Annotated in this window: 46 protein-coding genes (1 of these 46 only partly in view); 11 read left to right on the top strand and 35 right to left on the bottom strand. The window is 61.5% G+C overall.

All coding sequences use genetic code 11. The features are described 5' to 3' along the window. Positions 1–148: 148 nt before the first annotated feature. The 4 genes from CRO06_RS15555 to CRO06_RS15540 all read right to left on the bottom strand — a co-directional run bounded on the left by CRO06_RS15555 (position 149) and on the right by CRO06_RS15540 (position 3,513). Positions 149–994, bottom strand: coding sequence for a YbaY family lipoprotein (locus CRO06_RS15555; protein ID WP_097058817.1), 846 nt, complete (start codon positions 992–994; stop codon positions 149–151). Between the two features lie 148 nt (positions 995–1,142). After that, positions 1,143–1,571, bottom strand: coding sequence for an organic hydroperoxide resistance protein (locus CRO06_RS15550; RefSeq protein ID WP_097058816.1), 429 nt, complete (start codon positions 1,569–1,571; stop codon positions 1,143–1,145). 89 nt (positions 1,572–1,660) lie between these two features. Then, positions 1,661–2,107, bottom strand: coding sequence for a MarR family winged helix-turn-helix transcriptional regulator (locus CRO06_RS15545; RefSeq protein ID WP_097058815.1), 447 nt, complete (start codon positions 2,105–2,107; stop codon positions 1,661–1,663). Between the two features lie 197 nt (positions 2,108–2,304). Continuing rightward, the gene (locus CRO06_RS15540) at positions 2,305–3,513 is read right to left on the bottom strand and encodes a 3-oxoadipyl-CoA thiolase (RefSeq protein WP_026948907.1); all 1,209 of its coding nucleotides are present in this window, start codon (positions 3,511–3,513) and stop codon (positions 2,305–2,307) included. 307 nt (positions 3,514–3,820) lie between these two features. On the opposite strand from CRO06_RS15540, the gene CRO06_RS15535 reads away from it, so the two are divergent. From CRO06_RS15535 to CRO06_RS15520, 4 genes are all read left to right on the top strand, one after another. Further along, on the top strand, positions 3,821–4,972 hold the full coding sequence (locus CRO06_RS15535; protein WP_022994208.1) for an acyl-CoA dehydrogenase family protein: 1,152 nt from the start codon (positions 3,821–3,823) through the stop codon (positions 4,970–4,972). Positions 4,973–5,176: 204 nt separating this feature from the next. After that, positions 5,177–6,592, top strand: a complete 1,416-nt coding sequence (locus CRO06_RS15530; RefSeq protein WP_244902843.1) for a hypothetical protein — start codon at positions 5,177–5,179, stop codon at positions 6,590–6,592. A gap of 245 nt (positions 6,593–6,837) precedes the next feature. After that, positions 6,838–6,993 carry a hypothetical protein gene (locus CRO06_RS20235; protein ID WP_244902842.1) on the top strand — a complete coding sequence of 52 codons (156 nt, stop codon included), beginning with the start codon at positions 6,838–6,840 and terminating at the stop codon, positions 6,991–6,993. Continuing rightward, positions 6,980–7,282 carry a helix-turn-helix domain-containing protein gene (locus CRO06_RS15520; protein ID WP_097058814.1) on the top strand — a complete coding sequence of 101 codons (303 nt, stop codon included), beginning with the start codon at positions 6,980–6,982 and terminating at the stop codon, positions 7,280–7,282. The genes CRO06_RS20235 and CRO06_RS15520 overlap by 14 nt, the downstream gene beginning before the upstream one ends. Positions 7,283–7,388: 106 nt before the next feature. Here CRO06_RS15520 and CRO06_RS15515 read toward each other — a convergent pair whose 3' ends face one another. The 9 genes from CRO06_RS15515 to CRO06_RS15475 all read right to left on the bottom strand — a co-directional run bounded on the left by CRO06_RS15515 (position 7,389) and on the right by CRO06_RS15475 (position 18,745). Next, positions 7,389–8,171 carry a citryl-CoA lyase gene (locus CRO06_RS15515; protein ID WP_026948909.1) on the bottom strand — a complete coding sequence of 261 codons (783 nt, stop codon included), beginning with the start codon at positions 8,169–8,171 and terminating at the stop codon, positions 7,389–7,391. Positions 8,172–8,377: 206 nt separating this feature from the next. Beyond that, complete coding sequence (locus tag CRO06_RS15510) at positions 8,378–10,327, bottom strand: TRAP transporter permease (RefSeq protein WP_055100584.1); 1,950 nt, start codon at positions 10,325–10,327, stop codon at positions 8,378–8,380. Between the two features lie 88 nt (positions 10,328–10,415). Continuing rightward, positions 10,416–11,555: a TAXI family TRAP transporter solute-binding subunit gene (locus CRO06_RS15505; RefSeq protein ID WP_055100583.1), complete on the bottom strand. Its 1,140-nt coding sequence runs from the start codon at positions 11,553–11,555 to the stop codon at positions 10,416–10,418. A 202-nt stretch (positions 11,556–11,757) separates the two neighbouring features. After that, positions 11,758–12,678 (bottom strand): SDR family NAD(P)-dependent oxidoreductase, encoded by a 921-nt coding sequence (locus CRO06_RS15500; protein WP_014994033.1) that lies wholly within the window; start codon positions 12,676–12,678, stop codon positions 11,758–11,760. 27 nt (positions 12,679–12,705) lie between these two features. After that, positions 12,706–13,863, bottom strand: coding sequence for an acyl-CoA dehydrogenase family protein (locus tag CRO06_RS15495; RefSeq protein ID WP_026948912.1), 1,158 nt, complete (start codon positions 13,861–13,863; stop codon positions 12,706–12,708). A 2-nt stretch (positions 13,864–13,865) separates the two neighbouring features. After that, on the bottom strand, positions 13,866–14,630 hold the full coding sequence (locus tag CRO06_RS15490) for an enoyl-CoA hydratase/isomerase family protein (RefSeq protein ID WP_026948913.1): 765 nt from the start codon (positions 14,628–14,630) through the stop codon (positions 13,866–13,868). Then, a complete protein-coding gene (locus tag CRO06_RS15485) occupies positions 14,630–15,697 on the bottom strand; it encodes an acyl-CoA dehydrogenase family protein (RefSeq protein WP_035450817.1) in 1,068 nt (355 codons plus the stop codon). Before CRO06_RS15485 ends, CRO06_RS15490 begins: the two co-directional genes overlap by 1 nt. A gap of 65 nt (positions 15,698–15,762) precedes the next feature. Then, positions 15,763–16,605: a MaoC/PaaZ C-terminal domain-containing protein gene (locus tag CRO06_RS15480; RefSeq protein ID WP_022994197.1), complete on the bottom strand. Its 843-nt coding sequence runs from the start codon at positions 16,603–16,605 to the stop codon at positions 15,763–15,765. Positions 16,606–16,612: 7 nt separating this feature from the next. After that, positions 16,613–18,745, bottom strand: coding sequence for an acetate--CoA ligase family protein (locus CRO06_RS15475; protein ID WP_097058813.1), 2,133 nt, complete (start codon positions 18,743–18,745; stop codon positions 16,613–16,615). 385 nt (positions 18,746–19,130) lie between these two features. Here CRO06_RS15475 and CRO06_RS15470 point away from each other — a divergent pair, with 385 nt between their 5' ends. The 3 genes from CRO06_RS15470 to CRO06_RS15460 all read left to right on the top strand — a co-directional run bounded on the left by CRO06_RS15470 (position 19,131) and on the right by CRO06_RS15460 (position 20,760). After that, positions 19,131–19,967: an IclR family transcriptional regulator gene (locus CRO06_RS15470; RefSeq protein WP_097058812.1), complete on the top strand. Its 837-nt coding sequence runs from the start codon at positions 19,131–19,133 to the stop codon at positions 19,965–19,967. 131 nt (positions 19,968–20,098) lie between these two features. Then, positions 20,099–20,341: a FitA-like ribbon-helix-helix domain-containing protein gene (locus CRO06_RS15465; RefSeq protein ID WP_022994194.1), complete on the top strand. Its 243-nt coding sequence runs from the start codon at positions 20,099–20,101 to the stop codon at positions 20,339–20,341. Then, on the top strand, positions 20,338–20,760 hold the full coding sequence (locus tag CRO06_RS15460) for a type II toxin-antitoxin system VapC family toxin (protein ID WP_097058811.1): 423 nt from the start codon (positions 20,338–20,340) through the stop codon (positions 20,758–20,760). The genes CRO06_RS15465 and CRO06_RS15460 overlap by 4 nt, the downstream gene beginning before the upstream one ends. Positions 20,761–20,814: 54 nt before the next feature. On the opposite strand, the gene CRO06_RS15455 is transcribed toward CRO06_RS15460, so the two are convergent. Beyond that, the gene (locus tag CRO06_RS15455; RefSeq protein ID WP_097058810.1) at positions 20,815–21,837 is read right to left on the bottom strand and encodes an MBL fold metallo-hydrolase; all 1,023 of its coding nucleotides are present in this window, start codon (positions 21,835–21,837) and stop codon (positions 20,815–20,817) included. Positions 21,838–22,000: 163 nt separating this feature from the next. Here CRO06_RS15455 and CRO06_RS15450 point away from each other — a divergent pair, with 163 nt between their 5' ends. Both CRO06_RS15450 and CRO06_RS15445 read left to right on the top strand, forming a co-directional pair. Then, complete coding sequence (locus CRO06_RS15450) at positions 22,001–22,960, top strand: zinc-binding dehydrogenase (RefSeq protein ID WP_097058809.1); 960 nt, start codon at positions 22,001–22,003, stop codon at positions 22,958–22,960. A gap of 252 nt (positions 22,961–23,212) precedes the next feature. After that, positions 23,213–23,971: a class II aldolase/adducin family protein gene (locus CRO06_RS15445; RefSeq protein WP_026948919.1), complete on the top strand. Its 759-nt coding sequence runs from the start codon at positions 23,213–23,215 to the stop codon at positions 23,969–23,971. Positions 23,972–24,060: 89 nt separating this feature from the next. On the opposite strand, the gene CRO06_RS15440 is transcribed toward CRO06_RS15445, so the two are convergent. The 21 genes from CRO06_RS15440 to CRO06_RS15340 all read right to left on the bottom strand — a co-directional run bounded on the left by CRO06_RS15440 (position 24,061) and on the right by CRO06_RS15340 (position 50,518). Further along, on the bottom strand, positions 24,061–26,355 hold the full coding sequence (locus CRO06_RS15440) for an NADP-dependent malic enzyme (RefSeq protein WP_026948920.1): 2,295 nt from the start codon (positions 26,353–26,355) through the stop codon (positions 24,061–24,063). A gap of 169 nt (positions 26,356–26,524) precedes the next feature. Further along, positions 26,525–28,129 carry a PepSY-associated TM helix domain-containing protein gene (locus CRO06_RS15435; protein ID WP_097058808.1) on the bottom strand — a complete coding sequence of 535 codons (1,605 nt, stop codon included), beginning with the start codon at positions 28,127–28,129 and terminating at the stop codon, positions 26,525–26,527. A 1-nt stretch (position 28,130) separates the two neighbouring features. Further along, the gene (locus tag CRO06_RS15430) at positions 28,131–28,436 is read right to left on the bottom strand and encodes a hypothetical protein (RefSeq protein WP_022994076.1); all 306 of its coding nucleotides are present in this window, start codon (positions 28,434–28,436) and stop codon (positions 28,131–28,133) included. Continuing rightward, positions 28,436–28,696, bottom strand: coding sequence for a hypothetical protein (locus CRO06_RS15425; RefSeq protein ID WP_022994075.1), 261 nt, complete (start codon positions 28,694–28,696; stop codon positions 28,436–28,438). Before CRO06_RS15425 ends, CRO06_RS15430 begins: the two co-directional genes overlap by 1 nt. Before the next feature lie 13 nt (positions 28,697–28,709). Further along, entirely contained in the window at positions 28,710–31,187 is a 2,478-nt protein-coding gene (locus CRO06_RS15420; RefSeq protein WP_097058807.1) for a TonB-dependent siderophore receptor, read from the bottom strand. A 146-nt stretch (positions 31,188–31,333) separates the two neighbouring features. Further along, positions 31,334–32,254 carry a ketopantoate reductase family protein gene (locus CRO06_RS15415; protein WP_022994072.1) on the bottom strand — a complete coding sequence of 307 codons (921 nt, stop codon included), beginning with the start codon at positions 32,252–32,254 and terminating at the stop codon, positions 31,334–31,336. Beyond that, positions 32,254–33,693, bottom strand: a complete 1,440-nt coding sequence (locus CRO06_RS15410; RefSeq protein ID WP_026948923.1) for a DHA2 family efflux MFS transporter permease subunit — start codon at positions 33,691–33,693, stop codon at positions 32,254–32,256. The genes CRO06_RS15415 and CRO06_RS15410 overlap by 1 nt, the downstream gene beginning before the upstream one ends. 337 nt (positions 33,694–34,030) lie before the next feature. Beyond that, positions 34,031–35,059 (bottom strand): NADP-dependent oxidoreductase, encoded by a 1,029-nt coding sequence (locus CRO06_RS15405; protein ID WP_022994070.1) that lies wholly within the window; start codon positions 35,057–35,059, stop codon positions 34,031–34,033. 151 nt (positions 35,060–35,210) lie between these two features. Beyond that, complete coding sequence (locus tag CRO06_RS15400) at positions 35,211–36,350, bottom strand: acyl-CoA dehydrogenase family protein (RefSeq protein WP_022994069.1); 1,140 nt, start codon at positions 36,348–36,350, stop codon at positions 35,211–35,213. Between the two features lie 10 nt (positions 36,351–36,360). Then, positions 36,361–37,557 (bottom strand): acyl-CoA dehydrogenase family protein, encoded by a 1,197-nt coding sequence (locus CRO06_RS15395; protein WP_022994068.1) that lies wholly within the window; start codon positions 37,555–37,557, stop codon positions 36,361–36,363. A 78-nt stretch (positions 37,558–37,635) separates the two neighbouring features. Continuing rightward, positions 37,636–39,720, bottom strand: coding sequence for a 3-hydroxyacyl-CoA dehydrogenase NAD-binding domain-containing protein (locus tag CRO06_RS15390; RefSeq protein ID WP_022994067.1), 2,085 nt, complete (start codon positions 39,718–39,720; stop codon positions 37,636–37,638). 325 nt (positions 39,721–40,045) lie between these two features. Continuing rightward, complete coding sequence (locus tag CRO06_RS15385) at positions 40,046–41,209, bottom strand: ABC transporter substrate-binding protein (RefSeq protein WP_022994066.1); 1,164 nt, start codon at positions 41,207–41,209, stop codon at positions 40,046–40,048. Between the two features lie 117 nt (positions 41,210–41,326). Next, positions 41,327–42,034, bottom strand: coding sequence for an ABC transporter ATP-binding protein (locus CRO06_RS15380; protein WP_022994065.1), 708 nt, complete (start codon positions 42,032–42,034; stop codon positions 41,327–41,329). Next, entirely contained in the window at positions 42,021–42,788 is a 768-nt protein-coding gene (locus tag CRO06_RS15375; protein ID WP_022994064.1) for an ABC transporter ATP-binding protein, read from the bottom strand. Before CRO06_RS15375 ends, CRO06_RS15380 begins: the two co-directional genes overlap by 14 nt. After that, positions 42,781–43,836 (bottom strand): branched-chain amino acid ABC transporter permease, encoded by a 1,056-nt coding sequence (locus CRO06_RS15370; RefSeq protein WP_097058806.1) that lies wholly within the window; start codon positions 43,834–43,836, stop codon positions 42,781–42,783. The genes CRO06_RS15375 and CRO06_RS15370 overlap by 8 nt, the downstream gene beginning before the upstream one ends. Further along, positions 43,836–44,699, bottom strand: coding sequence for a branched-chain amino acid ABC transporter permease (locus CRO06_RS15365; protein ID WP_022994062.1), 864 nt, complete (start codon positions 44,697–44,699; stop codon positions 43,836–43,838). Before CRO06_RS15365 ends, CRO06_RS15370 begins: the two co-directional genes overlap by 1 nt. 267 nt (positions 44,700–44,966) lie before the next feature. After that, positions 44,967–46,643, bottom strand: coding sequence for a long-chain fatty acid--CoA ligase (locus tag CRO06_RS15360; protein WP_026948925.1), 1,677 nt, complete (start codon positions 46,641–46,643; stop codon positions 44,967–44,969). Between the two features lie 305 nt (positions 46,644–46,948). After that, entirely contained in the window at positions 46,949–47,719 is a 771-nt protein-coding gene (surE, locus tag CRO06_RS15355) for a 5'/3'-nucleotidase SurE (RefSeq protein ID WP_022994060.1), read from the bottom strand. A gap of 93 nt (positions 47,720–47,812) precedes the next feature. Then, positions 47,813–48,871: a phosphotransferase family protein gene (locus CRO06_RS15350; protein WP_026948926.1), complete on the bottom strand. Its 1,059-nt coding sequence runs from the start codon at positions 48,869–48,871 to the stop codon at positions 47,813–47,815. Between the two features lie 81 nt (positions 48,872–48,952). Next, positions 48,953–49,717: an SDR family NAD(P)-dependent oxidoreductase gene (locus CRO06_RS15345; RefSeq protein ID WP_097058805.1), complete on the bottom strand. Its 765-nt coding sequence runs from the start codon at positions 49,715–49,717 to the stop codon at positions 48,953–48,955. Between the two features lie 153 nt (positions 49,718–49,870). After that, positions 49,871–50,518, bottom strand: coding sequence for a TetR family transcriptional regulator (locus CRO06_RS15340; protein ID WP_022994057.1), 648 nt, complete (start codon positions 50,516–50,518; stop codon positions 49,871–49,873). A 159-nt stretch (positions 50,519–50,677) separates the two neighbouring features. On the opposite strand from CRO06_RS15340, the gene CRO06_RS15335 reads away from it, so the two are divergent. Together CRO06_RS15335 and CRO06_RS15330 are read left to right on the top strand one after the other, a co-directional pair. Next, the gene (locus CRO06_RS15335; protein ID WP_022994056.1) at positions 50,678–51,877 is read left to right on the top strand and encodes an efflux RND transporter periplasmic adaptor subunit; all 1,200 of its coding nucleotides are present in this window, start codon (positions 50,678–50,680) and stop codon (positions 51,875–51,877) included. Positions 51,878–51,889: 12 nt separating this feature from the next. Further along, positions 51,890–54,374: the 5' portion of an efflux RND transporter permease subunit gene (locus tag CRO06_RS15330; protein ID WP_022994055.1), read on the top strand. It continues 662 nt past the right edge of the window; only the first 2,485 of its 3,147 coding nucleotides appear in the window; it begins with the start codon at positions 51,890–51,892; its stop codon lies beyond the right edge, outside the window.

Raw genomic sequence — 54,374 nt, 5'->3', positions numbered from 1 at the left:
CGCCCGCACCGCCTTCGCCCTGATGAAGCAGCAACAAGAATATTGCCCCGCAAAGCTCTTTTAAGCGTTGCAGGGCACCATAGAATCTCCCACAGCGGCTTCGGAGCACTATCTGTAGGAGCCAGCCTGCTGGCGAATCCCGATACCTTTACAGCTCCTGCCCACACCCGTTCAGAGTGGTATCGCCGTAGCTGACCACCACGGTGTACGGATACTGTTTCCCGCTCATGTCGTCCTGGCAGGGGGTCTGTTCGATTTCCACGGTCAGGTCGGTGTCTTCGTTGCTGGCCTGGTAGAGGGTTTTGCCGCCCTCTTCCTTGGGACCGGGATCCGGAGTGGCGACGGTGGTTTCACCGTAATCGGTGACCAGTTCCAGTTTCACCTGCGGATAGATGGCCAGGCTCCAGCCGGGCTCATTACCCGCCGCCCAGAACTGGGCGCCCTGCTCACGGACTTTCTGCGCCGCCGGAGACAACCCGGCCCCCTCCACCCCTTCCATATCCTCCGGATTCTCCCGAGGCGTGTCGTCACCGGGCACCCGGTGAACGATGACGGTTACCGGCTGGTCGTTGCTCTCGCCCACTTCCACGGTATGCCGTTCGGTGGTGGTCCACAGCAGCTTGTCCTGCTGATCGCGAATTTCCGCGCGCACCGCGTAGCCCATGCCCATGTCCGGATTGACGTCACCACGCATGTACGTCAGTTCAAACGGAATCGGCACCTGGGTTTCCGGTTCGATGGTCTGCTCGGCAATCACCTTGGCCGCGGCATCGGCCAGGGACACATCCTCCAGCACTACCCTCACGGTGACATCCGGCGGCAACGCGATGCGCTCCCGGTAGAGCACTTCGCCTTTGAGGGTCACCTGCTGTTCTTTCTGTTCCATGGCGGCACCTCCTTGCCCGGAGGATTGGGAATCGTTGGCCGGCCCCTGGTCACAGGCGGTGAGCAAGGCGGCCACCGTCAGGGCGGAAAGAGAAAGCGTGGTTTTCATGATCGCTCCTTGAACATGGCACAAGACTGGGAATTCACCTGCAAACTCTAGCAGGCGCCGGGGCAAAAGCGATGATGACGGATGAAGGTTTGATGAAAATAAACAAAGCCCCTCGCCAGGGTCCTGGCAAGGGGCTCGGGGGCGGGAATCAGACCTGCACGTTCAGACTGACGTCGATGTTGCCGCGGGTGGCGTTGGAGTACGGGCATACTTCGTGAGCCTTGTTGACCAGTTGCTCCGCCTGGGCCTGATCCAGCCCCGGCAGGCTTACGGTCAACGCCACTTCCAGGCCGAAACCAGCGCCCACCGGGCCGATGCCCACCTGCCCCTGAACACTGCTTTCGGCGGGCAAAGCCACCTTGGCCTTGCCGGCGACCAGTTTCAGCGCGCTGAGAAAGCAGGCGCTGTAGCCGGCGGCGAACAACTGCTCCGGGTTGGTGCCCTCGCCACCCTGGCCACCCAGGGCCTGCGGCGTGGTCAGCTTCACATCCAGGGCGTTGTCACTGCTCACGGCGCGGCCGTCACGGCCACCGGTGGCTTTGGCTTCGGCACGGTACAGTACTTTTTCGATGCTCATGGTGCTCTCCTTTACGGTAATTTCACACTATTAAATAGCGCACTATTTAAATAAGCCCAAAGCAAGGCGCCAACGTGCAACGTGGCGCCCTACCCGTTCAGTTTACGGCGCAAGGCATGAAGCTGATCTTTCAGTGCCATCAGTTCTTCCGGCTGGCACTGGCTGGCGCAGGCCACCGCTTCGGGAATCGCTTCAGCCCGGATGCGCAGCTCACGCCCCTGCTCGGTAAGCCGCACCCTTACCCGGCGCTCGTCGTCGGCGGCCCGGCGGCGGGACAGCAGCCCCATGCCCTCGAGTCGCTTGAGCAGCGGCGTCAGCGTGGCGGAATCCAGGAACAACCGCTCGCCGATCTCCGACACGGTCTGTCCATCCTCCTCCCACAACACCATCATTACCAGGTATTGCGGATAAGTGAGCCCCAGTTCGCGCAACAACCGGCGGTAGACCTTGGTCATGGCCAGGTTGGTGGAATACAGGGCGAAGCAGACCTGGAGGTCAAGCTTGAGCAGACTGTCGGGGGTGTCGTGATCGTTCATGAGGGCGATATTAAATCGCGCGCTATTTAATAGCAAGAGAAATCGAAGCGTTCGCCAGCAAGGCTGGCTCCTACAGTTTGCGCTATGGAGCCGCTGTGGGAGCTCGCCTGCAAGCGAATGTGCCAACGTCGGAGGCCGCATTCGCCAGCAGGCTGGCTCCCACACAATCCAGAAAAGGATGGCGACGTTTTCTGTGCTTAGCGCGGCAGGCGCTCGATCAGCATGGCCACGCCCTGGCCGATACCGATACACAGGCTCACCAGCGCGTAGCGGCCACCGGTGCGCTCCAACTGACGCAGCGCGGTCAGAGCCAGACGGGAACCGGAAGCGCCCAGCGGGTGACCGACGGCGATGGCGCCACCGTTCGGGTTGAGGCGCTCGTCGTCGCCTTTCAGGCCCAGTTGCTTGCAGCAGCCGAGCACCTGGGTGGCGAAGGCCTCGTTGATTTCAATTACGTCCATGTCCTTGAGAGTCAGGCCGGCACGGTCCAGTACCTTCTTGCAGGCCTCCACCGGGCCCAGGCCCATGACCCGCGGTGCCACACCGGCCACGCCGCCGGCGATGATGCGGGCACGCGGCGCGATACCGGCGGCTTCGCCGGCGGCGCGGGAGCCGATGATCAGCGCGGCGGCGCCGTCGTTGACCCCGGAGGCGTTGCCGGCGGTGACGATGCCGCCCTCAACGATGGCCGGCAGCTTGGCCAGTTGCTCGGCGCCGGTGCCCGGGCGCGGGTGCTCGTCGGCATCCACCACCAGCGGCGGCTTCTTGCGGCCCTGGGGCACTTCCACCGGCATGATTTCTTCCTTGAAGAAACCGTCGGCGCGGGCGGCTTCATAGCGAGCCTGGGACTGGGCCGCGTAGGCGTCCGCTTCCTCGCGGCTGATGCCCAGTTCGGCGGCCACGTTGTGGGCGGTTTCCGGCATGGTGTCGGCGCCGAATTCCTTCAGAATACGCGGGTTGGGGAAGCGCGCGCCGATGGTGCTGTCGAACACCTTCATGTCACGGCTATAAGCGGTTTGTGCTTTGGCCATGACGAACGGGGCGCGGCTCATGGATTCCACGCCGGCGGCGATCACCAGGTCGCCTTCATTGACGGTAACCATGCGGGCGGCGTCCAGAGTGGCGGCCAGACCGGAACCGCACAGGCGGTTCACGGTGACACCGGCCACCGACTCCGGCAGGCCGGCCAGCAAACCGGCGTGACGGGCCACGTTACGGGCATCTTCGCCGGCCTGGTTGGTGTTACCGGCAACCACGTCCTCGAACTTCTCCAGCGGGAAGTCATTGCGGTTGACCAGGGTGCTGATGACGGAAGCCAGCAGGTCATCCGGACGCACCGGTGCCAGGGCGCCGGCGTGGCGGCCAAAAGGAGTGCGCAAACCGTCGTAGATATAGGCGTCAAGCATGCTGTGAGGTCCTCAAAGGTTGGTCCCGAATCCAAGTGTTCCGGTGAGGCGGTAATCGACCGCAATGGCGGTCCATAAGCCGCTCCCACGAGGCACGGCGCCATTCATAGGGAAGCACGGGAAGTGGCGTCCGCTGTGCGGAATATTGTTTTGAAACTTGACGGAAAGGATAGGCCGTGACAGAGTGCCTTGCAAGTCGGGTGACCGCCCGGTCCGCCCATTCCAGGGAGGCGTCCACACCGCGATCCACCTCGCGGCTCCGGTTCATCCTCCGCGAAACTCTCTTGCCGATCGAAACGACAGAATCATGATTCGTGACTCCGAACTGCTCAACCAGCTCGTCGACACTGTTCGACGCTTTGTCCGTGACCGTCTCGTGCCCGCCGAGCAATCCGTGGCCGAGAACGATGCCATTCCCGAAGACATTGTTCAGGAAATGAAAGAGATGGGCCTGTTCGGCCTGTCCATCCCGGAAGAGTATGGTGGTCTCGGCCTGACAATGGAAGAAGAGGCACTGGTGGCGTTCGAGATCGGACGGACCTCGCCGGCTTTCCGTTCCCTGTTCGGGACCAATAATGGTATCGGCGCCCAGGGTATTCTGATCGACGGCACCGAAGAGCAGAAGCGCAAGTACGTGCCGAAGCTGGCCACCGGCGAAGTGATCAGTTCCTTCTGCCTGACCGAGCCAGACGCCGGCTCCGATGCCGCCAGCCTGAAAACCCGCGCCGTGCGCGATGGCGACCACTACATCCTGAACGGCACCAAACGGTTCATCACCAATGGCCCGAAAGCCAACCTGTACACGGTGATGGCACGCACCGACCCGGACAACAAGGGCGCCGGCGGCATCACCGCATTCATCGTCGAAGGCGATACTCCCGGCCTGATCCGTGGCAAGCCGGACGTGAAAATGGGACAGAAAGGCGCCCACACCTGCGACATCACTTTTGAAGACTGCCGGGTACCGGCGGAAAACATCATCGGTCTGAAGGAAGGCCAGGGTTTCAAAACCGCCATGAAGGTGCTCGATCGTGGCCGGCTGCACATCTCCGCTGTGTGCGTGGGCGTGGCCGAACGCTTGATCGAGGATGCCCTGCGCTACGCCATGGAGCGTAAGCAGTTCGGCCAGCCGCTGGCCGAGCACCAGTTGATCCAGGCGATGCTGGCCGATTCCCGCGCCGAGGCGTTCGCCGGCCGTTCCATGGTTCTGGAAGCCGCCCGTACCAAGGACGCCGGCCAGCCGGTGAGCCTGGATGCGTCCTGCTGTAAACTGTTCTGCGCGGAAATGGTGGGCCGTGTGGCCGATCGCGCGGTGCAGATTCACGGTGGTTCCGGCTATATGTCCGAATACGCGGTGGAGCGTTTCTATCGCGATGTGCGTCTGTTCCGGATCTACGAAGGTACCACCCAGATCCAGCAGATCGTGATCGCTCGCAACATGGTGCGCGAGGCCCAGTAAACGCCACCCTGCTTCTGCAGGAGCCAGCCCTGCTGGCGAATTGACGTCCGACGCGGAACATTCGCTTGCAGGCAAGCTCCCACAGCGGCTTCGGAGCATGATCTGTAGGGGCTGGCGTCCCACGCCCGGCTCCTACAGCGGCTTCGTGGCACGGTTTGTGGGATCTGGCCTACGGCACAGTAAAAGAATCGGGGGACACGTTAATTGAACAGGGAATGGCCCCGGCGTTTGCGCCGGCTGCTGGATTACGCCTTGCCGCTGTGCATGGCCGCCACCCTGGTTTCCCTGTTGTTTCCCAATCCGCTCTCCCCCTGGATCGCGCGCCCCACTCTGCTGATCTATCTGCTGGTTCAATGGCGCCGCAAGAGCAAACTGGCCAAGGGCCTGCTGCTGTTCATCGCCGTCCTGTCCATCCTGATATCAATCCAGAGTGACGATCCCCTGCCCCAGTTTCTGGCGGCCTGGGATCGCTTCTGTTTCTTCGCCACTTTCGTCTCCGCCCTGGGTTTGTTGCGAGTGTCGGCCATGCGCTCCCGCCTGGTCCGTCACGCCGGTCAGGTGCTGATCCGCCAGCGTCCTGCCTGGCGTTATCCGACACTGTCCATCGGCACCGCCGTGTTCGGCATGATCATCAACATCGGCGTGATCGGCCTGTTCGGTTCCATGGTGCAACGCAGCAACAGCCTCAGCGCCGCCGGCGGCGAACGGCGTGTGCAGGCGGTGCGTGAACGGCGGATGATGCTGTCGATTCTACGCGGCTTTGCCCTGGTGCCGTTGCTGTCGCCACTGGGCGTGACCATGGCGGTGATGCTGTCGAACATGCCGTCGCTGCGCTGGCACACCATCGCGCCGGTGGCGCTGCCCACGGCGGTGCTGATGTTCGCCATCGGCTGGTTACTGGATTGGGTGCTGCGCCCGCGCAACCTGAAAGTGCCGCCGGTGGATCGGCGTTCTTCCAAACCCTTGTGGCAATTCACCGCCCTGGCCGCGGTGATCACTGCAGCCGTGTTCCTGTGTGGCTGGGTATTGGATGTGCGCTTGCCGGTGGCGGTGTTGATCGCCTGCCCGCTGAGCGCCTTCACCTGGTTGTCGTTGCAGCGGCGTCGGCTGGGTGGCGGCACCGGTGCGCGCCGGGCGGCCATGCTGTTGTACCGGCATTCCCGCCTGATCTTCGGCGCCAACCGTAACGAAGTGGCGATTCTCGGCGGTTCCGCTTTCCTCGGCGCGCTGCTGGTGCCGGCGATTGATCGCGACGTGCTGGCCGAGGCGCTGTTGCACACCGGCCTGTATGGCCCCTGGTTCGCGGTCGCCGCGATGATGGCGGTGATCCTGCTGTCGCAGATTGGGCTCAACCCGATTGTCTCGGTGACCCTGATCGCCGGCCTCTTCGCCGACACCCATGAGATCGGACTGGAACCCGTGGTGCTGGCGGTGGCGCTGATGAGCGCCTGGTCCCTGGCGATGATCACCTCCCCCTTCACCGCCGCCATGCAGGTGCTTGAGCAACTGTTGCAGCGCTCCTCCTACATGATCGCCTGGCGCTGGGACGGCCTGTTCTTCTGGATCATCGTGCCAACACTGTGCGTTTGGGTGTTCGTGCTGCACTCTTTGCAGGGGTGAGCTACCGGGGTGAGAGATGGGGGTAAACGCCCCTTCTCCCATCCTCTTGACGAAATACGTCTTAGACGTATACTGACCAAATGTACACGGTAGTTGAAACGCCCACTTTCGCAGCGGATGCGGACAAATTGTGGAGCACAGAAGAATGAGCCGAGTTTTGCGCCTGGATCGCAGCGCACCCATATGCCGGTAATGTCGTCCCTGGCAGCGGCGGTTGTCGCAAAGTCCGCTGGTCCCGGCCGGGAATGGGTAAAAGAGGCGGGGTACGCGTTCTTTACTTCACCCGCCTGGCCAATGGAGAAATCTGGCTGCTGGTGATGTACGCCAAAAACACCATCAGCACTATCCCGGCGCACTTGCTGAAAGCCATACGCGAGGAGTTGGAAAATGGCCAAGGATAAAGCTCTGACCGGAGAGGAACTGGGTAAGAAGCTGTTGCAATCGGTTCGGGAGATGAAAGCCGGCTACGTTGCCCGCAGAACCGAAGTGAGTGACAACGAAGTGGCCCAGGCCCGTCACCGGACCGGTTTGTCCCAGTCTGAATTTGCCCGGGCTCTGAATATTTCCCATCGCACTCTGCAGGAATGGGAACAGGGTCGGCGCACGCCGTCCGGCGCCGCCCGGACACTGATCGCGATTGCCTTTCGCCACCCCGAGGTGATCGTGGAGACGCTAGCCAACGAGGGATGATTCAGAGGTGGCTACGCGACCGAGAGCCTATTCGCTGGCAAGCCAGCTTCCCACAGCGGCGTCGTAGCATGGCTGTGGGAAGCTTGCTTGCAAGGGAAGGTTTGACTTATTCCGGGCGAATATGGGCGGTGGCTTCGTCTTCCACGCGTTGCCAGATTTCCACGCCCATGGGGTTCTCCGATTCTTCCAGGATGTGCCCCACCAGGCCGATGGCGCGGGCCATGACGCCGAAGCCGCGCACGATTTTCCAGGGGAAACCGAATTCACAGCAGATCGCGCCGATGGCGCCAGTGGCATTGATCGGCAGTTGTTTGCCGGAAGCCGCTTCGGCTTTGGCGGCGATGCGCTGCATCAGATCCACGTAGCGACCGGACAGGCCGTTCTCCTCGGCGATCTGGAACAGCCGCGGGGTGCGAGGATCCACCGGCTTGTGCAGCGGGTGGCCAAGGCCAGGAATGATTTGCTTGCGGCCACGGAAGTCGGCGACCACTTGATCCGCCAGAGCCTCCAGATCCACATCGGCTTTCGGATCCGGCAGCGCTTCATAAAGCATTTTCGAGGCGCCTTCCATGCTGCCGACGAACACCGTGCCAAGACCGCACAGGCCGGCGGCCACCGCCGCTTGCAGGGATTCCGGCGCGCCGGCATAGGTGATACGGGCGGCCAACGCGGACGGCGTGATACCGTGTTCCACCAGGGTGATGACGATGGCGTTGAACACCTTGGATTGCTGCTCGGTGGGCGCTTTCCCGGTCAGTTGCAGGTAGGCGAGATCCCCCAGATTCATGTGCCCGAGAATTTCATTGGGCAGATCCTTGCCCCGCACTTCGATACGGTCACGGGTACTCCAGGCGATGTCGGAGCGAATCGGTTTGTTTTGACGAGCCATGGTGACTTCCTCGTTTGGGTTCGTTGGTATGAAAGAACGGATCGCGTTACAGCGGCTTCGTGACTCCTGTTCTGTGGGAAGCTGGCTTGCCAGCGAACTGGCCTGAGGCATATCTTCAGGGCCCCATTCACTGCCAAGCGGAGCGCCGCCCGGACAGTTTCCCACAGCGGCTTCGTAGGCCGGTCTGTCTGTAACAGAGCGACGGTTCAGGTTTCGGTTTGCGCGTCCTTCCGGGTTCCGGGCAGTAGCAGACCGCTGAGGTAAACCAGCCCCACCAGTGCCACGCCGGCCACGTCCGTCTCCCAGCCGGGCACCATCATCAGCAGGCCGCCGATCAGGAACAGCAACGCCTTGAAGCGGCTCAACGCGCCGTGGAAATAGGCGTAACGTTCCAACCCGGCGGACAGCATCCAGACACCAATGGCGGCGGTGATGACGTAGCGGACAATAAGCATCGGTTCGCCGCGCAGAATCAGTTCCGGTTCCACCACGAACAGGAACGGCAGAATGAACAGCACCGATCCCAACTTGAAGGACTGGAAGGCGGTCTTCATCGCCGGTTCGCCGGCCACACCGGCGGCGGTGATCGACGCCAGTGCCACCGGCGGCGTGATGTAGGACAGCATGCCCCAATAGAGAATGAACATGTGGCTGGCCACCGGGTCCAGGCCCATTTTCACCAGCGCCGGTGCCAGCACGATAGCCAGGAAGATGTAGCAGGCGCTGGCGGTCATGCCCATGCCCAGTACGAAGCTGGTGAGCGCGCCCAGTATCAACAGCAGTGCCACGTTGTCGCCGGCATACTGGATCAGTTCACGGGAAAAAGCCGTGCCGGCGCCAGTCAGGGACAGCGCCCCCACCACCAGCCCGATGCCGGCCAGAATCGCCACCAGGTTGGCCACGTTTTTTCCGGACTCGACGATCACATCCAGGATCACCCGCTTGCGGTTACCGCCACGATGCAACACCAATGCGGTCACCAGCAGCGCCACGGACGCGTAGAACGGCGCCATGGATTCGATACGCCAGGCCAGCAGCAGAAAGACCAGCAGCGCCAGGCTGAACAGGTAGATCCAGCCTTCCAGCAGGGTTTTCACCACCGATGGCAGCTCTTCCTTTGGCAGTCCTTTCAGTCCCTTGCGCGCGGCGTGCGCGTCCGCCTGCAGGAACAGGATCAAATAGAAAAACAGCGCCGGCACCAGAGCGGCGGACGCCACTTCCAGGTACGGGACATTGAGAAAGGACGCCATGATAAACGCCACCGCGCCCATGATCGGAGGCATGATGGTACCGCCAGTGGAGGCACAGGCTTCCACCGCGGCGGCATAGGTGCCGGGGTAACCGTAGCGCTTCATGGTGGGGATGGTCATCGGGCCGGTGGACAGCACATTGGACACGGCGCTGCCGGAAAGGCTGCCGAAAAAGCCCGAGGACAGAATCGAGACCTTGGCCGGCCCACCACGGCGGGAGCCCATCAGCGCGTAGGCCAGCTTCATGAAGAAATCACCGCCGCCGGACACCGTCAGCACCACACCGAAGACGATGAAACCGATCAGCAAATCCGCCACCACGCGCATGGGAATGCCGATGATGCTCTCCACGCCCATGGCGTTGGCGCGCACGGCTTCCTCCAGGGTGTATTGGGATCCCCACAACACGCCGGGCATGCTGTCGGCGAACAGCGGATAGATACTGAAAACCAGACACACCAGCAACAGGACGGTGCCGCCGCAACGGCGCACGCCCTCCAGAGCGATCAGGACCAGCACTCCGGACAGCACCGTGGGCAACATCGGCGCGTCGATATCCCAGCCACTGTTGATAATGGTGGCCGCGTTGGAGGAGAAGTAAACGCCCACCGCCAGCGTTGCCAACGCCAGTAGCCAGTCGTACCACGGCACCCGCCCACGACTGCCCTTGGTGGCGGGGAAGACCAGAAAAGCCACGGCCACGAACACGCCGATCAACAGATAATAGAAAGCGGTACTCAGTGGCTGAAAGCCGAACAGATTGAGTGTAAAAACCTGGTTCACCGCCAGGGTCAGTCCCACGGCGGACAGTATCAAGACAGCGACGTAAGCGGCGCCGGATACCCGTGTGGCCTCCCCTTCCGGGCTCGTGGCCGGGGCGGCGTCGGGATTGGTTTCGGCCTGCATGGTGGTTTCTCCGTCATTCAGTCGATGGCGGCGAAGCGGCCGCGACGGGATCACCGCGCGACCGTTTCGCTCACAAGCCTGAGCGGTCTCAACCGGCGCTCAGGGCCTCTTTGCGGTAGTCCATCCAGAATTGCGGCCAGGCGTCGTCACTGATGCCTTTGGTTTTCGCTTCGTCACGCGCGGCTTCCCACGCGGCCTTCACTTTCTGAAGATGCTCGATACGCTTCTGGTTCCATTTGTCGTCCTCGGCGGTCCACACGCCGATTTCCTTCAGGTAGCGAATCGCACCGGGGTGGAAAGGTGCATCCACCGGCGGACGTCCGGACAACTTCACGTCCCAGCGGGGCATCACCGGATTGGAGTCCTTGTACAGGTCGTAGGTGGACACCACTGCCTTGGTCATGTTGTAGGCTTCGTCATCGGTGAGCGCGGCGTAGGTGACGATCATCGGGTAGCGGTACGCCGCCATCGGTGCCGGGTTGTCCTCGGACATGCCGGCGCCCACGGTTTCCATGGCGGCTTCGAAGATCGGCGCCACTTTGTTCAGACGGTCCCAGGCCTCCTCGTCATCCAGGGGAATATGCGGCCAGGCCAGGCCACGGGGGCTGGACGCCAGCTCGTAAAGCGTCGGCGCTCCCGGAGACACGATGGCGGCATCGACGGTGTCTTCGATCATGCCGCGCAGGGACGCGCCATAGGACGGCAGGCGCACCTGCTGGACGTCGTCCCAGGTCAGACCGGCGGACGCCATCAGCGCTTCGGCCTTGATGTTCACCGAAGGGTTGGCCTCCACATAGGCCACGCGCTTGCCACGCAGATCCTCGAGCGTCTTGATGTTGGCATCGGCGGCGGTGGCCAGCGACACCGAGGCCGGACGGCCCAGCAGCACACGCAGATCCTGGGGGCCCCAGTCAGGGCTGGCGAAATCGTAGATCCCTTCAGCGGCGAAATAGGTTTCGGTGGCGAGGAACGCGAATTTGACCCGGCCGGTTTCCAGCGGCTTGAGACGGCCAATAGCAGTACCGGAAGGCATGATGCGAATACGCACGCCGTACTCTTTCATCATCGCGTCGGCGATCATTGAGGCTTCGGTATAACCGGAGGAGCCCACATCGTAGGCGCTCCAGAGCATGGAACGTTCCAGGTTGACGTCGTCGGCCAGCGCGCCGTGCGCGGCGGCCAGAGGCAGAGCGGCCAGCGCCGCCCATTTGGCGAGGGACTTGAACATAATGATTATCCTTATTGTCGAGTGTTGGTCGTGAAAAGTCAGGCTCGGGTTGTTGTCAGCGGCTTCGTGGCATGGTCTGTGGGAGCCAGCCTGCTGGCGAATTCCAGCCCTCCGGCGTTGGCACATTCGCTTGCAGCGGCCCGCCGCCCGGACAAGCTCCCACAGCGGCTTCGCAGCTACATCGGGTGCTGGGAATGCCCTGTTAAATCGGGTCCCAGCTGAACACGTCGCCGCTGCGCTCCAGCGGATAGAAGGTGGACTTCAGTGCCGGGATGGCGTGATCGGCCACGGTTTCCGGAGTCCAGCCTTCGCCACGGTGCACGCTTTTGAGCGGACGGCTCTGGCCCATGGTGAAAATCTCGTTGTTGCGCACGGAGAAGATCTGGCCACTGATGTCCTGGGCCTGATCCGAGGCCAGGAACACCACCAGAGGCGCGTTCTTGTCCGGAGTCATTTGCTTGAGTTTTTCCACTCGCGCTTTTTCTTCGTCGGTGCGGGCGGGAATGGAGCTGGTCATGCGGCTCCAGGCGAACGGCGCGATGCAGTTGGAACGCACGCCGTAACGCTGCATGTCCAGAGCGATGGACTTGGACAGCGCGGCGATGCCCAGTTTCGCGGCGGAATAGTTGGCCTGGCCAAAGTTACCGATCAAACCGGAGGTGCTGACAGTATGAATGTAGGCACCACTGTGCTGCTTGCGGAAAATTTCGGCGGCGGCACGGCTTACATAGAAAGTGCCGTTGAGGTGAACGTCCACCACCAGCTGCCACTCTTCCAGTGACATTTTGTGGAACATGACGTCGCGCAGCACACCGGCGTTGTTGACCACCGCGTCGAGACGGCCGAAGTGATCCTGCGCGCAATCGACGATGCGGCGGGCGCTGTCCCAGTCGGACACGCTGTCGGTGTTGATGACGCCTTCGCCGCCCAGCTCGCGCACCATGGCGAGGGTTTCTTCCGCCGGGCTTTGCGAACCGCCTTCACCGGTGAGGGATACGCCGATGTCGTTGATCACCACTTTGGCGCCGGCGGCGGCGGCCGCCAGAACATAGGCGCGGCCTACACCGCCACCACCACCGGTGACGATGACGACTTTGTCTTCCAGCATGGGTTGTTGTGCCATGATTTCTCTCCCGTTGATACTTTTGTCTCAGGACGGCAGCCCGAGGACGTGTTTGGCCAGAATATTGCGTTGAATTTCGTTACTGCCACCGTAGATGGTGGTGGGCCGCGACTGAATGAAGATCCCCGCCGGATGCAGATCCGGGTCACCGGGCAAGGGCTCCAGCGTGCCGGAATCCTCGCCGGCAGTGAGCAACGCCAGTTCGCTGATGCGTTGATACAACTCGGACTGGTGCACTTTCAGCATGGAGACGTCCGGCCCCAGGGACTCGCCGCGTTTCAACTGATCCGCGTAGTGCTCGTAAAGCGCTTTGTGGCAATCCAGGTCCATCGCCAGAGTGGTGTAACGGTCCTGGAACAGCGGGTCGTTCCAAACACCGAGCCGGCGCGCCAGACGCTCCACCCGCACCAGGGCGTTGGAAGATTGCTTCGGCGAGCCGAGGAAAATCCGTTCGAAGCCGAGCAGCGCCTTGGCCATGCTCCAGCCCTTGTTGACCTCGCCCACCAGATTGGCCTTCGGCACGCGCACGTCGGTGAAGAACACTTCGGCGAATTCGGCCTGGCGTTCCAGATTGGGAATCGGCCGCACTTCAATACCGGGGCTGTCCATCGGCACCAGCAGGAAGCTGATGCCTTGCTGCGGCTTGCCTTCACGGCTGGTGCGCACCAACACGAAGATCCAGTTGGCCTCGGTGGCCATGGTGGTCCAGATTTTCTGGCCGTTGATTACCCATTCGTCACCATCGAGCAGCGCTTCAGTGCGCAGGCCCGCCAGGTCGGAGCCGGCGTTGGGCTCGGAATAACCCTGGCACCAGATGTGCTCGCCGTTAATGATCTTCGGCAGAAAGTGCGCTTTCTGCTCGTCGCTGCCGTAACGGATCAGCAGCGGACCGAGCATGGTGATGCCGGAGTCCGGCAGACGGGCGCAGCCGTAATTTTCCATCTCCTCCATCATCGCCAGCTGCTTGCCGGCGCTGAGACCCATACCGCCGTGCTCGGCGGGCCAACCCGGTGCCAGCCAGCCTTTTTCCGACAGCTTCTGGTACCAGGGGCGGCAGGGACCGATACCCAACCGGTACGGCGGATTACGGATTTCCTCCGGATAGTTTTGTTCCAGCCAGCGGCGCACCATGACACGGAAGTCTTCGTCGCTCATGCTGTTGTAGTCGGTGTTTTGCTCAGCCATGTTCAGTTACCTCCGAAACGGGGTGCGCGTTTTTCGGCGAAGGCGGCTTTGCCTTCCTGGTGGTCGGCGCTGATCAGCAATTGGCTCTGCCAATCCACCTCACGGGTGAAGGCCCATTCCAACTGACCGGCGAGCATGGCCTTGGTGGCGGCCACCGCCAGCGGTGCCTGATCGTTCAGGGCCTCGGCCTGTTGCAAGGCGGCTTGCAGGGACTGGCCGGCCTCCACCATGCTGTCCACCACACCCAGGCTCAGGGCCTCGGCGGCTTCCAGCCGCTGGTTGTACATCAGGATCTGACGCGCGCGAGCCATGCCGACCCGGGACGGCAAGGTGTGAAACAATCCCAGATCCGCGGCCAATCCCACTTTGCCAAAGCCCGATTGAAAGCGGGCGTTGTCCGCGGCGATCACCGTGTCGCAGGCCATCGCCAGGGAAAAACCGGCGCCCACCGCCCAGCCTTCCACGGCGGCGATCAGCGGCTTGCCCATGGTCAGCATCTGCTGCACCAGGCGGGTATTGCGGCGCATGCGGGTGCGGGCACTGGCCAGTTGGGTTTCGTTCATTTGGCCGATGTCGCCGCCGGCACAGAAGGTGCCTTCGGCGCCGGTGATCACCACGCAACGCACCCCGGCGTCCTGCTCCGCCGCCAGCAAGGCGTCATAGAGCTCGGCGCGCATTTCCATGGAGAGCGCGTTTTTACGGGCCGGCGCATTGAACGTGAGCACCTGGCAGTTGCCTTCACGGCGAGACAGCAAGGGACCGCTCATCAGGCGTCCTCCTCATCGATCAGTGACATGAAACGGCGTTTGTGGCCGTCGACACCGCCAAAACGGTTGAGCAGCACCAGCACCTTGCGCGGGAACAAACCGATGTCGGCTTCGTCGGTGTAACCGATGCCGCCGTGGAACTGCACTGCTTCGCGGGTCACCAGCATGGCGGCGGTGGAGGCTTTTACCCGGGCGGTGGACACGGCGCGGCGAATGCGTTCGATGGGGAATTCCTGATCGATGGCGCGGGCGGCGCTGGTGACCATGGCGCGCGTCAGTTCGATCTGGATTTTCAGGTCCACGGCGCGATGCTGCAGGGCCTGGAAACTGCCGATTTCCTTACCGAACTGACGGCGGATTTTCAGATAGGAGAGGGTTTCATCAAACGCCGCCTGCATCACACCCAGCAGGTAGGCGGCACACCCCAGGGTGGCGTCTTCCAGCGCGGCATCCACATCGACGCTGCTCACCAATTCCCGCACCGGCGTGTTATTGAACTTCACGGTGGCAACGTGGGAACCGTCCTGCTGCAACTGACGTTCCAGGGTCAGCCCGGCGGCGTCCTTGTCCACCAACGCCAGTCCCTGATCACAGGCCACCAGGAAGGCATCGGCGGCACTGGCCAGGGACACCCGGCGCACCTCGCCATCCAACGCGTTATCACGGCACACCGGCGGCTGGTCAACGCCCCCGATCCCGGCCGGCAGAATCAGTTGCTCGCCCTGGATATGCGCGGTGGCGGCGGCTTGCGGCAACAGCGCGGCGGTAAGCGCGCCTTCAATCAACGGCTCCGGCACCAGGCCTTTGCCAAGCTCCTCCAGCAGCGCCACGTATTCCAGCATGCCCAGACCGGCACCGCCTTTCTCTTCCGGCACACGCAGGCCGGTCCAACCCATTTCACAGAATTCCCGCCAGATCGCGGGATCCAGGCCGAGGTCGCTGTAGCGGGTTTCGCGGGCCCGCTCCAACGCACCATGACGGGACACCAGCGTCACCGCGCTGTCACGGATCATCCGCACCTGTTCTTCCCGCGCCTCGAGGTCCTCTTGGGTCCATTCGATGGTCATTGTTCTCTCCCGAATTTATTGGCTAACGTCATTCGCCGCCAAGGCGGCTCCCACAGAGGCGCCGGTCAAACAAAATCCAGTTTGCCGTTGTTCACCACCACCACATCACGCTCCACCACCCGGGCGCGGAAGGACCCGTCGCGCCAGATTTCAGTACGGATGGTCTCGCCCGGAAAAACCGGCGAGGAAAAACGCAGGGACAGGGCCTTGAGGCGATCTTCCCGGTAATCCACCAACTCGCGGAACAACGCATGGAAGACCACGCCAAGGGTGCACAGGCCGTGCAGAATCGGACGCGGATAGCCGGCGGCCTCGGCGGTGGCGGGATTGGAGTGCAGCGGGTTGTCGTCGCCGTTGAGACGGTAGTACAGCGCCTGCTCGGCACGGGTGGGCAGATCCACGCTGATGTCCGGCTCGCTGTCCGGCAGGGTGTGTACCGCGTGCAACGGTTCGCTGTCGCCACCGAACCCGCCCTGCCCGCGCAGCACCGTGGTCATGCCGGCGGTAGCCAACAACTCGCCGTTACCGTCGCGCAGTTCCTTTTCGCTGTACATCAGCGCGTTGTTGCCCTTGTCCACCACACCGGTGACGCGGGTTTCGCCCACCACTTCGCCCGCCACCGGCAGCGGCTTGTGCCACTCAATGCGCTGTTCACCGTGCACCACGCGCACCGCATCGATGCCGGTATCGTCACGCGCCACCCAGAAACCGGGATGTCCCAGCACCACCGCGATGCTGGGCAGCGCACGGAAATCCCGGGCGGAATCGACGAAGCGCAGTTGTTTTTCGTCCAGGGGGTCCATACCGAGGCCCACCGACAGGGCATAAAACGCGGTGTCCTTTTCGGTCAGTGTTTGACGTACCTGGGGAATGGGGTAATTGAGCAAATGTTGCGGATCGATAGCCATGCCGCTCTCACTTTTGTTCGTTCAATTGGATCACCGCGTCGGCGGCGAAGGCACCCTGCCCTTCGGGCATGGCGAAAACCGGATTGATATCGATGGAGTCCAGGCGCTCGCCGGCGCCGACCGCGAAGCGGGACAAATTGGCGAGCACCTGCGACAGCGCATCCAGGTCCACCGGCGCGCGACCGCGGGCGCCTTGCAACAACGGCGCGCCCTTGATCGACAGAATCAGATCGCGGGCTTCCTCGCGGTCGAACGGACAACGGCGGAACGCCACATCCTTGAGCACTTCAACGAAAATGCCGCCGAGACCGAACACCGCCACCGGGCCGAATTGGGGATCGCGCTGGATTCCCATGAAGCATTCCACGCCACCGACAATCTGCCGGGCCACCAACACACCATCCAGTTTGGCGTCCGGGACACGGCGTTCGGCATTGCCCAACAGTGTCTGGAAGCCTTCGCGCACGGAGTCCGCGCCGGCAACGTTCAACAGCACGCCACCGATTTCGGATTTGTGCACGATGTCGGCGGAGGCGATTTTCATCACCACCGGGAAGCCGATTTGTTCGGCGTAGGCGGCGGCCTCCTCGGCGCTGCCGAGCACTTTTTCCGGCACCGCGGGAATACCGTGCGCGGCCAGCAATTGTTTGGCTTCGGCTTCGCCGGGCGTGACTTCCGGCAAGGTTACCGGTGACACCGCTTCCCGCCGTGGCAAGGGCCGGGCGAAGGCGTCGCCCAACTGCCCCATGGCCTTGATTACTTTCACCGCGTCGGTGGGGTCTTCCATCAATACGAAGCCGGCCTCTTCATAGGGCCGGTTCTGCTCCGGCTCGCCGATCAGTGACATCACGAACAGACGATCCGGATGGGCATCCTTTACTTTTTTCAACTCCGCGCACAGTTTCGGCGCCACCGATGGCACCGTGCCGGCCTGGCTGAAAAACGCCAGCACCGAAGCGTAGCCGCCATCGGACACCATGCGCTCACCGAAGGTGCCGGCCAGGGTCAGGTCGTTGAGCACCTGGGCGGTGCAGTCCACCGGATTGATCGGGGAACAGAACGGCACCGCGGCTTTCAGGTCGGCCTGTGCCGGTTCCGGCATGGGTGGCATCGGCACGTCCAGCTGTTCGGCCAGGTCGCTGACGATGATGCCGGCGCCACCGCTGATGGTGAGCATGCCGAGGGAATTGTTGGCCGGATAAATGCGGCGGGTGGCGGTATAGGCCACGTCCAGCAGCTCGGCGCTGCTCTCCACGCGGATTACCGCGTAGTCCGCCAGCATCGCGTCGAATACCCGATCGTCACCGGCCAGAGCGGCGGTGTGGGACATGGCGGCTTTCTGGCCCAGGGCGCTGCGGCCCACCTTCTGCAGAATCACCGGTTTGCGCGCGGCGTGCGCGGCTTCCAGAGCGGCGATGAACGAATCCACATCGCGCACCGCTTCGGCGTAGGCCATCACCACGTCAATGTCCGGGTTCTCCACCATCCAGCCAATGGCTTCGCCCAGGGTGACGTCACATTCGTTGCCGGTGGCGGCGCAGATAGGCGTACCCAGCCCACGCGCCCGTGCCAGCCCCAGCAGGTGAGCGCCGTAGGCGCCGGACTGGGAGGCGATGCCGATACGGCCCGGTAGCGGAAAGCCGCGTTCCAGACCGGACATGAAACTGCCGAAGAAGCCGATGGTGCTGTTGAAAGCGCCGGCGGTATTGGGGCCGAGCAGGCGCATGCCATGGCGGCGCGCGGTGGCCAGCAATTGCTGCTGTAGCGCTTCACCCTGCGCGCCCACTTCACTGAAACCGGAAGAGAAAATAATGGCGCTGCGTCCGCCCCTGCGGCCCAGGGCATCCACGGTGTCCACCACCTGCGCGGCCGGCACCGCCACCACCGAGGCGTCCGGCGCGTCCGGCAGGTCATCGATGCTGGCATAGGCCGGCAGCCCCTGAATTTCGCTGCGTTTCGGGTTCACCGGCATTACCCTGCCCTGGAACTCACCGCGCAGCATGTAGCTTACTGGCCGGCCACCGATACGGGTGGCGTCGGCGGATGCTCCCACCACCGCCACGGACCGTGGCTGCAGCAGTGGCGTTAGAGAAGCGAACCGGCCGTTGGCGGTGCCGTTCGCGTTGGTGTCGTCTTGCATCACCGCAAGCTCCTTTCTGGTCCGGCTATTTCTGACTGTTCTTATTGAAGGGCTGACGAGGGACGCCCACCCCGTCGCCACCGGCGACAAAGCCGCCGGGGCGGGGGGATCTTCCCAGGTGAGCGCATGGGAAACGGAGTACAACGATCTCGGCGACAGCGGTGCGAGAACGGGCTATCCGGGCCGGGACCAGCGCCGGGACTAAAGGTATAGTGACGACGTGGCCAGGACGGGCCACCGGGGGCATGCTCATCACTGTGCTCTCCCACTTTGTTGTTCTGTGCCGTGATTTCGACAACGGCGCCGGGTCGTTGCCCGGTCCGGAATTGCGGTTTATGGTAGATTCACCATTCTGAATGTCAATCCTTATTGTGAATACAAATCCATGACATCCCCAAAAGACGAACGCAGTGACTCCAGCAGCAGAAACGGCGGCGGCCGAAATGGCAGCACCAAGGACGTGGGCGCCGTGGTGAACGCGATCCAGCTTTTGCGCCACCTCGCCCACCAGCAGGCCCCGGAGGGCGTGGCCGCCATCGCCCGCGCCACCGGCGTCAGCCCGAGCAGCGCCTTCAACATTCTGCGCACCCTCAATAACGAGGGCTTCGTGCGCTTCGACGAAAGCAGCAAGACCTACCAGTTGGGCATTGGTCTGTCCGAACTGACGGTCAATCTGATCGGTCAGAGCTATGCCGACCTGATTCAGCCGGAACTGGAACGGCTGGCCCTGAATCTGGATATCCTGATCGTGTTGTGGCGCATCACCCACGACAACCATGTCAGCGTCATCGCCCGCGGCATCCCCAATGTGGCCCATGTGGATGTGCGGCTGGACAGCCGCCTGCCGGAGCTGATCGGCGCCTGCGGCCGCGCCATCGCCGGAGTACGCGACCTGCCCGACGCGGAGCTGCGGCGCCGCTTCGCACGGCTGCGCTGGGAGAATCCGCCCAGCTTCGAGGAATACCAAAAGGGCGTTAAGGAAGCACGGGAACGGGGCTGGGCCCTGGACGACAACTGCCTGTATCGCGGCATCAGCATGGTGGCCAGCGTTCTCACCGATCACCACAACCAGCCGCGCTTCGCCATCTCCGGTATCGGCATCACCGCTCAGCACAATGCCCGGGGCCTGGCCCGGGCCGGCGAGGCCATCCGCGACACCGCGCACTTCCTGGAACGCTCACTGTTTCCCCGCAACCTTAGGGAAAACACCATCAATGAATAGCATTCAGGATATGGAATAAAGATACCAAACACTTGGCTTCTGGCTTCTGGCTTCTGGCTTCTGGCTTCTGGCTTCTGGCTTCTGGCGTGCTATGATTGCATTGATATCAATGAAAGCACCCGGAGAACCCCATGGCCTCCATTACCATCCGCAACCTCGACGATGAATTGAAAGCCCGGCTGCGCTTGAGCGCCGCTGAACACGGCCATTCCATGGAGGAAGAAGTAAGGCAGATCCTGCATCGCGCGCTGGAACCGGGTTCGGATACCGGTCTTGGCACCCGCATCCGCGAGCGCTTTGCCGCTTACGACGCCGAACCGCCGGAGTTCGAACGGCGCCAGGACGCGCCCCGTGATCCAGGTCTGGATCAATGATTGTCCTGGACACCAATGTGCTGTCGGAATTGATGCGGCCGGCCCCCGAACCCCGGGTCATCGCATGGCTGGACCGCCAGAGCGGCCGGGATGTGGCGGTTACCAGTATCACCGTGGCGGAAATACTGCATGGCGTCCGCCGCTTGCCCGCCGGGCGACGCAAGCGCCGTCTCACGGACCTGTCCATAGGCTTGTTCAACGAGGAGTTCGCCGGCCGCGTGCTGCCTTTCGACGCCCCGGCCGCCGCTTACTACGCGGAAAAACTGGCGGCCTGCGAAAAACGCGGACGGCCCGTGCACATGGCCGACGCTCAGATCGCCGCCATCTGCGAGCGGCACGGCGCTGTACTGGCCACTCGCAATATCAAGGATTTCGAACCCTTGGGGGTGTCTTTACTGAATCCGTGGATGGCCGATTAGGTCACTGCCCCGCAAGCTTCCCACAGGGGCTTCGTGGCACCCACAAGGGGCCCATCAGGCAGCGTAGTAGCGCCGGCCCTCGCGGTCGGCGCGCGTGGCGCGGCCGTGGGCGTGCAGGCAGTTGAGATGCGCGATGCTCTCCCCCATGGCGAACATCATCTGATTGTTGTCGAGCTTGCGGTTGAACAGCAGTGGCAACAGATCGTAGGCGGTCAGCGGCGCTTTCTCACAGGCTTCCTCGGCCACGCTCAACTGCTCGTCATGGTGTTTGACCAAAGCATCGATACGAGCGTGCAGACCATGGAAGGCCAGCCCATGGGCGGGCAATACCAGACTGTCTTCCGGCAGTGCGTTCTTAATCGCCGTCAATGAATCGACGAAAGCGCTGACCGGGTCATCATCCGGGTCGCGTGCATGCACGGTCAGGTTACTGGAGATGCGCGGCAGCACCTGATCACCGCTGATCAGCACATGATCGTGTTCACGGAACAGGCAGGCGTGCTCCGGCGCGTGGCCCCGGCCGATGTGCACCCGCCAGGTTTGACCATTGATTTGAATGGCGTCACCGGCAGCGATGAACTCCGGGGTCGGCGGCATGATCGGCACCACTTTTCGAAAACCGTTGCCGCGGCCACTGAGCGCATCCAGCGGCTCCCCATGCAGACCGTGCAACCCCATGAAGCGGCGCACGTCCTGACGCACGGTGTCGTCCTCGGCGGAGTGCAAATGATTGAGCAGCTCCCATTCCCCGCGCGTCATGCGTACCGGTGCATTGAATCGCTGCGCCAGCCAGCCGGCCTGGCCGACATGGTCCGGATGATAATGGGTGACAATGATGCGGCGGATCGGCCGGCCTTCCAGGGCGTTATCGAACGCCTGGGCCCAGATTTTCTGGGTGTGGCGGGTGCCGAATCCGGTATCGACCAGGGTCCAGCCGTCCCCATCCTCCAGCAACCACAGATTAATGTGGTCCAGCGCCAGCGGCATGGGAAAGTACAACCAGTACACGCCCGGCGCTACTTCCAGACGCTCGCCGGGCTGCGGCGGTTGCGAAAACGGATACTGCAATTCGGACATGGGGTTCTCCCGAAGACCACTTTGTCGTTATTGTGTTGACCCAACCTCAGGGATGAAACCAGACGGAAAGGTGAACCCAGTATACCTATGGAATCCCTCATTTTCTTCCCTTCCCGGGTTCAGGGGAAGCACGGGGATTCACTCATAACGGAGAGAGCTATCCATGCAAGCGTGGCAGATCAACGACGGCACCATGGCCCTTGGCCCCTTTGATACCCCGGAACCGGCACCGGATCAGGTGCGTATCCGGGTGCGGGCCGTGGGCATCAATCGCGCCGATATCCTGCAGGTCAAGGGCATGTATCCGGCGCCCCCGGGCTTCGACCAGCGGGTGCCCGGACTGGAATACGCTGGCGAGGTGGATGCGGTGGGCAGCAAGGTCACCCATCGCCAGGTAGGTGACCGGGTCATGGGGCTGATTCCCAGCGGCGCCTACGCGGAATATCTAGTGGTGCATGAAGATGAACCACTGACACTGCCGGACAATCTGGACTTCGCCACCGGCGCCACCATTCCGGAAGCCTTCCTGACCGCCTATCGGGCGCTGTTCCTGGATGGTGGCCTGCAACCGGGGCAATGGTGTCTGATCCGCCCGGCCAGCGCCGGCGTGGGTCTCGCTGGCACCCAGTTGGCGGCGGCGCTGGGCGCCCGGCCGATCGGCTCCAGCCGCAAGCCGGCCAATCTGCGCACCGCCGAAGGCATGGGGCTGGTGGCCACGGTCACCGAGGACGACACCCTGGCCGAGCAGCTGAAGAGCATCACCGGCGACGGTGTGGCGGTGATCATGGATATGGTGGGCCCGGACTGGAGCCAGGTGCTCAAGGGCTTGCGCACCGAAGGCACGCTGAGTCTGGTGGGCGTGCTGGGCGGGGCCCAGACCATGATGGACCTGCGCCCGTTTCTGCAGCGGCGTCTGAAAATCACCGCCATGACCATGCGCAGCCAGACCCTGGACCGCCGCATCGCCATGGCCGGGCTGTTCAACGACCGCCTGGCACCGTTGTTCGCCGCCGAACGGCTGCGTCCGTTGCCGATGGAGACCTTTGCCTTCGCCGATGCTCTGGAGGCGCACCGCCATATGGTGGAGGACGACTTCAGCGGTAAGCGGGTGTTGGTGCTATAAGATAGGATTGGCGGTCCGTGAACGCTCCCACGGACCGGGCTACGAAGCCGCCGTGGGAGCTTGCCTGCAAGCGAATCATGGGTAACGCGCCCAATTCGCTTGCAGGCAAGCTCCCACAGCGGCCTTGTAGCCACTTTTGATGTTAATGTCCGCGAGTTGGGACACCCTCTCTTCCCTACCCCATGGTATGGCCGCCGCCGCCCTGCCCTGATATATTCCCGAAACGCAATTTCATAATAATGAGGTGCCGCAATGTCTCAAGCCACCGCCACCGCCCGGCCGCAAATGACCGAAGCCGAGTGGGAAGTTCGCAAGGACCTGGCCGCCGCTTATCGTTTGGTCGCGCTCTACGGCTGGGAAGATCTGGTGTTCACTCACCTGTCCGCCCGTGTACCGGGACCGGAGCATCACTTTCTGATCAATCCGTACGGTATGTTGTTCGATGAGATCACCGCCTCCTCCCTGGTGAAAGTGGACCAGGATGGCGAAATCGTCGATCCCGGCGCCACCAACCGGGTCAACCCGGCCGGTTTCACCATCCACAGCGCCGTGCACATGGCCCGCGAGGAAGCCGGTGCGGTGTTGCACTTGCATGCCGCCGACGGTGTCGCCGTGAGCGCGCACAAGAACGGCCTGCTGCCGTTGAGCCAGACCGCCATGCTGTGTCTGGACCATCTGAGCTATCACGATTTTGAAGGTGTGGCTCTGAACCTGGACGAGCGCGAGCGTCTGGTGAAGGATCTCGGCGACAAGAACCTGATGCTGCTGCGCAACCACGGCACTCTGAGTGTGGGCAAGGATGTGGGTGAAGCCTTCACCTACATGTACTTCCTGATGAAGGGCTGCGAGATCCAGGTGCGCGCCATGGCTCAGGGTGAGACTTACCAGCCTTCCGCCGAAGCCATCGCCACTACCTCCGATCAGTCCAAGAGCCTGGGCATGGCCAGCAAGCTGACCTGGCCGGCCCTGCTGCGCAAGCTGGAACGCGCCGGCAGCGACTACGCGCGCTAAAAGAATTCGCCTGCAAGGCAAGCTCCCACAGAGCGGCTTCGGAGTCCGCTGCTGTGGGAAGCTGCCTTACAGCGATGGTTCTGGTTGCCCTACCCCTTCCCTTCCAGATTGGCGCGCAGCACGGTGAGCGCCGCCATGTTGACGATGCGCCGTACCGTGGCGCTGGAAGTCAGAATGGTCACCGGCGCGTTGACGCCGAGCAGGAACGGTCCCACCGCCACGTTGCTGCCAGCGGCGGTTTTCAACAGGTTGTAAGCGATGTTGCCGGAATCGCCGTTGGGACAGACCAGCAGATTGGCCGATCCTTTCAGAGTGGAATCCGGCAGGATGCCCTGACGAATCGATTCCTCCAGCGCGGCGTCGCCGTGCATTTCCCCATCCACTTCCAGTTCCGGAGCCGCCTCACGGATCAGCGCCAGCGCCTGACGCATTTTCTCGCTGGCGGCGCAACGTTCGGAACCAAAATTGGAGCGCGACAACAACGCCGCCTTCGGTTCCAGATTCAGGCGCCGCATTTCCTCGGCGGCGGCCACCGTGAACTCGGCGATCTGTTCGGCGGAGGGGTCCTCGTTGACGTGGGTATCCACCACCGCAACCGTGCGCTCCGGCAGTAACAGCACATTCATCGCCGCATAGGTACGGGCGTTTTCCTTACGGCCGATAACCTGATCGACAAAGCGCAGGTGCTCGGCGAACCGGCCCACGGTCCCGCAGACCATGCCATCGGCCTCACCCAGGTGCACCATCATGGCACCGATCAACGTCATGCGGCGGCGCATCTCGGTACGGGCCACTTCCTTGGTGACACCCTGGCGGCAAAGTTTTTCCCAATACTCGTTCCAGTAGCGGTGGAAACGTTCATCCTGCTCCGGATTGGTGACTTCCACATCCTCGCCGAGACGCAGGCGCAGCCCGTAGCGCTCGATGCGCATGGCCAGCACTTCCGGGCGGCCCACCAGAATCGGGAACGCCAACCCTTCATCCACCACAACTTGCACCGCGCGCAGCACCCGCTCTTCCTCGCCCTCGGTGAACACGATGCGGGCCTTGCCGCCGTCGCGCACCAGCGCCTTGGTGGCGGAGAACAAGGGCTTCATGAAGGCGCCGGAGTGGTAGACGAAGCGCTCCAGCTGTTCGGCGTAGGCGTTCAGATCGGCGATCGGCCGGGTGGCGACGCCGTCGGCCATGGCCGCTTTCGCCACCGCCGGTGCGATACGCACGATCAGGCGTGGATCGAACGGTTTCGGAATCAGGTACTCTGGCCCGAAACTGATGTCATAGGTGCCATAGGCGGCGGCCACCACCTCGTTCTGCTCTTCCTGCGCGAGACCGGCGATGGCGTATACCGCCGCTTTTTCCATTTCCCGGGTGATGGTGGTGGCACCAGCGTCCAGCGCGCCCCGGAAAATATAGGGGAAACAGAGGACGTTATTGACCTGGTTCGGGTAATCGGAACGGCCAGTGGCCATGACCAGATCATCACGCACCGCCTTGGCGTCTTCCGGCAGGATTTCCGGGCTCGGATTGGCCAGCGCCAGAATCAGCGGACGGGCCGCCATGCGCTGCACCATGTCCGGCTTCAGCACACCGCCGGCGGACAGACCGAGGAACACATCGGCACCGTCGATTACCTCGCCCAGGGTGCGTGCGTCGGTGGGTTGAGCGTAGCGGGCCTTGTCCGGATCCATCAGCACTTCGCGCCCCTGATACACCACGCCTTCGATATCGGTGACCCAGATGTTTTCCTGCGGCAGGCCCAGATCCACCATCAGATCCAGGCACGCCAGCGCCGCGGCACCGGCACCGGAAGTGACCACCTTGACCTGATCGATGGGCTTGCCCACCACCTTGAGACCGTTGATGAAGGCGGCGCTGACGGTAATGGCGGTGCCGTGCTGATCGTCATGGAATACCGGAATGCTCATGCGTTCACGCAGTTTGCGCTCAACGATAAAACACTCCGGCGCCTTGATGTCTTCCAGGTTGATGCCGCCGAAAGTCGGTTCCAGAGCGGCGATGATCTCCACCAGTTTGTCCGGGTCGCTTTCGTTGATCTCAATATCGAAGACATCGAGGCCGGCGAACTTCTTGAACAAGACCGCCTTGCCTTCCATCACCGGCTTGGACGCCAGGGCACCAATGTTGCCCAGCCCCAGTACCGCGCTGCCATTACTGATCACCCCCACCAGATTGCCGCGCCCGGTGTAACGGAACACGTTGTTGGCATCGTCGACGATCTCTTCGCAAGCGGCGGCCACGCCGGGCGAGTAAGCCAGCGCCAGATCACTCTGGTTGGTCAGTGGTTTGGTGGCGACGACGGCGGTTTTGCCGGGAACGGGGAATTCGTGGTAATCGAGTGCAGCACGACGGCTGTCGGTGGCCAAGGTCAGGTCTCCTTAATGGTCTTTCCTGGGAAGATTGTGCGAACCAGTGTACTGCTCCCCACCGGCATCACACTAGGGAGTAAAGCCTCTGGAACCCACCAAACTGTTACATTTCGCCAACTGTTACAATTCGGTTTGGTCAATCCTTCCTGGAAAGCCCGGCCAGGATTCAGCCCACCGGTGCCGCCCAGACGCTGTCCGCTGGCCCCTGCCTCACCCGCCGGGCGGTACGCCTCGCCGCCAGCATCAACAGCACCGCCGCAATCAGGGCCGTCCCTTCCACCGCCAACGTCGCCGGAGCGGTATGCAGCCAGGGCGGCAGGGAGGGCAGCGTCAGCGCCAGCAACCCGGTCAGAGGAATCGCCAGAGTGGTCAGCGCCGCCAACCACAGCAGTTCCACCACCGCGCGGGCGGCGCCGCGCCAGAACGCCCAGCCCACGCTGGCCAGGAAGACGGCATAGTAGACGCCCGGGTACCAGGCGTTGCTGTCCGCCACCAGTCCGTTCACCCATTTGCCCACCACCATGGCGGCGGAGACAGCCGCCACACAGCCCCAACAGACGCCCACGGTGGCCGCCGCCATCAGTTCGGTGGTGCGGCGCTGGGACACCGGTGCCTCATTGCGGCGTTGTTTGCGGCGGCGGGTTTCCACCCACAATAAATTACCGCTGTAAAACAGAAAGGCCCCACCCAGCCCCATTAGCACATAAATCCAGCGCATCAGGGGGCCACCAAAATTGCCAAAGTGCAGGCCGAAAAAGGTGGTGATGATATCCACCCAGGGATCCTCATGGCCCGGCATGTAATCGGTATCGGTGATCTCGCCGGTATAGGGATTGAGCTCGACGAAACCCCGATCCGCGCCGCGCACCATGTGCGCCGGATTTTCACCGGCGATACGCACCGAGGCCCGTGGACCAAGCACATCGGAGTACATCATTTCCCGGGGCTCGAAGTCAGGATCATAGTTCCGCACCGTGGCCAGCAGTGTTGCCGGCGCCACCAGATTGTCCACCTGCCGGGGGATACCGTCATCGGATGGCGCCGGCCTGGAAAACAGCGGCCGGTCTCCGTACGCCACCTTGCCCAGGCCATCGTAAATCTGATCGTGGAAAGCAAACACAATCACTGTCAGACCGATGACCAGATGAAACGGCAGGCTGGTGATACCCACCACGTTATGGGCATCGAGCCAGAACCGTTTGCGGTTCTTACCCGGTCGCAGGGCGAAGAAATCCTTGATCAGCGTGGGCAGCAACACGATCACGCCGGACACCAGCGCAAGCACATAGAGAACGCAGACCACTCCCATGACATAGACACCGAAGTAATGATGCCCCTGTCCGGGAACGCCGCCGGTCTGGTGCAGCAGATCGATCAGTTCGGCCATGGCCGAAGGTTGGTAGGACGCCGTCCGCAGAGTGCCGTCGCCGTCCAGCGAGGCCCGTCCGGTGACACCGGGAAGGTGCCGACCGCCCTGCTGCTGCCAGGTCAGGGGCACCGGCGCGCTCTCACTTTGCCGCAGGTGCAAGGTGAAGCTCCGGGCCGCTTCCGGATGGGCCCGCAGCACCGCACCGATCAGCTCCGGCCAGCGTTGCTCCCCGGTCCACCGCCACTCGCCCTGCTCCGCCACCGGCGGCGACGCCCAGCGATCCAGTTGCGCCTTGAACATGGTCAAGGCGCCGGCGTAAAAGCCGATGAACAGCATCATGCCGGCGATCAGTCCGGTCCAGGTGTGCAGCGTCTTGTAAGTCCGTATTACGTCGCTACGCATATCAGCCGCCCTCCATGATCACACGCACCACCGCCAAGGCGGAAAAAGCCGCCATATTGGCGGCTCCCAGCCACAACCAGGCACGCAGGCCGGTGCGAAACAGATAGACGAAAGCGAACACCGCCATCCAGATCACCGGTACCACCCACATATTGAATTGCACCTTGTTCGGGGCTTCGATGCCGCCCGGCCCGAGCCAGGCGAACAGCCCCATCAGTGCCAGGGCCAGGGTGAATCCGAGCACGCCGCCGGCCAGAGTCTTGCTCCACCAATGCGGTTGAATCGGCGGTCGTTTCGGCTTGGCCATCAGGCGCGCCCCTCCTTGAGCAGTGACAGCAACGGCAAGGTGCCGAGCAACAGCATGAGCACGGTCAGAGCGGCGAAGAACCCTGCCTTGGCGTCCAGCGTCACCATCCATGCCGGCCAGGACAGCAACAACAGCGCCCACGACAGAGCCCGCCAGCCGATACCAGCCAGCGGCCGCGCCAGCCACCGCTGATTGGGTGAGCGCAGGTACACCAACACGCTCCCGGCAACACTCAACAACAGGCAAATCGAAACCGTCATTTCATCACCCCGGTCACCAACGGTATTTGACGCTGGCGGTGATGTTGCGGGCGGAGCCGTAGGAGCAGCCGTACTGGGTACAGTAGGTCAGGTAGCGCTCATCCTTGAGGTTCCGCCCCGTCAACGCGACGCTCACACCGGGCAACCCGAGATAGCTCATGTCATAGCGCAGAGACGCGTCGTACAACACATAGCTGTCCACCCGATAATTGTTTTCCGCGTCGCCATAAAGGTCGCTGGTATAGCGGGCACCGACACCGAGCCCAAAGCCAGCCAGCGCCCCTTCACGCCACTTATAGTCCAGCCAGAGATTCGCCATATTGCGCGGCGCCAACGGCTTCTCGTTGCCCTCCTCCCCCTCTTCACCGTCAGTGACTTCGGTATCCAGATATGTGTAGCTGGCGGTCACGCTTAGCCCGCTTTCGTTCCACATTTTTGCTTCCAGCTCGGCACCACGTGTGCGGGTTTCACCGGTCTGGCGCTGGCAACTGTTGACCGCCTCGCACGGCGCGCCGGCCGGCGGACTGATATCGGTAACCACCAGATTGGTCTGGCGCAAATCAAAAGCGGAAATCGTGATCATGCTGTTGCTGCGCGGAGGCTGGTATTTCAAGCCCGCTTCATACTGTTCACCTTCGGAAGGTTCAAAAGCGCTTCGCGAGGAGTCCTGCCCGCTAACCGGTTCGAATGAGGTGGCGTAACTCAGATAGGGGGCCAGACCGTTCTCTAACAAGTAGGTGGCGCCGGTTTGCCAGGTAAAGGCGTCATCATCACTGGAATCCTCGTCTTCCAATGCATCCACCTTGAACTGATCATGGCGTACACCGAACATGAAACGCCAGTTATCCAGGGCAATCATATCCTGAATATACAAGCCGGTTTGGCGCTCCACGTTTTCTTCGTCGATCTGCACCATCAGGCTGTCTTCAAAACCCGCGGCACCTGAATACACCGGATCAAACACGTCGATGTCATCAATGGTGGCGGTCACACTGTAGCGGGTATGGTCCCAGTGGGTGCGCAGGTAATCCAGACCGAACACCAGGTCGTGGCGCAGACGCCCGGTGGAGAAAGCCGCTTTGAACTGATTGTCCACCGCCACTTCCCGCAGCTCACCCGCGCCTTTCACACCTCGACGTGGAAAAGTCCGGTTGTTGCTGTTCAAACCACCGTTGCCCACGGTGGTGCGAGGATTGGAAACCACAGTGCGGAACAATGTGTCCACGTAGCTGTACTTGGCGTTCTGGCGGAACGACCAGACATCATTGAATGTATGGTTCAGATCATAGCCAATGGCCCACTGCTCGCGATCATAGGTGTTCCAATCCGGCTCACCAAGAAAGGTATCACGGTCAATGTAGCCGTAAGGTGTCGGGTAAAGCAGGCCCTGAACGGGCAAGAACTGAAACGTGGAGCCACCCTCGTCCTTCTGATAGTAGCTAAGGAAAGTAATATCGGTGCTGTCGTTTACAAACCAGGTGGCGCTGGGGGCAATGTAGGTGCGGCTCAACTCGGTCTCGTCCACCTGGGCGTCACCGTCGTTATAGCTGCCTACCAATCGCCCCAGCCAGTTGCCGCTCTCATCCAGCGATCCGCCGAGATCAAAAGCCCCTTCGTATTGATTAAAGCTGCCGCCACTGAGTATCACCTCATTCCGATGATCAAAGGAGGGCCGCTTCGCAACCATATTCACCAACCCGCCAGGCGTGACCTGCCCATATAGCACGGCGGCAGGTCCCTTCAGCACTTCTACTCTTTCCAAACCATAGGCGTCTACCTGCGCTGTGGTCCATTGTCCGCCCCTCGGTAACCGCAGCCCGTCGAGATACATATTGTTGCTCCAACTGCTGGCATCGAAACCACGGATCCTGATGTCATCCACCCGGCTGTCTATCCCCTGAAGCTCGGTACTTACCCCCGCGGAGTACGTCATTGCATCCATGACGCTGTTTGCTCCCCGGTCCTCCATCTCTTGTCGGGTCACCACCGAGATCGAGCGTGGTATTTCCACGATCGCGGCATCCGTTTTAGAAGCGGTTCCGGTATGCGTGGCCAGATAACCCATGCTCGCCGCGCCCCAGGCGTATTCCTCCATCGGCGTGTCCGCGGTGACCTCAACCGCCTCGATCCGGTGAGGCTCGCCCCGCCGCCCTACTTCCACGCCATTTTCCGTGAAGTTGTAGGTAAGCCCGGAGCCCGCCAACAGCGTGCGCAGAACCTGATCAAACGACATGGTGCCGTTGACGGCATTGCCGACTTCATCCTCGGCACCGGCGGGATAGTGAATCTCAACGCCGGTCTGGCGGGACAACGCGGCCAGGGAGGCGCCGAGTTTTTGCGCCGGCAGCGCGATCCGCACGCGTTGGTGCTGATGATTGTGGGAGGGTTCGGTGGATTGCGCCGATACGGCGCCGGCAGCCAGGCTGAGACAACAGGCAAAAGACAATAAAACGGCGCCACCAGTGGCCGCCGGAAAACGCCATATACGCATTGATGTGTCCTGAGATCAATCCGGAAGAATCATTAACGGTTGATAATAATTCTCGATTGTATAGATGGTATTGATTCTCATCAACAACAAAGCGATACGGGAGACATGCGGCATCGCGGCTCATGAGCCGCGATGCGCGCTTTCGATCAGCCCTGACGCATGCGCAGAGTCACCAGGACGGTTTCCAGACGCGGCACCGGAACGTTCAGGCGATGGGCAATGGCCACCACATTACCAAGGATGGCGTCCAGCTCGATGGGACGGTCGTTGAGGTAATCCAGCGCCATACTGTTTTTATAGGCCGGCATTTTTCGGGTGCCGGCGATATTGCTGTCAGGCAGGTGCGATGGCAGCGGGTGGCCGTCGGCTTCGGCCACCGCCATGACCTCCGCCATCAGGTCCCGGATCAGCTGTTCGCCGCCCGGAGTGTCCAGGATGGTGTAGGTGTCGGCGCCGTTGGCCAGCACCGATAGCGGATTGAAGGGGGTGTTCCAGACGCACTTGAGCCAGCGTTCGCCCACCACCTGTTCGGTGAGCTTGATGTCGATGCCGCCTTCCACGAACAGATCCCGCAACCGCGAACAATGTTCGTCGATACCTTCCGGGAAACGCCCCATGACCAGACGGCCGTAGGCGTTGTGTTTGATCTGGCCCGGCGCCACCCGGCTGACCGCGATAAACGCCAGACAGCTGATGATCGGGTTATTGGGGAAGGCCTCGGCCAGTTCCCGCTCGATATCCAGGCCGTTCTGAATCAACACGATACCGGTATCCTCCCCCAGCCACGGGCGGATCAGCGCGGCGCGGTCCGAGTTCGGCAGTACCTTGGTGGCGAGAATGACATAGTCCGGCTGGCTGTCGGCCTGATCGCCGTCCCGATACAGATGATCCGGTCGCCAGGAAATATCCCCCAGCGGGCTCTCGAACTGAAAACCACCGTCGCGGATAGCCTCGTACTCGGAACGCACCACGGCGCTTACGGTACAGCCAGCGCGCTTGAGAATGGCACCGTAGAAGCTGCCAATGGCGCCGGCACCGATGATCAGAACATGGGGTTGTTGACTCATTATGAGGTCTCCGTGCGTTTAAGGCGCTGTCCGCGCGACATTCGCGCGAGCGGCCACAGCGCCAGAATGAACAGCGACGCCGTAATCAAAAAGGCGTCGTCAAAACCGACTTCGAAAGCGTGAGGGTGGCCCGCTTCCGGGTGAGCATGCCAGTGACGGTCACTGAAAAATTGTACGCAAATAGCACTCAGGTTCACGCCCAGAGCGCCTCCGATCTGGCGGGCGAAATTCACCACTCCGGATCCCTGCGGAATCATTTCCGCCGGCAGCAGTGCCAGCGATCCGGTATTCACCGGCGGCATCATCAATCCCAGCGCCACCCGCCCCAAAGCGACCCAGAACATCAACCAGACCATGCTGGTGCCGATATCCGCCGCCCGCAGAAACAGCAAACTCGCCGGCATCAACAACAGCCCGGTGGTGATCATCACCGCGCCCGGCAGGCGGTCGGAAAGATGGCCAGACAAAGGAAAAATGATCGCCATGGCGATGCCGGCGGGGATCAATATAAAGCCCGCGTCCGTGGCCGTCATGCCCTGTACCTGCTGGAAGTACAGCGGCATCAGGTAAGTGGTGCCGAACACCCCGGCCCCCATCACCATGGCGACAAAAAAACCGCCGGCGAAACCGGGATAACGAAACACCCGCGGATCAAACAACGGATAAGGATGGCGGAACTGCCAAGCGGCGAATACGCCCATGATCAGCGGTCCGCCGACCAGGGCGGTGAGCAACACCGGATCCTGCAGGCCGCGCCGGGCCAGTCCCGCCAACGCCCATAACAATGCGGTCAGTCCGACACCGAGCAGAATAATGCCCAACCAGTCCAGGCGGTGATTGCGGGCGTGAGCGGTGCCAGGTAAGAAACGTGATGCCATGAATAGCGCCAGCAAACAACTGGGCAACACGGCGAAGAACACCGCCCGCCAGGACAGCGTGTCCACCAGGATACCGCCAAGCGCCGGCGCCACCGCCGGCCCCAGCACCACGCCCATGCCGTAGATGCCCATGGCCTGCCCACGCTTGTTCCAGGGGAACACCTGGAAGATGGTGACCAGGGCATGAGGTTGTATCAGACCGGCCATGACGCCCTGCACCGCCCGTACCGCCACCAGCACCGCGAAGTTCTGGCTGAATCCGCCAAGCACCGACGCCATGATGAAAATCACCATGGCGCAGATGAAAGTACGGCGGGAGCCAAAACGGGCCAGACACCAGGCGTTCACCAACATACCGACGGTCATGGCGGCTAGAAAGGCTGTGGCCAGCCAATGCACCTGATCCTGGCCGAGCTGAAACTCGTCCATGATCGCCGGCACCGCCACGTTGATGATGGTGGAGGTCAGTACCATGGACAAAGTGCCCAGCATGACGGTGGCGGTGGCCAGCCAGCGATAGCGGGGACCATGACGTTCGAAGAGTTGTTCTATGGTGGGCATGAAAACATCATCATCGCGGTCCGTGGGCGATTGGTGTCCCACAATGTCAGCAGAGTCTGACGCTCTGGCTTCTGAATTCCTGCAATGCCGCTGGGAACACGAACTCAGAGAGGGCTACAAGGCCACTGTGGGAGCTTGCCTGCAAGCGAATCCAGAGGCCCGGAAGCCCATTCGCTTGCAGGCAAGCTCCCACAGCCGGGCAACTCGGCAATGGACGATCCGGGCTTCAGAAGCCATGCGCCAGTACCGTCAAAATTCGTGGGACACTAGTGGTCCGTGGACCGCTCCCCTACAGGACCTCGTGATGCCAATTGCAGGAGCGGCTCACGGGCCGCGATCAGCGGGTCGGGTCTTCCCCCACCTGAATCAACAGCTTGCCACGGTTCTTGCCCTGCAGCAGACCCTGGAACGCGGATACCGTGTTTTCCAGGCCTTCGACCACATCTTCCTGATACTTCACCTTGCCTTCGCGAATCCAGGCGCTCATGTCGCGCTGGAAGTCGGCGGCACGGTGGATGTAATCGAACTGGATGAAGCCCTTGAGCAGCAGCCGTTTGACCAGAATCTTACCCATGAACGCGGGCAGACGATCCGGTCCCGGCGGCAGGCCGGTGTCATTGTAGTGGGCGATACGGCCGCAAACCGGGATCCGGGCAAAATCATTGACCAGCCCCATCACCGCGTCGAACACCTTGCCGCCGACGTTTTCGAAGTAAACGTCAATGCCGTTGGGACACGCTTCGGCCAATTGCTTCTCGAAGTCATCATCCTTGTAGTTGACGCAGGCATCGAAGCCGTAAGCCTCCACTACCTGGCGGCACTTGTCCTCGGCACCGGCCACGCCGACCACCCGGCACCCTTTCATCTTGGCGATCTGGCCCACCACCTGGCCCACTGCTCCGGCGGCGGCGGACACCACCACGGTTTCGCCTTTCTGCGGCTTGCCAATCTCTTCCAAACCCGCGTAGGCGGTGAAACCGGGCATGCCCAGCACGCCTACGGCGGTGCTGATCGGCGCTTGCGCCGGATCCAGCTTGCGCAGTGCCTTGCCCTGTTCCACGGAGTACTCCTGCCAGCCGCCGCGGCCGAGCACGTAGTCACCCTGATTGAAATCCGGATGGCGGGATTCCACCACCTGCCCCACGGTGCCCCCTTCCATTACCGCGCCTTCCTCGACGCTGGCGGCGTAGGATTTGGCCGCGCTCATGCGGCCACGCATGTATGGGTCCAGGGACAGATAAATGGTGCGCACCAGTACCTGGCCGTCACCACACTCCGGCACGGCGCCCTCCTGCAGAACCAGGTTGGATTCGTCCGGCATGCCTTCCGGACGCTTGGCGAGAATGATCTGGCGATTCACGGTCATACAAACTCTCCCGAATTTTATTATTTAATCAATTGATAGTTGATAGGTAACGTTGAGGCCTTCGCTTGCAGGCAAGCTCCCACAGGGGGCTTAACTGTTCACTATTAACTATTAACTGAAAAAAAGGCGGCCTCTCGGCCGCCCCTTCTTTTTACTCCACGTCCAGCAGGCTTTCCAGCCGGCCGAAGTGGTATTCGCTGTCGCCCAGGTGATGATCGATCATCACGATGCGCTTGGCGTAGTGGGAGATGGGGGTTTCTTCCATCATGCCCATGCCGCCGAACAGCTGGATCGCTTCCTCCGCCACGCGACGGCCGGATTTGCCGACCTGCGCCTTGGCCGCGGCCAGACGCTTGTCACGCAGTTCACGTGACTCGTTCAGGCTGCAGGCGGCGAGCATGGTGATGGAGCGCACTTTTTCCAGTTCCATGCGCATTTCCACCATGCGGTGTTGCAGCGCCTGGAATTTACCGATCGGCACGCCGAACTGCTGGCGTTCCTTGATGTATTCCAGGGTCTGATCACAAGCCACTTCCATGGCGCCGGACGCTTCCGCGCACAGAGCCACCAGACCCAGTGCCAGGGAATCCTCCAGGGCGTCAATGGCCTGGCCTTCCGCGCCCAGCAGCGCGTCGGCGCCGACCTTCACGTCCTTGAGGACGACTTCGGCGGCACGCAGACCATCGATGGTCGGGTAACCGCGGCGGCTGACGCCGGCGGCGTTGCCGTCCACCAGGAAGGCGCTGAGACCGTCACGATCGTCCTCGGCACCGGAGGTGCGGGCGATGACCACCAGCTGGTCGGCGCTGTCACCGTTGATGACCACGGCCTTCTCGCCGTTCAGGACATAACCTTCGCCGTCTTTCTTGGCGCTGGTGGTGACACGGTTGTGCTCGTAGCGGCTATTCGGCTCATACAACGCCAGGGACAGGCGGGTTTCACCGCCGATGATCGCCGGTATCAGGGCTTCTTTCTGCTGGTCGCTGCCGAGCTTGTCCACCAGAGTGCCGCACAGCACCACGGTGGCCAGGTACGGTTCCACCACCAGACCACGGCCGAAGCCTTCCGCCACCACCATCAATTCCGCGCCACCGCCGTTGAAGCCACCGGCTTCCTCGGAGAACGGTACGCCCAGCAGGCCCAGCTCGGCGAACTGCTGCCAGACGTCGGCGCTGAAACCCTGCTCGGATTCCAGGATTTTGTTGCGGGTCTCGAAGGTATAGGTATCACGTACCAGGCGACCGACGGTCTCTTCGAGCATGCGCTGCTCGTCGCTAAGTTTGAAATCCATGATCGCCTCCTTACAGACCGAGAATCATCTTGGAGATGATGTTCTTCTGAATTTCGTTGGAGCCCCCGAAAATGGAGAGCTTACGGAAGTTGAAGTAGCGGGCGGATACCGAAGCGGCAAACTCCGGGCCGACATAGTTGCCGTCGAAATCATCGTGCAGCGCTTCGTTGAGGAACGGCAGCGCGTAAGGACCGGCGGCGGTGCGGAACAGGTGGGTGATTTCCTGACGCAGCTCGGTGCCCATGATTTTCAGGAAGGAACTTTCCGCCCCCGGTACGCCACCGGCCTCGGCGGCGGCAACGGTACGCAGGTTGGTCATTTCCAGGGACATCAACTCCATTTCCACATCGGCCAGGCGGCGGCGGAAATGCGGGTCCTCGATCAGCGGGCGGCCGTTGCTGATCTGCTGCGCGGCCACTTGCTTGAGGTGCGCCAGGGCAGCCTTGGACTGGCCGACGCCGGCGATGCCGGTACGTTCGAAGGTCAGCAGGTACTTGGCGCAGGTCCAGCCCTTGTTCTCTTCGCCGACCAGATTTTCCACCGGCACTTTCACGTCGTCGAAGAACACTTCGTTCACTTCGTGCTCGCCGTCCAGGGTGATCAGCGGGCGCACGGTGATACCGGGGGTGTTCATGTCGATCAGCAGGAAGGAGATACCCTCCTGTTTCTTCGCCTCCGGGTCGGTGCGCACCAGACAGAAGATCATGTCGGCGTGCTGCCCCAGGGTGGTCCAGGTTTTCTGGCCATTGACCACGTAGTGATCACCCTCGCGCACGGCGCGGGTTTTCAGGCTGGCCAGATCGGAACCGGCGCCCGGCTCGGAGTAACCCTGACACCACCAGTCCTCGCTCTTGAGAATACGCGGCAGGTAGTAGTCCTTCTGCTCCTGGGTACCGAATTTGATGATTACCGGAGCGACCATGTTGACGCCGAACGGAAGCACGGTGGGGGCACCGGCCTCGGCACATTCTTCCTCGAAGATGTGCTTCTGGATCGGGCTCCAGCCGGTACCGCCATACTCTTTCGGCCAGTGCAGAGCCAGCCAGCCCTGCTCGTTGAGAATCTTCTGCCAGCGGACCGTGTCTTCCTTGCCAAGGCGTTTGTGTTCCTTGACCTTGCGGGAAATATCCGCGGGCAGCTTGTCTTTCAGGAAGGCGCGGACCTCATCGCGGAAAGCGGCTTCCTCAGCGGTAAAGTTAATATCCATAACGTCCTCTCGTTGTTCTCGCAACGACACTGACATCGCGGCCCCGCGTTCCAGGGGCCGCGATTTTCATTGTCTGCTTCAGCTGTAGAAGCCCTTGCCTTCTTTGGCCAGTTTCTCCAGCAGCGGCGCGGGTTTCCAAACGTCATCGCCGGTTTCCTGGTGGAACTGGCTGACTTTGTCGTAGATCGTCTTCAGGCCCACCTGATCCGCCCAGAACAGTACGCCGCCACGGTAAACCGGGAAGCCGTAGCCGTAGATCCAGATCACATCCACGTCCAGCGGACGGGCGGCGATGCCTTCTTCCAGGATTTTGGCGCCTTCGTTCACCATCACGTACATGCAGCGCTCGAGGATTTCCTGATCCGTCACCTCACGGGTGGCGATGCCATTTTCCTCACGGAATTTGGCGATGATCTTGTCCACCTCGGCGGACGGCACGGGGGTACGGTCGCCTTCTTTATAATCAAACACGCCGGCCTGGGTTTTCTGGCCCATACGGCCGTTTTCCACCAGCTCATCGGTCCAGTTACGCGCCGGCGCGTTTTCCGGGTTTTCCTTACGCAGCTCTTCACGGATACGGTAACCCACATCCATGCCGGCCAGATCGGACATGGCGAACGGCCCCATGGGGAAGCCCAGATCGAACAGCACCTTGTCCACTTGCGCCGGGTTGGCGCCTTCATTGACCAGTTGCACCGCTTCCGCCTGACGCTTGTGCAGCATGCGGTTGCCGACGAAGCCGTGGCAGACACCGACCAGGACGCCAACCTTGCCAATGCGGCGGCTCAGGTCCATCACGGTGGCGATGACGTCGTCCGCGGTTTTCTCGCCACGCACGTTTTCCAGCAGCTTCATCACGTTAGCCGGGCTGAAGAAGTGCATGCCGATCACGTCCTGCGGACGTTTGGTGAAGCTGGCGATGCGGTTGACGTCCAGCGTGGAGGTGTTGGTGGCGAGGATGGCGCCGGGTTTGCAAACCCGATCCAGCTCCTTGAACACCGCTTCCTTCACGTCCATGTTCTCGAACACAGCCTCGATCACCACGTCCACGTCGCCGAGATCGTCGTAGCTCAGGGTCGGCTGGATCAGCGCCATGCGCTGCTCCACCTGTTCCTGGGTCAGACGGCCTTTCTTGGCGGTGTTTTCGTAGTTCTTGCGAATGATGGCGATGCCCTTCTCCAGGGCCTCTTCCTTCACTTCCAGAATCTTCACCGGGATGCCGGCATTGGCGAAGTTCATGGCGATGCCGCCGCCCATGGTGCCGGCGCCAATCACCGCGGCGCTGTTGACGTCGCGCTTGGGGGTGTCCTTGGGCAGGCCCGGCACCTTGGCCACTTCGCGCTCGGCGAAGAAGACATGGCGCTGCGCCGCGGACTCGGAGCTGACCAGCAGCTCACCGAACAACTCACGCTCACGCTTCATGCCCTCTTCGAACGGCAGTTCCACCGCCGCCTGTACCGCCTTGATGCAGTGGAACGGGGCTTTGAAGCCACGTTGTTTGCGGGCGATGGATTTCTCGTAGCTGGCGAACAGATCGGCTTCCTCGGTCTGTACGTCCAGATCGCGAATGCGGCGCAGCGGCGCTTTGTCGGCAACCAGTTTGCGGGCATAGGCCAGAGCGCCTTCCAGCAGGTCGCCGCTGACCACGTCGTCAACGATGCCCATTTCCAGAGCGTTCTTGGCTTTCACCGGATTACCGCCGACGATCATGTCGAGGGCAGCCTTGGCGCCGACCAGGCGTGGCAGACGCTGGGTACCACCGGCACCGGGCAGCAGGCCCAGTTTCACTTCCGGCAGACCCACCTTGGCGGAGTCCAGAGCGACACGATAGTCACAGCCCAGAGCCACTTCCAGACCGCCACCCAGAGCGGTGCCGTGGATGGCCGCGATCACCAGCTTCTCGCTGCTTTCGTATTCGTTGATCACATCGGGCAACGCCGGGCCGGCCGGCGGTTTGCCGAATTCACGAATGTCGGCGCCGGCGGGGAAGGTACGGCCTTCACCAATCACCACCAGGGCTTTGGCCTGATCATCCGCCAGCCCTTCCCGCAGACAGCTCTGCAGGCCCTCGCGCACCCCTTGTCCCAGGGCGTTCACCGGGGGGTAATTAACACTGATAACGCCGATTTCGCCTTCACGGCGGTAGCTGACAACCTCGCTCATGGTTCCTCCTTACCTAAAGGTTGGCCTCCGTGTTTAACGACGAGCATCACGGAAACCATGGGAATACGGGCGCGGGATAGATCCCGGGGGGGTCCCAGTATAAGAAAACCCGGCCCATTATCAATTATTTCGGAATATCATTTCATTTATCGGACCAAGGCTTGGAAGCGGATGATTCCGAGTCGCCGGTCCCAGTCGATACCATTCGGTTTGAATACCATACCCCCAACCCATGCCATGGCACAGAGCCAACCACGCCATGGGTATAGGCCGGAAACGACAAGGGCACCCGTCGGGTGCCCTTGAAGAAACGACCTAGGGAAAATTACTGACTCAGCACATCAGACAGGCGACGCAGCACCACCTTGCCATCGATGACCTGGGCCAGTTGCACATCGGTCTCCAGAGCGCCGTTTTCGGAAATGCCGTTCACGTCGTAAGGGTTGTACTCGGCCGGGATCTTTTTCAATGCGGCCGGCATGGCGGCGCGGATCTTGGCCGGGTCATCCACGGAACCCGCTTCCTGCATGGCTTGCGCCAGCATATGCATGGCGAAGTAGTTGTATGCGGTTTCGGAGGTGGCCACGTTTTTGTGGTTCTGCTGGTACTTCTCGACGAACTTGCGCGCCCCTTCGATTTCGGAACTGCCCAGCGGCGTGACACCCACGGAACCTTCCACCGCCTGCAAACCACCGGCCACTTTCGCCACTTCATCGATCTTGGCCTGGTCCATCAGGATGAAGCTGCCCTTGAAGCCCAGCTCACGGGCCTGACGCACCACCAGACCGGTGGGTTCGGAGGCGCCACCGATGAACAGCACGTCCGGCTTGGCCGCCAGCACCTTGCTTACACCAGTGTAGAAGTCCGCGGACTTGTTGTAGTCCATCGGGTTGTCAGCGACCACTTCACCGCCCATGGCTTCCCACTTCGGCACGAACGCCTTGGTCCAGTACTTGGCGTAGTCGTGGGTGGCGTTGGCCACCGCCACTTTCTTGCCAGACGTTTCCATGGCCATTTTGGAGAACGGCTCGATGTAGTCGGTGAAGGACGGCGGAATCTTCACGGTCAGTTTGTTGCCCTTCTCGGTCACGGACGGGATCGAGGTGTAGGACATGACGATGAAGCCATCACGCTGATTGAAGGCCTGCAGAGCAAAGGTGCCGCCGGAATGCGGAGTAAATACCGCCGGGGTTTTGTATTGCTGTACCAGGCGCTTGCCGTTCACCGCCGCCTGGCTCGGGGAATACTTGTCGTCCAGGGAAACGATGTTGATTTCGTAGCTTTCGCCGCCGACTTTCACGCCACCAGCGGCGTTGATTTCCTCGGCCGCCATGCGCAGGCCTTCCAGCGTATTCTCACCATACAGCGCCGCGCCGCCGCTGAGCGGACCGGTAAAGCCGATGTTGACTTCGGCGGCGTTGGCGGCCCCCATACCCATAACCAGAGCACTGGCGGTGGCCAGGCGAACAAACGTTTTCTTCAGTTTCATTACTTCACTCCCATTTATTGTAGGGATCAGTTATAGACGTAGCACATTACGCTAACGCACGTTAACGATCATAAAGCACCGAGCAGAGGCCGCCAGAGGCCGCTAATCGGATTGTGATCAGGCACCGATATAGGCTTTACGCACCGCCTCGTTACCGAGCATGGCGTCGCGGTCCCCTTCCATTACCAGGCGACCGTTCTCGATCACGTAGGCGCGGGTGGCGATCTTCAACGCGGCAAAGGCGTTCTGTTCCGCCAACAACACCGTGGTGCCCGCGCGGTTGATGGTCTGGATGGTCTCGAACATCTGCTTGACCACCAGCGGTGCCAGCCCCAGGGACGGCTCGTCCAGCATCAGCAGCTTCGGGCGCCCCATCAGAGCACGGCCGATCGCCACCATCTGCTGCTGGCCGCCACTGAGCGATCCCGCTGCCTGGTTTTTCTTCTCTTCCAGGATCGGAAACATTTCCAGCACGTGGTCCAGGGTCTTCTTGATGCCGGCCTTGTCGCGGCGATGCACGTAAGCGCCCAACACCAGGTTCTTCATCACCGACATTTCCGGGAACAGCTTGCGGCCTTCCGGACACTGCACCACGCCGGCCTGCACCAGCGCGGACGGCCGCCGTCCGGTCACGTCCTCACCATTCAGGGTGATGCTGCCGGCGGAAGGCTTCAGCAGACCGCTAATGGTGTTGAACAAGGTGGTCTTGCCGGCGCCGTTGGCCCCCAGCAGCACCACCAGCTCGCCCTGCCCCACGGTCATGGACACGTTATCCAGGGCCTTGAAGCTATCGTACTTGGCGTCGACGTTTTCAAGCTTCAACATCTTGTTCACTCCCCAGGTAAGCCTCGATGACCACCGGATCGTTCTTGATTTGTTCCGGGGTTCCCTCGGCGATCTTCTCGCCGTGGTCCAGCACCATGATCTTGTCCGCCAGACTCATGATCATGTCCATCTTGTGCTCGATCAGGCAGACGGTGATGCCGTGCTTGACCATCTTGCGAATCAGGTCGGCCAGATTCTCCGTCTCCTCGGGGTTGATACCGCCAGCCGGTTCGTCCAGCAGCACCAATTCCGGGTCCGTGGCCATGGCCAAAGCGAAGGCCACGCGCTTGCGTTCTTCCTGGCTGATATCGGCGATGTAGCGATGACCGATATGGGACAGCCCGACGAAGTCCAGCACCTCGGCGGCGCGGGAGCGGCACTTCTTCTCCTCGTCACGCAGACGCTTGGAGTTGATGATCACGTCCCACAGGCGCGACTGGGTGCGCAGCCGGTGACCGACGATCAGGTTATCCAGCACGGTGGACTGATCGAACAGCATGGTGGTCTGGAAAGTCCGCGCCACGCCGAGACGGGCAATCCGGTCCGGCGCCATGCCGGTGATGTCCATGCCCTGATATTCGATCTTGCCTTCACTGGGCGGCATCGCTCCGGCCACCAGATTGAAGAAAGTACTTTTACCGGCGCCGTTGGGGCCGATGATGGCGTTCACCTGATTGGCGGGAAATTCCACGCTGACGTTATTGACCGCCGCCAGGCCGCCGAAACGCTTGGTCAGATTACTGATCTTAAGCATTGTTGCCGGCCTCCTGTTTGTCCGCGCTGGGCGTGCTGGGGGTTTGGACGGAGGCTTGGGATTCCCCGCCCCGATCCTGTTGAGACGCTTTATTGGCCAGGCGACGTCCGCGCCAGGTCAGGAAACCGCCAACGATACCGCGCGGGAAGAAGATCACCAGGATCACCAGCATCGGGCCGAAGATGATCATGCGGTACTCTTCCAGGGACTGCAGCATCTGCGTCAGCCAGGTGATCGCCAGGGTGCCGAGCAGCGGCCCCATCAAGGTGCCGATGCCGCCCACCAGCAGGTAGGTGATCATGTCGAAGGTATGCACCACGTCCGCTTCCGCCGGGCCGATGAAACGCACCACACCAGCGTACAAAGCGCCGGCCGAGGCGGCGTAAACGGTGGACAACACAAACGCCAGGACTTTGTTGCGCATCAGGTTGATACCCAGCGATTGCGCCAGGTCGTCACTGATGCGGATGGCCAGAAAAGTCCGGCCCAACAGCGAACGGGAAAGGCGGCTCACCAGCCACACGGACAGCACCAGGAACGCCAGCACCAGATAGTAGAACGGCACGGTCTCGGTGAAATCCACGAAACCAAACCCTTCCGGCGGGGCGATGTTGATAATGCCGAGGGAACCGTGTGTCAGTGCCTCCCACTTTTCCAGTAGCAGGTAAATGATGAAGCCCACGCACAACGTGAAGATGGCGAAGTAATGCTCCTTCAGACGCAGGGACACCACGCCGACGAGGAAACCAAAGATGGCGCCGGCCAGACCGGCGGCGATGAACGCCGGCCAGAACGCCCACTCGTGATCCACCGTCAGGATCGCCACCACATAGGCACCAATGGCGAAAAAGCCGCCATGAGCCAGATTCAGCTGGCCACAATAACCGGTGATGATGTTCATGCCGTAAACGGCGATGGCCCAGATAAAGGCCGTGGCCATCACGTAGATGTGGTACTCGTTACTGGAGATCAGCGGGAATGCCACCGCCAACACCAGCAAGGCCCATTTCAGCACCGGGCTGACCAGGAAATTCATCAGGCGATCCATTAGCGCACCCCCTTGGTGAACAGCCCGGTGGGTTTGACCGACAAAATCACCACCAGCAACGCGAAGGCGATGACGTCCTTGTATTCATTGGAGATATAGAAACCGCCCAGGGCTTCGGCGAAACCAATGATCAGACCACCGACGATGGCGCCGGGAATGCTGCCCATACCACCGAGAATAATGATCACGAAGGCCTTCATGATCAGCAGATGCCCCATGGCCGGGTAGACCAGGTTGATCGGCGCGAACAGGGTCGCGCCCACCGCCGCCAGCATGCCGGCGATGGCGAATGTCATCATCGCCACGCGGTTGGCGTCGATGCCCACCAGGAAGGCGCCTTCCCGGTTTTGCGCCATGGCGATGATGGTGGCGCCGGTCATGGTCTTTTTCAGATACAGGTGCAAGGCGCCCATCAGGCCGAAGGCACCCGCGATGATCAACAGACGTTGAGCCGGAATGGTGAGACCGCCGAAATGCAGGATCTCGGTATAGGGTGTGGGCATGCGGCGGAAATCCGCGCCCCAATACATCTGCACCACCGCCTCCAGGAACAACAGGATACCGATGGCGGCGATCTTGTCGTGAATGGGCGGCGCATGACGCAGCGGGTGAAAGACGAGACGCTCACAAAGAACGGAAAGGATGGCCACTACCGCGCCGGCGGCGATCATCGCCAGCCAGTAGTTCAGCCCCAGGTCCACCATGGTGAAGTAAGCCACATAGGCCCCCACCATATACAGCGCACCGTGGGCGAAATTGGGAACATGGAGAATGCCATAGACCAGGGTCAGGCCCAGGGCAACCAGGCCGTAAATGCTTCCCAGGGTCAGGCCATTGAGCACTTGCTGCAGAAACAAGTCCAAAACTGCGACTCCTTATAATAATAATGAAACGCGCCTTGTGTAGTTATCCAGTGACGCTCCACCGCCACTCTCCACTGCTGATTAGCACGCTTCACTTTCTGGGTTGTTATGGTACGGACGCTCTCGCCGGCACACTTTCATGCACGATGGTGCATGAAAGCCAAGACGCTAACAGCACCTCACCGAAGCGTCAATATTCGGAATAGTATTTCGCAGTGCGAAAACAGCAACGGCAATCCACCATCGGGATTGCCGTTGCTCAAAGGATCAGGAAGTGCTTTCGCTCTTCGCCCATTCCTGTTCTTGCAACGCCCGCCACATCACCTTGCCGGTGGGAGAACGAGGCAGCTCATCACGGAATTCGACGATCTGCGGCACTTTGTAGGCGGCCATCTCATTCTTGCACCAGGTGATGATATCGTCCTCGCTGACGTTATCTTTATCCTTGGCGCTCAAAACCACACAAGCTTTCACGGTTTCGCCACGGCGCTCGTGCGGCGCGGAGATGATGCAGCACTCCTGAATGGCGGGATGTCGGTACATCAGACTTTCCACTTCGGCGGGCCAGACCTTGAAGCCTGACGCATTGATCATGCGTTTCACCCGGTCAACGATGAAGAAATAGCCTTCTTCGTCGTAGTACCCCATGTCACCGGTACGGAAGAACCGCTTGCCATCCAGTTCAATGAAGGCCTTCTCGGTTTCCTCCGGACGGTTCCAGTAACCCTGGAAAATCTGCGGACCATGGGAAATGATCTCGCCCACTTCCCCGACGCCCAGCTCCTTGCCCGTGTCCTGGTCGATGACGCGGGAATCCACGTCGAAAACCGGAATGCCAAGGCACTGTTTCTTCGGCTTCTCGGCGGGATTGATGTGGGTGGCGGCGATGGTCTCGGAGAGGCCATACCCCTCGATATAGCGCAGGCCGGTAAGCTTGAACAGCTTGTCGGAGACCGCTTCCGGCATGGCCGCGCCACCGCCACCGATGTTCTGCAGGCTGGACAGATCGAAGGATTCCACCTCCGGATCGGATAGCAGATCGATGGCCATGGTGACGATGTTGGTCCAACTGGTGACCTGATAACGCTGAATAAGAGTAGCCGCGGTACGGCGATCCCAGCGGGTCATCAGCACGATGCAGGCACCGGTGTAGATGGGCGCGTTCATGGCGCCCTGCATGCCGGTGACATGGAAGTACGGCAGGGTGGAGAGGATGATTCCCTCACTGCCGCCACCAGAGCGCCAGGCCACGCCATGCACACAGGTGGCCATCACCGACCGGTGGGTATGCATGCAGCCTTTGGGAGCGCCAGTGGTCCCTGAGCTGTAGGGGAACACCGCCAGGTCATCCGGCCCCACCAGCAATTCTCCGGGGGTCTTGCCGGCGTCGATGGCGTCGCGCCAGGCGATGGCGCCTTCGGTTTGCAAAGGCTGCGCCGGTGCTCGCACTTCCGCGGGAAGGTCCAGATCGGTTTGCGGATCAATATAGTCGCTGTAGGACGCCACGATGACATGGCGCAGCTGCCGGGTGCCGATCAGCGGCGCGATATTGGCGAACACCTCCTGCGCCGCCAGCGTCACCGTTGCCTGGGTATCTTCCAGGTAGTGTTCCAGTTCCGCCGTGCGGTTCATCGGGTTGATCGGCACGACGATGGCGTTGGCGCGCAGAATGGCGTAGTAACCGATGATGAATTGAGGAGCGTTCTGCATGTACAGCAGGACGCGGTCACCTTTGTCCACGCCCAATGTTTGCAGGTAGCCGGCCAGAGCGTCGACCTGGCGCTTCAGTTCCCGGTAGGTGATGGTGTGGTCGTAATAAATGATGGCCGGTTTTTCCGGATAGCGCAGCGCGGAGACATCAAGATTGGTGCAAAGGCTGGTTTCCGGAATGGTCAGGTGGTGCGGCAGGTTTTCAGGCCAAACGGCAAAATGCCGATCAAACATGCTAACTCTCCCTACGATTCGACTGTGGCGACAAAGGCCACTTTTTTCTTGGGGCCCGCGTTATGGAGGCTGGTACCCGCTTGTTGTTGCTGCATAGGCAACAGGTGATACGACGAAACCGCCACTTCCGCCCGGGGCGGAAATGCTTCGGAAAACGTCGTTAACCTTCGGCGGTCGAGACCCTTTCGTACTTCACGGCCCGCCAAATGGAATAGCCGGAGAATCTGACACGCGCCCCGCGGGGCGTCAATACTATTTCGGAATATGGTTTCATATTTTCGGTGGTGAATGATCTGACAGGCCGCCTACCACTCCCCTTTTTCCCACAATGCATCGGCCAGATCGTCATCACAGCGGGACGGCCGCAGCGGCATCACCGACACACGACCATCACGCAGTGCCACCACGTCGGATTGCGGGTGATCAATGGAATCCGGATCACGCTCAAAGGAGAGCCAGTGATAGGACAGATTGCGGCCGTCGCGGCCAGCCATCAACCGGGCCCGGCGAATGCTGCCGGGAACCTGGCGGGTGATACGATTACCCTTGATCTCCGCCGGCGGCAGATCGGGAAAATTGATGTTCCAACAGCAATCCCCGGCATGACGTTCCCACAATTGCCGGATCAGCTCCGCCGCCAGCTCGCTCACTGGCGTGTAATCAATGGCATCCCGATCCAGAAACGCCTGGCTCAAGGCCACGCCGGGCAGCCCCAGATGGGCCGCCGCCAGCACCGCGCCAACCGTACCGGAATACATCACCGAGTCACTCAGATTGGCGCCGCAGTTGACCCCGGACAGCACCAGGTCCGGCGGCGTTTCCTCCAGCCATTCGGCCATGGCGAACAGGACACAATCCGCCGGCGTGCCGGAAACCGCATAGCGGCGCTCACCGTGATGATATACCCGCAAAGGACTGTGCAGCGAAATACTCTGCCCCACCCCGCTTTGATCATGCTCCGGCGCCACCACCCAGACCTCCTCGGCCAGTTCCGCGGCGATCGCCTCGGCCACTTTCAGACCGGGGGCGTCGATGCCATCGTCATTGGTAAGAAGGATACGTTGGAAGGGCTTCATGGTGGCTCCTGTGTTGTCCGAATTCTTGTTTACCGTCCGCGCCGCCAATGTTGTACGGCCGGCGTGAAGCGATGATGACGCTCGCCGATCGGGCTATTGGTGCATGCGGGCGATTTGCCAGCCGCGCTCGGCCATCAGTCCGGCCCGCTTACCGACTTCCAACGCGTCACGATTGCTGGCGTTGCCCTGCAGGGCCCGGGCATAAACCCCCTGCAGGATCGCCGCGGTGCGGAACAGCGCGAAGGCCAGGAATACCGGCCAGTCGCTGATGCCATCGCGGCCACAACCGCGACAGTAACGCTCCAGCAATGCACGCTCATCGGGAATACCGCGCTCGCTCAGATCCAGACCGTCCAGACCGCGTACCCCTTGAATACCGTGGGGCAGATGATATGGCAGACAGAAGTAAGCCAGATCAGCCAGCGGATGACCAATGGTGGCCAGCTCCCAATCCAGCACCGCCACTACCCTCGGCTGATCCGGCGCCAGCAGCAGATTGCCCATGCGGAAGTCACCGTGAGCAATGGCGGCACTGTCGTCCTCGGGAATGTGCTCCTCGAGCCAGTCGATCAGGTTGTCCATGGCCGGCAGGTCGTCGGTCTTCGAGGCCTCGTACTGAGCCCGCCAGCGTTTCACCTGGCGTGCCACATACCCTTGAGGACGTCCAAAATCCTCCAAACCAGCGGCCTTGTAATCAACGCTGTGCAGCTTGGCCAGCGTGTCCACCATGGCCTCATAGACAGCACGGCGTTGCTGATCAGTGGGCAGGCATTCCAGCAGCGGCTCGGAAAATACCCGTCCGGGCACGAAATCCATGACGTAAAAGCTGGTGCCAATGACGTCATCGTCCTCGCAGAGAGCACGCATGGTCGGCACCGGCACGTCGCTATGCTCGCCCAATGCCTTCATCACCCGGTATTCGCGGTCCACCTGATGCGCCGAGGGCAACACCTTACCCGGCGGCTTCTTGCGCAGAACGTAGCGGCGCTCGCCACTTTCCAGCAGATAGGTGGGGTTGGACTGTCCGCCCTGGAACTGTTGCACCCGCAACGCCCCTGCCAACAGCCCGGCCTGATCCAGATACCGGGACAGACGGGATTCATCGAAACGATGGGCCTCAAGGACCGGCACCAGTTCCGGTTGACCTTCCATAAGGAACCTCAAAAATCGCTTAGCGTTTGCCTCTAACGCCGGTCGCGGTCCGCAAAAGCAAATGCGGCGCGCCCGCGGCCATCAACAAATGGTCTCGCCACCGTCCGCCACGATGGTCTGGCCGGTTACGTAAGCACTGCCGGCACTGGACAGGAACAACGCCACCCCGGCGATATCCACCGGATCGCCGATACGACGCACCGGCGTGCGCTCCTCGGCACGCTGACGGCGAACCGGATCTTCCACCAGAGCCTTGGCGAAATCGGTGCGCACCAGCCCCGGAGCAATGGCGTTGACACGAATATTCTTTGGTCCCCACTCCACCGCCAGGTTACGGGCCAGAGCCGCTTCCGCCGCCTTGGAGACGCCGTAGGTGCCAATCACGGCGTTACCGCGCAATCCGGCGATGCTGGAAATAATCACCACATTACCACCGCCGTTCTCGGCCATGATCGGCAGCACCCGGTTGCACAGCCAGAAAGTGCCCTTGACGTTGGTGTCGAGAATCTTGTCCCAGGCCTCGTCGCTGACTTCCGCGGTAGGGCCGTAAACCGGATTGGTGGCGGCGTTACAGACCAGAATATCGATCTTGCCAAAGGCGGCCAGGGTTTCATCCACCAGGTTCATCAAATCGTCCTTGCGGCCCACGTTACAGGGCACGGCGATGGCCTCGTGACCTTCCGCCTTGATCGCCTCGCACACCTCATGGCAAGGCTCCGGCTTGCGGCTGGAGATCACCACCTTGGCGCCGGCGCGGGCCATTTCCTCGGCGATGGCTTTACCGATACCCCGGGTGGAGCCGGTGATCAGAGCGACTTTTCCCGTGAGATCAAACAGTTTACTCATCGTTATTCTCCTGTTCCGTTGGCGGTAGCGGCGGGCACCGTAATCACAGGCCGGGATTCACGGACCTGTCCCTTCGGGAGGGCACAGAATGTGACATGCGCCCCTGATCGCGTCAATTATTTCGGAACCACGTTTCGAAATCAGAAGGAAGAATCAAGAAGGAGAATCCGGGCATCCGGAAATGGAGGGGCACAATTTCAGTGTATTCAGATAGCAGTCCACATGATGGGCCGCTTCCTGCTCGAGATCAAAGGTCTCCGGCACCAGCAACCAGACATAAAGAAGGCCGCACACTTGCACATGCAGCAAGGTCACGGCACGCTCGATGTTCAGGCTTTCGGGCAGTTGCCCGCGCTCAATGGCACGGCCAAGGATGATTCGCATGGATTTGGAGGCTTCCAGGAAGGATTCCTTCTGGCGGGTCATCAGAGGATCAGTTTCCACAGTAAATTCACATTTTTGGAATATGATCTCCAATACCCGCCGACGGCTCGGATCACGGACGGTTTCACAGAGCACGTAGATCAGGAATTCCCGCAAACGCCCCAGCGGATCCTTCTCTTCAGGGTGCTCCGCCCGCTGCGCCAAAGCCTCGAGCGGCAAACGCTTTCGCTCCAACATGGCGGCAAAAACATCATGTTTGTTTTTGAAGTGCCAATAAATGGCACCACGAGTGAACCCCGCGGCGCCGGCGATGTCATTCAAGGAGGTCCTCGATACGCCCTTTTCATGAAAGACGCGCTCCGCCGCGTCGAGTATCTGCTCACGGGTCTCCTGAGCTTCCGCCTTGGTGCGCCTCATGGCCGGACTCCTGTGATCTCGCTGGAGGGAGAACTATACATACATCTACGAATGTATGTATACTCTTTTCGCTTTTGTGCAATTATCGGGTATCCGCGCTTTCTCGCCGTAACGGAAGCAACCAAAATTCATTGATTTTCATAGGAAACCGAGGTTTCTATGCGCGCACGATCGGTCCATTTTTCTGTCCTTTTCTTTTTTGCCCTCGCCCTGACCGCCTGCGGAAACGACACGCCTCAGCAGCAAGGTGCCGGCGGCGCGGCGCAGGTGGGTTTTATCACGGTTAAACCGGAACCTTACACCGTCGTCAACGAACTGCCCGGCCGCACCACTCCCTACGAGGTGGCGGAGATCCGCCCTCAGGTAAGCGGCATTATCAAGGAGCGTCTGTTCGAGGAAGGCGCCGAAGTTGAGGTCGGACAGGTGCTCTATCGCATCGACGATCGCCAGTTCAAGGCGGCACTCGCCAGCGCCCAAGCGGATCTGGCCAGCGCCCGCGCCACCCTGGAGTCCAACCGGTTGCTGGCCGAGCGCTATAAGAAACTGGTGGAAGCAAACGCGGTGAGCCGTCAGGAATACGATAACGCCCAGGCCAGTCTGGCCACCAACAAGGCGCAGATCGCCGCCGCCCAGGCCGCGGTGGAAACCGCCCGCCTGAACCTGGACTACGCCAGCGTCAAGGCGCCGATTTCCGGACGTATCGGCCGCTCCAGCGTCACCGCCGGCGCCCTGGTCACCGCCAACCAGAGCGAGGCGCTGGCCACCATTCGCCAGTTGGATCCGATCTATGTGGACCTCACCCAATCCGCCCGAGAGTTACGCCAACTGCGCGTGGCCATGGAAAGCGGGCAGTTGGAACAGGTCGGCGAGGACAAGGCGCGCGTCACGCTGGTGCTGGAAGACGGCACCGAGTACGGCCAGAACGGGACGCTGCAGTTCTCCGAATATGCCGTGGATGAGAGCACCGGCTCGATCACCCTGCGCGCCCTGTTCCCCAATCCCGACGGCGACCTGCTGCCCGGTCTGTTCGTGCGCGCCAAACTGCCCCAGGGACAACGCGACAACGCCATCCTGGTACCGCAGAAGGCGGTCACCCGTGATCCGCAAGGCACCGCCAGCGCCCTGGTCATCGGCGACAACAACACGGTGGAAAAACGTCAGGTGGAAACCGTGCGCACGGTGGGTAACCGCTGGTTGATCGGCGACGGCCTCGCCGCCGGCGACAAACTGATCGTCGACGGCCTGCAGAAAATCGGCCCCGGAATGCCGGTGGAAGGTGTGGACGTCGAGGCGCAACAACAGCAAGCGCAGCAAACCCAGGCCCAGGACAACGGCCCGAACAACGCCAACGCCGAGTAATCGGGGAGCAACATGGCCAACTTCTTTATTGATCGACCCATTTTCGCCTGGGTGATCGCCATCGTTCTGATGATGGCGGGCGCCCTGGCGATCAATACTTTGCCGGTGGAACAGTACCCCACCGTGGCACCGCCGGAAGTCACCATCGAGGCCACCTACCCCGGGGCCTCGGCGAAAGCCGTGGAAGATTCGGTGACGCAGGTCATCGAGCAGCAGATGAACGGTATCGATAACCTGCTGTACATGTCCTCCACCAGTGATTCCTCCGGCAACGCGCAGATCATCCTGACCTTCGCCGCCGGTACCGACCCGGATATCGCCCAGGTCCAGGTGCAGAACAAACTGCAACTGGCCACCCCGCGCCTGCCCCAGGTGGTGCAGCAGCAGGGGGTGCAGGTGAGCAAGTCCTCCGACACCTTCCTGATGGTGGTGGCGTTCAATTCCAAATCCGGTGAACTGGATAACGCCGCCCTCGCCGACTATGTGGCGGCCAACATCCAGGATCCGATCAGCCGGGTGCAGGGCGTCGGTACCACCCAGTTGTTCGGTACCCAATACGCCATGCGCGTCTGGCTCGACTCCCAGAAGATGACCGAGTTCGGCCTGACCGCGGGGGATGTCACCCAGGCGATCACGGTACAGAACAACCAGATCACCGGCGGTCAGATCGGCGGTAACCCGGCGGTGGAAGGCCAGCAGTTGAGTGCCTCCATCATCGTGCAGACCTTGCTGCAAACCCCCGAGGAGTTCGGGCGGATTCTGCTGCGCGTCAACGACGACGGCTCCCAGGTACGCCTCAAGGATGTCGCCAATATCGAGTTCGGCAAGGAAAGCTACGATATCACCGGGCGCTACAACGGCACCTCCGCCACCGGCCTGGGGATCAACCTGGCCACCGGCGCCAACGCCCTGGATACCGCCGAACGGGTGAAGTCCACGCTCAACGATCTGAGCCAGTTCTTCCCCGAAGACATGCAGATGGATTTCCCCTACGACACCACACCGTTCGTGGAAATTTCCATCATGGAGGTGGTGAAGACCTTGTTTGAAGGGATTCTGCTGGTGTTCCTGGTGATGTACCTGTTCCTGCAGAATTTCCGCGCCACGCTGATCCCCACCATCGCCGTGCCGGTGGTGCTGCTGGGGACCTTCGCGGTGCTGTTCGCCTTCGGCTTCTCGATCAACACTCTGACCATGTTCGGCATGGTGCTGGCCATCGGTCTGTTGGTGGACGACGCCATCGTGGTGGTGGAAAACGTGGAACGGGTGATGGCGGAAGAGGGTTTGCCTCCCCGTGAAGCCACGCGCAAATCCATGGGCCAGATCACCGGCGCGCTGGTTGGTATCGCCCTGGTGCTGTCCGCGGTGTTCATTCCCATGGCGTTCTTCCCCGGTTCCACCGGCGCCATCTATCGCCAGTTCTCCATCACCATCGTTTCGGCCATGGTGTTGTCGGTACTGGTGGCACTGATCCTGACGCCGGCGTTGTGCGCCAGCATGCTCAAGCAGCAGGACGCCTCCCATGAGGACAAGAAAGGCTTCTTCGGCTGGTTCAACCGTAACTTCGACCGTGCCAGCCATGGCTATCACAACAAGGTGGAGAAAATCCTCGGCCGCCGTGGCCGCTACCTGTTGATCTATGTGGCCGTGGTGGCGGTGCTGGCGTTCACCTTCACCCGCTTGCCCACCGCCTTCCTGCCGGAAGAGGACCAGGGCATCATGCTGGCGCAGGTACAGCTGCCGGTCGGGTCCACCCAGGAGCAGACCATCGAAGTACTGAAGAAAATGGAGCATTACTTCCTGGAGGAAGAAAAGGACGCGGTGCAATCCATCTTCACCGTGGCCGGCTTCAGCTTCGCCGGTCGTGGCCAGAACTCGGGCATCGCGTTCGTCCGTCTGCGGGACTGGGAGGATCGTGATCTCAGCACCAATGGCATTGACCAGATCATCGGCCGCGCCATGGGTTACTTTGGTGGCATTCGCGAGGCGATCATTTTCGCCTTGAACCCGCCGTCAATCCCCGCTCTCGGGGTGGCCAGCGGTTTCAACTTCCAGCTCCAGGACCGTGGCGGCCTCGGCCATGACGCGCTCAACCAGGCCATGGGCCAGTTGCTTGGTCAGGCCAACCAGGATCCATCGATGGTACAGGTGCGTTACAACGGCCTGCCCGACGCGCCGCAGTACAAGGTCGACGTGGATCATCTGAAGGCGCAGTCCATGGGCGTCTCCATCGCCGACATCAATAACACCATGTCGGTGGCCTGGGGCTCCACCTACGTCAACGACTTCCTCGATCGCGGACGGATCAAGCGGGTCTACGTCCAGGGTGACGCGGAAGACCGCATGCTGCCGGAGGATATCGGCACCTGGTACGTGCGCAACAGCGATAACCAGATGGTGCCCTTCTCCAGCTTCGCCACCGGCGACTGGCAATACGGTCCGCAACAGTTGCAACGCTACAATGGTGTCTCCTCGGTGAACATCCAGGGCAACGCCA

Source organism: Alloalcanivorax xenomutans, assembly GCF_900217905.1.
Lineage (GTDB): Bacteria > Pseudomonadota > Gammaproteobacteria > Pseudomonadales > Alcanivoracaceae > Alloalcanivorax > Alloalcanivorax xenomutans.
Note: the sequence above shows the minus strand (reverse complement) of the source record. Positions and strands in the feature narration are given on the sequence as shown.

Excerpts from the sequence above, each read along its gene's own strand:
- CRO06_RS15480 (WP_022994197.1), bottom strand. The coding sequence starts at position 16,605 with ATGGCTATCGATCCGCAACATTTGCTCAATTACCCCATTCCCCAGGTA.
- CRO06_RS15390 (WP_022994067.1), bottom strand. The coding sequence starts at position 39,720 with ATGAGCGAGGTTGTCAGCTACCGCCGTGAAGGCGAAATCGGCGTTATC.
- CRO06_RS15550 (WP_097058816.1), bottom strand. The coding sequence starts at position 1,571 with ATGAGCATCGAAAAAGTACTGTACCGTGCCGAAGCCAAAGCCACCGGT.
- CRO06_RS15345 (WP_097058805.1), bottom strand. The coding sequence starts at position 49,717 with ATGAGTAAACTGTTTGATCTCACGGGAAAAGTCGCTCTGATCACCGGC.
- CRO06_RS15425 (WP_022994075.1), bottom strand. The coding sequence starts at position 28,696 with ATGACGGTTTCGATTTGCCTGTTGTTGAGTGTTGCCGGGAGCGTGTTG.
- CRO06_RS15410 (WP_026948923.1), bottom strand. The coding sequence starts at position 33,693 with ATGCCCACCATAGAACAACTCTTCGAACGTCATGGTCCCCGCTATCGC.
- CRO06_RS15375 (WP_022994064.1), bottom strand. The coding sequence starts at position 42,788 with ATGCTTAAGATCAGTAATCTGACCAAGCGTTTCGGCGGCCTGGCGGCG.
- CRO06_RS15385 (WP_022994066.1), bottom strand. The coding sequence starts at position 41,209 with ATGAAACTGAAGAAAACGTTTGTTCGCCTGGCCACCGCCAGTGCTCTG.
- CRO06_RS15445 (WP_026948919.1), top strand. The coding sequence starts at position 23,213 with ATGTCTCAAGCCACCGCCACCGCCCGGCCGCAAATGACCGAAGCCGAG.
- CRO06_RS15490 (WP_026948913.1), bottom strand. The coding sequence starts at position 14,630 with ATGAGCGGTCCCTTGCTGTCTCGCCGTGAAGGCAACTGCCAGGTGCTC.
- CRO06_RS15485 (WP_035450817.1), bottom strand. The coding sequence starts at position 15,697 with ATGACCATCGAATGGACCCAAGAGGACCTCGAGGCGCGGGAAGAACAG.
- CRO06_RS15495 (WP_026948912.1), bottom strand. The coding sequence starts at position 13,863 with ATGGCTGAGCAAAACACCGACTACAACAGCATGAGCGACGAAGACTTC.
- CRO06_RS15470 (WP_097058812.1), top strand. The coding sequence starts at position 19,131 with ATGACATCCCCAAAAGACGAACGCAGTGACTCCAGCAGCAGAAACGGC.
- CRO06_RS15545 (WP_097058815.1), bottom strand. The coding sequence starts at position 2,107 with ATGAACGATCACGACACCCCCGACAGTCTGCTCAAGCTTGACCTCCAG.
- CRO06_RS15555 (WP_097058817.1), bottom strand. The coding sequence starts at position 994 with ATGAAAACCACGCTTTCTCTTTCCGCCCTGACGGTGGCCGCCTTGCTC.
- CRO06_RS15380 (WP_022994065.1), bottom strand. The coding sequence starts at position 42,034 with ATGTTGAAGCTTGAAAACGTCGACGCCAAGTACGATAGCTTCAAGGCC.
- CRO06_RS15395 (WP_022994068.1), bottom strand. The coding sequence starts at position 37,557 with ATGGATATTAACTTTACCGCTGAGGAAGCCGCTTTCCGCGATGAGGTC.
- CRO06_RS15505 (WP_055100583.1), bottom strand. The coding sequence starts at position 11,555 with ATGTTCAAGTCCCTCGCCAAATGGGCGGCGCTGGCCGCTCTGCCTCTG.
- CRO06_RS15500 (WP_014994033.1), bottom strand. The coding sequence starts at position 12,678 with ATGGCACAACAACCCATGCTGGAAGACAAAGTCGTCATCGTCACCGGT.
- CRO06_RS15400 (WP_022994069.1), bottom strand. The coding sequence starts at position 36,350 with ATGGATTTCAAACTTAGCGACGAGCAGCGCATGCTCGAAGAGACCGTC.
- CRO06_RS20235 (WP_244902842.1), top strand. The coding sequence starts at position 6,838 with ATGGGTAAAAGAGGCGGGGTACGCGTTCTTTACTTCACCCGCCTGGCC.
- CRO06_RS15405 (WP_022994070.1), bottom strand. The coding sequence starts at position 35,059 with ATGACCGTGAATCGCCAGATCATTCTCGCCAAGCGTCCGGAAGGCATG.
- CRO06_RS15350 (WP_026948926.1), bottom strand. The coding sequence starts at position 48,871 with ATGGAAGGTCAACCGGAACTGGTGCCGGTCCTTGAGGCCCATCGTTTC.
- CRO06_RS15335 (WP_022994056.1), top strand. The coding sequence starts at position 50,678 with ATGCGCGCACGATCGGTCCATTTTTCTGTCCTTTTCTTTTTTGCCCTC.
- CRO06_RS15435 (WP_097058808.1), bottom strand. The coding sequence starts at position 28,129 with ATGCGTAGCGACGTAATACGGACTTACAAGACGCTGCACACCTGGACC.
- CRO06_RS15430 (WP_022994076.1), bottom strand. The coding sequence starts at position 28,436 with ATGGCCAAGCCGAAACGACCGCCGATTCAACCGCATTGGTGGAGCAAG.
- CRO06_RS15450 (WP_097058809.1), top strand. The coding sequence starts at position 22,001 with ATGCAAGCGTGGCAGATCAACGACGGCACCATGGCCCTTGGCCCCTTT.
- CRO06_RS15415 (WP_022994072.1), bottom strand. The coding sequence starts at position 32,254 with ATGAGTCAACAACCCCATGTTCTGATCATCGGTGCCGGCGCCATTGGC.
- CRO06_RS15455 (WP_097058810.1), bottom strand. The coding sequence starts at position 21,837 with ATGTCCGAATTGCAGTATCCGTTTTCGCAACCGCCGCAGCCCGGCGAG.
- CRO06_RS15420 (WP_097058807.1), bottom strand. The coding sequence starts at position 31,187 with ATGCGTATATGGCGTTTTCCGGCGGCCACTGGTGGCGCCGTTTTATTG.
- CRO06_RS15535 (WP_022994208.1), top strand. The coding sequence starts at position 3,821 with ATGATTCGTGACTCCGAACTGCTCAACCAGCTCGTCGACACTGTTCGA.
- CRO06_RS15465 (WP_022994194.1), top strand. The coding sequence starts at position 20,099 with ATGGCCTCCATTACCATCCGCAACCTCGACGATGAATTGAAAGCCCGG.
- CRO06_RS15510 (WP_055100584.1), bottom strand. The coding sequence starts at position 10,327 with ATGCAGGCCGAAACCAATCCCGACGCCGCCCCGGCCACGAGCCCGGAA.
- CRO06_RS15520 (WP_097058814.1), top strand. The coding sequence starts at position 6,980 with ATGGCCAAGGATAAAGCTCTGACCGGAGAGGAACTGGGTAAGAAGCTG.
- CRO06_RS15340 (WP_022994057.1), bottom strand. The coding sequence starts at position 50,518 with ATGAGGCGCACCAAGGCGGAAGCTCAGGAGACCCGTGAGCAGATACTC.
- CRO06_RS15370 (WP_097058806.1), bottom strand. The coding sequence starts at position 43,836 with ATGGATCGCCTGATGAATTTCCTGGTCAGCCCGGTGCTGAAATGGGCC.
- surE (WP_022994060.1), bottom strand. The coding sequence starts at position 47,719 with ATGAAGCCCTTCCAACGTATCCTTCTTACCAATGACGATGGCATCGAC.
- CRO06_RS15360 (WP_026948925.1), bottom strand. The coding sequence starts at position 46,643 with ATGTTTGATCGGCATTTTGCCGTTTGGCCTGAAAACCTGCCGCACCAC.
- CRO06_RS15475 (WP_097058813.1), bottom strand. The coding sequence starts at position 18,745 with ATGCAAGACGACACCAACGCGAACGGCACCGCCAACGGCCGGTTCGCT.
- CRO06_RS15515 (WP_026948909.1), bottom strand. The coding sequence starts at position 8,171 with ATGGCTCGTCAAAACAAACCGATTCGCTCCGACATCGCCTGGAGTACC.
- CRO06_RS15540 (WP_026948907.1), bottom strand. The coding sequence starts at position 3,513 with ATGCTTGACGCCTATATCTACGACGGTTTGCGCACTCCTTTTGGCCGC.
- CRO06_RS15460 (WP_097058811.1), top strand. The coding sequence starts at position 20,338 with ATGATTGTCCTGGACACCAATGTGCTGTCGGAATTGATGCGGCCGGCC.